Annotated in this window: 39 protein-coding genes and 6 pseudogenes; 13 read left to right on the forward strand and 32 right to left on the reverse strand. The window is 71.8% G+C overall.

Translation table 11 applies throughout. The features are described from left to right. Positions 1-515 (reverse strand): carboxyl transferase domain-containing protein (locus tag ABZ464_RS46580; RefSeq protein WP_359288025.1); only part of this gene is annotated, 515 nt, incomplete at its 3' end. A 325-nt stretch (positions 516-840) separates the two neighbouring features. On the opposite strand from ABZ464_RS46580, the gene ABZ464_RS46585 reads away from it, so the two are divergent. The 3 genes from ABZ464_RS46585 to ABZ464_RS46595 all read left to right on the forward strand — a co-directional run bounded on the left by ABZ464_RS46585 (position 841) and on the right by ABZ464_RS46595 (position 3,170). Then, on the forward strand, positions 841-1,443 hold the full coding sequence (locus ABZ464_RS46585) for a YceI family protein (RefSeq protein WP_359288026.1): 603 nt from the start codon (positions 841-843) through the stop codon (positions 1,441-1,443). Positions 1,444-1,546: 103 nt separating this feature from the next. Then, entirely contained in the window at positions 1,547-2,185 is a 639-nt protein-coding gene (locus tag ABZ464_RS46590) for a hypothetical protein (RefSeq protein ID WP_359288027.1), read from the forward strand. 202 nt (positions 2,186-2,387) lie between these two features. Further along, positions 2,388-3,170 carry a serine protease gene (locus ABZ464_RS46595; RefSeq protein ID WP_359288028.1) on the forward strand — a complete coding sequence of 261 codons (783 nt, stop codon included), beginning with the start codon at positions 2,388-2,390 and terminating at the stop codon, positions 3,168-3,170. Positions 3,171-3,321: 151 nt separating this feature from the next. On the opposite strand, the gene ABZ464_RS46600 is transcribed toward ABZ464_RS46595, so the two are convergent. Continuing rightward, positions 3,322-4,689 carry a hypothetical protein gene (locus ABZ464_RS46600; RefSeq protein WP_359288029.1) on the reverse strand — a complete coding sequence of 456 codons (1,368 nt, stop codon included), beginning with the start codon at positions 4,687-4,689 and terminating at the stop codon, positions 3,322-3,324. A gap of 32 nt (positions 4,690-4,721) precedes the next feature. Further along, positions 4,722-7,724 carry a glycoside hydrolase family 3 N-terminal domain-containing protein gene (locus ABZ464_RS46605; protein ID WP_359288030.1) on the reverse strand — a complete coding sequence of 1,001 codons (3,003 nt, stop codon included), beginning with the start codon at positions 7,722-7,724 and terminating at the stop codon, positions 4,722-4,724. A gap of 141 nt (positions 7,725-7,865) precedes the next feature. On the opposite strand from ABZ464_RS46605, the gene ABZ464_RS46610 reads away from it, so the two are divergent. Further along, on the forward strand, positions 7,866-8,471 hold the full coding sequence (locus ABZ464_RS46610) for a GPP34 family phosphoprotein (RefSeq protein WP_359288031.1): 606 nt from the start codon (positions 7,866-7,868) through the stop codon (positions 8,469-8,471). 15 nt (positions 8,472-8,486) lie between these two features. Here the strand turns inward: ABZ464_RS46610 and cimA are convergent, their stop codons facing one another. The 7 genes and pseudogenes from cimA to ABZ464_RS46645 all read right to left on the reverse strand — a co-directional run bounded on the left by cimA (position 8,487) and on the right by ABZ464_RS46645 (position 15,065). After that, positions 8,487-10,100, reverse strand: a complete 1,614-nt coding sequence (gene cimA / locus ABZ464_RS46615; protein ID WP_359288032.1) for a citramalate synthase — start codon at positions 10,098-10,100, stop codon at positions 8,487-8,489. 283 nt (positions 10,101-10,383) lie between these two features. Then, positions 10,384-10,827: pseudogene (locus tag ABZ464_RS46620) on the reverse strand (TetR family transcriptional regulator C-terminal domain-containing protein); the annotation flags it as partial. A 17-nt stretch (positions 10,828-10,844) separates the two neighbouring features. Continuing rightward, positions 10,845-11,588: a transposase gene (locus tag ABZ464_RS46625; protein ID WP_359288060.1), complete on the reverse strand. Its 744-nt coding sequence runs from the start codon at positions 11,586-11,588 to the stop codon at positions 10,845-10,847. Beyond that, a complete protein-coding gene (locus tag ABZ464_RS46630) occupies positions 11,534-12,145 on the reverse strand; it encodes a helix-turn-helix domain-containing protein (protein ID WP_359288033.1) in 612 nt (203 codons plus the stop codon). Before ABZ464_RS46630 ends, ABZ464_RS46625 begins: the two co-directional genes overlap by 55 nt. Positions 12,146-12,292: 147 nt before the next feature. Further along, positions 12,293-12,546, reverse strand: a pseudogene (locus tag ABZ464_RS46635) (agmatine deiminase family protein); the annotation flags it as partial. Positions 12,547-12,685: 139 nt separating this feature from the next. Then, positions 12,686-13,774: a branched-chain amino acid aminotransferase gene (locus tag ABZ464_RS46640; RefSeq protein WP_359288034.1), complete on the reverse strand. Its 1,089-nt coding sequence runs from the start codon at positions 13,772-13,774 to the stop codon at positions 12,686-12,688. A gap of 247 nt (positions 13,775-14,021) precedes the next feature. Continuing rightward, positions 14,022-15,065: a 3-isopropylmalate dehydrogenase gene (locus tag ABZ464_RS46645; protein ID WP_359288035.1), complete on the reverse strand. Its 1,044-nt coding sequence runs from the start codon at positions 15,063-15,065 to the stop codon at positions 14,022-14,024. 143 nt (positions 15,066-15,208) lie between these two features. Between ABZ464_RS46645 and ABZ464_RS46650 the strand changes: the two genes are divergently transcribed. Next, complete coding sequence (locus ABZ464_RS46650; protein ID WP_359288036.1) at positions 15,209-16,777, forward strand: metallophosphoesterase family protein; 1,569 nt, start codon at positions 15,209-15,211, stop codon at positions 16,775-16,777. An 84-nt stretch (positions 16,778-16,861) separates the two neighbouring features. Here the strand turns inward: ABZ464_RS46650 and ABZ464_RS46655 are convergent, their stop codons facing one another. Next, a complete protein-coding gene (locus ABZ464_RS46655; RefSeq protein WP_099053954.1) occupies positions 16,862-16,996 on the reverse strand; it encodes a hypothetical protein in 135 nt (44 codons plus the stop codon). A gap of 311 nt (positions 16,997-17,307) precedes the next feature. On the opposite strand from ABZ464_RS46655, the gene ABZ464_RS46660 reads away from it, so the two are divergent. After that, a complete protein-coding gene (locus ABZ464_RS46660) occupies positions 17,308-17,514 on the forward strand; it encodes a DUF5988 family protein (RefSeq protein WP_359288037.1) in 207 nt (68 codons plus the stop codon). 121 nt (positions 17,515-17,635) lie between these two features. Here ABZ464_RS46660 and pruA read toward each other — a convergent pair whose 3' ends face one another. After that, complete coding sequence (gene pruA / locus ABZ464_RS46665) at positions 17,636-19,267, reverse strand: L-glutamate gamma-semialdehyde dehydrogenase (protein WP_359288038.1); 1,632 nt, start codon at positions 19,265-19,267, stop codon at positions 17,636-17,638. 211 nt (positions 19,268-19,478) lie between these two features. Further along, positions 19,479-20,405 carry a proline dehydrogenase family protein gene (locus ABZ464_RS46670; protein WP_359288039.1) on the reverse strand — a complete coding sequence of 309 codons (927 nt, stop codon included), beginning with the start codon at positions 20,403-20,405 and terminating at the stop codon, positions 19,479-19,481. Positions 20,406-20,550: 145 nt separating this feature from the next. Here ABZ464_RS46670 and ABZ464_RS46675 point away from each other — a divergent pair, with 145 nt between their 5' ends. The 4 genes and pseudogenes from ABZ464_RS46675 to ABZ464_RS46690 form a co-directional block, all read left to right on the forward strand. Further along, on the forward strand, positions 20,551-22,191 hold the full coding sequence (locus ABZ464_RS46675) for a helix-turn-helix domain-containing protein (RefSeq protein ID WP_359288040.1): 1,641 nt from the start codon (positions 20,551-20,553) through the stop codon (positions 22,189-22,191). A 218-nt stretch (positions 22,192-22,409) separates the two neighbouring features. After that, a complete protein-coding gene (locus ABZ464_RS46680; RefSeq protein WP_359288041.1) occupies positions 22,410-23,774 on the forward strand; it encodes an ABC transporter substrate-binding protein in 1,365 nt (454 codons plus the stop codon). 302 nt (positions 23,775-24,076) lie between these two features. Then, positions 24,077-24,463, forward strand: a pseudogene (locus ABZ464_RS46685) (ABC transporter permease); the annotation flags it as partial. Between the two features lie 47 nt (positions 24,464-24,510). Beyond that, positions 24,511-24,969, forward strand: a pseudogene (locus tag ABZ464_RS46690) (ATP-binding cassette domain-containing protein); the annotation flags it as partial. Here ABZ464_RS46690 and ABZ464_RS46695 read toward each other — a convergent pair. Then, positions 24,923-25,495: a TetR/AcrR family transcriptional regulator gene (locus ABZ464_RS46695; RefSeq protein ID WP_359288042.1), complete on the reverse strand. Its 573-nt coding sequence runs from the start codon at positions 25,493-25,495 to the stop codon at positions 24,923-24,925. The pseudogene ABZ464_RS46690 and the gene ABZ464_RS46695 sit on opposite strands and share 47 nt — an antisense overlap. Positions 25,496-25,605: 110 nt before the next feature. Here ABZ464_RS46695 and ABZ464_RS46700 point away from each other — a divergent pair, with 110 nt between their 5' ends. Next, positions 25,606-27,114 (forward strand): MFS transporter, encoded by a 1,509-nt coding sequence (locus tag ABZ464_RS46700; protein ID WP_359288043.1) that lies wholly within the window; start codon positions 25,606-25,608, stop codon positions 27,112-27,114. 74 nt (positions 27,115-27,188) lie between these two features. On the opposite strand, the gene serA is transcribed toward ABZ464_RS46700, so the two are convergent. From serA to ABZ464_RS46730, 6 genes are all read right to left on the reverse strand, one after another. Continuing rightward, complete coding sequence (gene serA, locus ABZ464_RS46705) at positions 27,189-28,778, reverse strand: phosphoglycerate dehydrogenase (protein ID WP_359288044.1); 1,590 nt, start codon at positions 28,776-28,778, stop codon at positions 27,189-27,191. Positions 28,779-29,009: 231 nt separating this feature from the next. After that, positions 29,010-30,008, reverse strand: coding sequence for a ketol-acid reductoisomerase (gene ilvC / locus ABZ464_RS46710; RefSeq protein ID WP_359288045.1), 999 nt, complete (start codon positions 30,006-30,008; stop codon positions 29,010-29,012). 132 nt (positions 30,009-30,140) lie between these two features. Beyond that, on the reverse strand, positions 30,141-30,665 hold the full coding sequence (gene ilvN / locus ABZ464_RS46715) for an acetolactate synthase small subunit (protein ID WP_359288046.1): 525 nt from the start codon (positions 30,663-30,665) through the stop codon (positions 30,141-30,143). A gap of 32 nt (positions 30,666-30,697) precedes the next feature. Then, positions 30,698-32,542, reverse strand: coding sequence for an acetolactate synthase large subunit (locus ABZ464_RS46720; protein WP_359288047.1), 1,845 nt, complete (start codon positions 32,540-32,542; stop codon positions 30,698-30,700). Between the two features lie 245 nt (positions 32,543-32,787). After that, the gene (locus tag ABZ464_RS46725) at positions 32,788-35,838 is read right to left on the reverse strand and encodes an EAL domain-containing protein (RefSeq protein WP_359288048.1); all 3,051 of its coding nucleotides are present in this window, start codon (positions 35,836-35,838) and stop codon (positions 32,788-32,790) included. A gap of 368 nt (positions 35,839-36,206) precedes the next feature. Then, a complete protein-coding gene (locus tag ABZ464_RS46730; protein ID WP_359288049.1) occupies positions 36,207-37,181 on the reverse strand; it encodes a 2-hydroxyacid dehydrogenase in 975 nt (324 codons plus the stop codon). Positions 37,182-37,479: 298 nt separating this feature from the next. On the opposite strand from ABZ464_RS46730, the gene ABZ464_RS46735 reads away from it, so the two are divergent. Further along, positions 37,480-38,478 (forward strand): aldo/keto reductase, encoded by a 999-nt coding sequence (locus ABZ464_RS46735; RefSeq protein WP_359288050.1) that lies wholly within the window; start codon positions 37,480-37,482, stop codon positions 38,476-38,478. A gap of 124 nt (positions 38,479-38,602) precedes the next feature. Beyond that, complete coding sequence (locus tag ABZ464_RS46740) at positions 38,603-39,763, forward strand: PQQ-dependent sugar dehydrogenase (RefSeq protein ID WP_359288051.1); 1,161 nt, start codon at positions 38,603-38,605, stop codon at positions 39,761-39,763. Between the two features lie 13 nt (positions 39,764-39,776). Here the strand turns inward: ABZ464_RS46740 and ABZ464_RS46745 are convergent, their stop codons facing one another. The 12 genes and pseudogenes from ABZ464_RS46745 to ABZ464_RS46800 all read right to left on the reverse strand — a co-directional run. Beyond that, positions 39,777-42,764: an AAA family ATPase gene (locus ABZ464_RS46745; RefSeq protein ID WP_359288061.1), complete on the reverse strand. Its 2,988-nt coding sequence runs from the start codon at positions 42,762-42,764 to the stop codon at positions 39,777-39,779. A 167-nt stretch (positions 42,765-42,931) separates the two neighbouring features. Then, positions 42,932-43,192: a hypothetical protein gene (locus ABZ464_RS46750; protein ID WP_359288052.1), complete on the reverse strand. Its 261-nt coding sequence runs from the start codon at positions 43,190-43,192 to the stop codon at positions 42,932-42,934. 198 nt (positions 43,193-43,390) lie between these two features. Then, positions 43,391-43,963 (reverse strand): hypothetical protein, encoded by a 573-nt coding sequence (locus tag ABZ464_RS46755; RefSeq protein ID WP_359288053.1) that lies wholly within the window; start codon positions 43,961-43,963, stop codon positions 43,391-43,393. A 36-nt stretch (positions 43,964-43,999) separates the two neighbouring features. After that, positions 44,000-44,575 carry a GNAT family protein gene (locus tag ABZ464_RS46760; protein WP_359288054.1) on the reverse strand — a complete coding sequence of 192 codons (576 nt, stop codon included), beginning with the start codon at positions 44,573-44,575 and terminating at the stop codon, positions 44,000-44,002. Next, on the reverse strand, positions 44,553-46,781 hold the full coding sequence (locus tag ABZ464_RS46765; RefSeq protein ID WP_359288055.1) for an MMPL family transporter: 2,229 nt from the start codon (positions 46,779-46,781) through the stop codon (positions 44,553-44,555). Before ABZ464_RS46765 ends, ABZ464_RS46760 begins: the two co-directional genes overlap by 23 nt. Positions 46,782-46,970: 189 nt before the next feature. Next, positions 46,971-47,414 carry a hypothetical protein gene (locus tag ABZ464_RS46770; protein WP_359288056.1) on the reverse strand — a complete coding sequence of 148 codons (444 nt, stop codon included), beginning with the start codon at positions 47,412-47,414 and terminating at the stop codon, positions 46,971-46,973. Positions 47,415-47,500: 86 nt separating this feature from the next. Then, a complete protein-coding gene (gene gatB / locus ABZ464_RS46775; RefSeq protein WP_359288057.1) occupies positions 47,501-49,015 on the reverse strand; it encodes an Asp-tRNA(Asn)/Glu-tRNA(Gln) amidotransferase subunit GatB in 1,515 nt (504 codons plus the stop codon). Between the two features lie 15 nt (positions 49,016-49,030). Further along, positions 49,031-49,270, reverse strand: a complete 240-nt coding sequence (locus ABZ464_RS46780) for a hypothetical protein (protein WP_067008367.1) — start codon at positions 49,268-49,270, stop codon at positions 49,031-49,033. Beyond that, positions 49,267-50,769, reverse strand: a complete 1,503-nt coding sequence (gene gatA, locus ABZ464_RS46785; protein ID WP_359288058.1) for an Asp-tRNA(Asn)/Glu-tRNA(Gln) amidotransferase subunit GatA — start codon at positions 50,767-50,769, stop codon at positions 49,267-49,269. The genes ABZ464_RS46780 and gatA overlap by 4 nt, the downstream gene beginning before the upstream one ends. A gap of 5 nt (positions 50,770-50,774) precedes the next feature. Next, complete coding sequence (gene gatC / locus ABZ464_RS46790) at positions 50,775-51,071, reverse strand: Asp-tRNA(Asn)/Glu-tRNA(Gln) amidotransferase subunit GatC (protein WP_359288059.1); 297 nt, start codon at positions 51,069-51,071, stop codon at positions 50,775-50,777. A 97-nt stretch (positions 51,072-51,168) separates the two neighbouring features. Beyond that, positions 51,169-51,579, reverse strand: a pseudogene (locus ABZ464_RS46795) (cupin domain-containing protein); the annotation flags it as partial. A 2-nt stretch (positions 51,580-51,581) separates the two neighbouring features. Further along, a pseudogene (locus tag ABZ464_RS46800) lies at positions 51,582-52,021 on the reverse strand (IS200/IS605 family accessory protein TnpB-related protein); the annotation flags it as partial.

The following is a 52,021-nucleotide window of genomic DNA, read 5'->3' on the forward strand; positions in this document are numbered from 1 at the left end:
TTGGTGTTGCGCTGGAAGATGCCGCCATAGCCGGCGAGCGCCGAGACGCCCTCCTGGATGCGGGCGCCCGCGCCGTCGTTGAGCGACACCAGCGGCGCGCCGGCCGCGATGGCCATGTCCATGATCTTGTGGATCTTCGTGGCGTGGGCCTCGCCCAGCGCGCCGCCGAAGATACGGAAGTCATGCGCGTAGACGAAGACCGTACGGCCCTCCACCGTGCCCCAGCCGGTGATGACACCGTCGGTGTACGGCTTCTTCGTCTCCAGACCGAAACCGCTCGCCCGGTGCCGGCGCAGCTGCTCGACCTCCTGGAAGGAACCCGGGTCGACCAGCAGCTCGATCCGCTCCCGCGCGGTCAGCTTGCCCTTGGCGTGCTGTGCCTGGGTCGCCTTCTCGCTCGGGCCGGCCAGCGCCTGCGCACGGATCCCGTGCAGCTCGGCCACCCGTCCGCGAGCGTCCGTGGGCTCCGCGAGCACCGCGTCCGGTTCGCCCGTCGTCTCTTCCAAAACGGTCATGTAGCGACCTTACGAAGCCCGCCAAGGAAAGGGAGACGTCGACTCCGTACAGTCCTCGGAGCGTTTTCCTGGTACCACCGAACAGAACCATGGGGGCATGCAGGCGTTCTGACTGCTCAGGAGGCTTGTGGCTTGTAGAGGTCACACAAAGGCGGAGGATGAGACACCGTTCACACCGGGGCGCACGGCGCGCCGGGGGCGATCCGCCGTCGGGGTGACGCGGCGAGCCTAACGGGGTCCGTACCGGAATAGGTCTAGGGTTGCCCGCGTTAACGTCGTTGAAGATTCAACATAAACGATCTTCTCGTCCCCAAGGAGGCACGTCATGGGCATCTTCGGCCGCAAGGACACCGACGGGAACACCGCCGACAGCGCGGTGACGCCGGACCTCGCCGCGGTCACCGGCGACTACGCGATCGACCCGGCACACTCCACGATCGGCTTCGTCGCCCGGCACGCGATGGTCACGAACGTCAAGGGCAAGTTCAACGACTTCACCGGGTCGCTGCACCTGGACGGCACCGATCCGTCCCGGTCCACCGCCTCCATCGACGTGAAGATGGAGAGCATCGACACCGGGTCCGCCGACCGTGACGGCCACCTGAAGAGCTCGGACTTCTTCAAGACCGACGAGTTCCCGACCATGACCTTCCGCTCCACCTCCGCCGAGGCGCTGGGCGGCGAGGACTACCGGATCACCGGCGATCTGAGCATCCTCGGCGTGACCAGGTCGATCACCATCGATCTGGAGTTCAACGGCTCCGCCAAGGACCCGTTCGGCAACGAGCGCGCCGGCTTCGAGGGCAAGGCGGAGATCCTGCGCTCCGAGTGGGGGCTGACCTGGAACGCGGCGCTGGAGACCGGGGGCGTTCTGGTCTCGGACAAGATAAAGCTGAACTTCGACATCTCGGCGATCAAGAACGCCTGATCCGGCGCCCGGGGCAGGGCAGAAAACATCAGAAAACAGCAGATGGCGGCCGGAAGCGGAATGCTTCCGGCCGCCATCTGTGAGCTGTGCCACAGTCGCGGTCATGAGCACCAGGACCGGACCCCAGCACTACCCGGGCGCGAACCGCGACCACTGGTACCAGAACGAGTTCGGCGGTGACCGGATGGAGGTCAACGCCGTCGTTCTGCACACCACCGAGGGCCGTTCGCTGCCCGACTATCAGGGCGGCGCGAACGCGCCGAACCTCACCGCCGTGCCGGACTTCGGCGCCAAGCGGCTGCGGTGGTACCAGCACTTCGACATCGACATCTCCTCGCGCGCGCTGGTCAATCGGCGCGGCGGGGTGGAGACCAACACCCTGAACGTCTGCCAGGTGGAACTCGTCGGCACCTGCGACCCCGAGCGCCACGCCAAGTGGCGCACGAGCGAACCGGCGCACCTCTACTGGCCCCAGGCGCCCGAGTGGGCGCTGCGGGGCGTGGCGCGGTATCTGGCGTGGATGCACATCCACCACGACGTGCCGCTGCGCGGACCGGCGCTGTGGCCGCCGTACCCGAAATCCGCCGGGAACGGGGGCGGGCAGCGGATGGGCTTCCAGCGGTGGAACGCGTTCCGGGGGGTGTGCGGGCACATGCACGTCCCGGAGAACACGCACGGGGATCCCGGGGCGATCGACTTCGAACAACTGCTGGACTACGCCAAGTCGGCGGCACAGGACTGAGCGGAGCCCAGGGGACCCACCGCCGGCGGCCGCCGGCGGTGGGGTGGCTGAATCGGGCCTCTTGTGCGGGCGCTCGGCGGATTCTCATAATCCAGGGGACAGATTTGACCTGCCCATGCCAGTGCATGGGTGTTTCTTTGCCCTGACGTGTGTCATGAGCACGTCATTCAGGCATCTTCACCCCCCACGGAGGCAGCAACCCATGAAGAAGCTCCTCACCGCTCTCAAGAGACTCGCGGTCGCCGGCACCGCCGCACTCGCCGTCGCCAGCCTTCAGCCCGTCTCGGCCGCGCAGGCCGCCCCCTCCCCCGTCATCGGCGGCAGCCGCGCCGCGCAGGGCGAGTTCCCGTTCATGGTCCGGCTCTCGATGGGCTGCGGCGGCGCCCTCTACACCCAGCAGATCGTGCTGACCGCCGCGCACTGCGTCAGCGGCACCGGCGCCAACACCAGCATCACCGCCACCGCCGGCGTCGTGGACCTCCAGTCCACCAGCGGCCGGGTCCAGGTGCGGTCCACGTACGTCTACCGGGCCCCCGGCTACAACGGCAACGGCAAGGACTGGGCGCTGATCAAGCTCGCGCAGCCCATCAACCTGCCGACGCTGAAGATCGCCACGACCACGCAGTACAACACCGGCACCTTCACCGTCGCCGGCTGGGGCGCCGCGACCCAGGGCGGCGCCCAGCAGCGGTACCTGCTCAAGGCCACCGTGCCGTTCGTCAGCGACGCGACCTGCCGGACGTACAGCGGCTACAGCGGGCTGGTCGCGAGCGACGAGATCTGCGCCGGCTACGCCTCCGGCGGCGTCGACACCTGTCAGGGCGACTCCGGCGGCCCGATGTTCCGCCGGGACTCCGCCAACGAGTGGGTCCAGGTCGGCATCGTGAGCTGGGGCATCGGCTGCGCCCAGCCCAACGCGCCCGGTGTCTACTCCGAGGTGTCCACCTTCGCCTCGGCGATCGCGTCGGCGGCGGCTTCGCTGTAGCGCGCGTACGGGGGGCCGGATCCGGTGCCGGTGGGCGTCGGGTCCGGTCTCTTTGCGGGTGCGGGTGCGGGTGCGGGTGCGCCGTGGCTGGGCGCGCAGTTCCCCGCGCCCCTTGGGGCGCGGCCTTCGGCGCGCCTCCCCCAACGCCCTCTCAGAAGCCGCCGCCGAAGTCCCCGCCTCCCCCGAAGTCGCCGCCCCCGCCGAAGTCCCCGCCGCCGAAGCCACCGCCGAAGTCGCCCGGGTCGAAGTCGGCGCCGGAGACGTCGCCGCCCGTGTAGCCGCCGTAGTCGCCGCCCGCGAAGTCGCCGTAGCCCGTGCCGTAGTCGGTCGCGTAGGACGGGGCGGCCATCAGGCCGCCGAGCATGGTGCCGACGAGCAGGCCGGGCAGGAGGCCGCCGCCGAAGTAGCCGCCGGCCCAGGGGCCGTAGGCGGGGCCGGCCTCCCAGTAGGGGCGGCGGCCGTAGTCGCTGTCCACCTCGCGGATCACCGGATCGCGGCCGTCGGCAAGGCGGGTGGCGTCCGCCGCGCAGACCGGCACCTCGCGCGACGCGCCGCCGGGCGGGGTCCAGTCGGCGTCCTGCACGGAGGGCCCGTGCCGGGGGTCGAAGAAGCAGGGCGGCCGGCGCTCGGGCAGGGGCCGCCGCTCACGCCGGGCTCCCAGCTGGGCGAGGGAGAAGCGGCCGTCCTCCAGGGCCTGGGTGACGGCGCGCACGTCCTCCGGCCGGTCCGCCCCGGCCATCGCCGACTTCGCCTGGTCGTAGGCGTCCAGCGCCCGTTCGTAGTCGGCGCGCATCGCGTCGTCGGCGCCCGGCTCGGCCGGGTGGAAGTCCAGGCGGTCCAGTTCCTCGCCGAAGGCGGTGATGTCCTCGTCGACCACCACCCGCAGCTTCTCCAGGGCCGCCCGCCGCTCCTCCTCGTGCCGGCGCCGGTTGCGGCGGACCAGGGTGTACGCGCCCGCGCCGCCCGCGACGAGGACCACCCCGGCGGTGACCAGGGCGGCCGTCGAGACCCCGCCCCCGCCGTCCGACGAGCCCCAGCTCGCGGGCGCCGAGCCGCCCATGTTCGTCAGGGCCCGCTTGGTGAAGTCGCCCAGCTGGCCGGCCGCGTCGGGCTCGTCCTGGACACTCGCCACCAGGTTCCGGACGGCGGTGCGGGGCAGCACGGCCGAGTCGGCGCGGGCGTCGAAGCGGTCGCCGAGGCGGATCGCGTACAGGCCGGTGACCCCGGTGGCCGTGCGCAGGTCGGTGAAGAGCCGGGCGGTCGGGTAGTCGGCCGGCAGGACGGCGACGAACAGCGGTTTGTCGGCGTCCTCGATCTGCCGCCGCAGGGCGTCCGCGTCCGCCGCCGAGAGCTGGGCGGACGCGGCCGGATCGACGTAGACGGGGCTCCCGCGCAGGGCGTCGGCGATGCTCGACACGCTGGTCTCGGCCGCCGCCCGCGGTGCGAACACGGTCAGGAACGCCAGCGCCAGCGCCGCCAGCAGCACCGGGAGGCTTCGGGGCCGTACGACACCCTTCATATCTCGAAACTACCCGAAGCCTGCCAAACAGGTCACCCGGCGCGATAGGCCTCGATCAGCTTGCGCACCGCCTGTGCGTACCGCCCGGTCAGCAGCAGATGGTCGGCCTCGGCGAAGGGTTTCGCGGCGGCGGCCGTGATCCGGTCGGCGATGCGCTGCTGGACGATCCGGCGGGCCCGGTCGACGGCCCCGCGGCCCGCCTCCGCCGTGTGCGCCCGCCCGGCCGAGTCCGCCAGCCGGTACAGGGCGGCCAGTCCGCCGCCGGGCGTCTTCGTCAGGGTCGTCAGACCCCAGCCGTACGGGTACTGCGGGTCGTACGCCGGGTCGCCCACGTTGATCGGGAGCTGGGCCTCCGTGCGGGGCCAGGTCACCGGGAGCCGGCCGGTGAAGGGGCGGCGGCCGTAGAGCACGTCGGCCACGCCGTCGCCCTCCGTGCCCGGCAGCCAGGAGGCGACCAGGGCGTCGATCGGGCCGAGCCGGTCGCCGATCAGCTGGGGGCGCCCGGAGACGATCAGCACCGCGCACTTCATGGCCGCGCACACCGTGTCCACGGCCGCCCGGTCGGCGGGGCTCAGCTCCAGGTCGTTGCCGTTGCCGACATCGCCGACGCCCTCGGCGTAGGGGGTCTCGCCGACGACGACCACACCGACGTCGTAGCCGGTCAGGGGTGCGGAGGCGTCCTGGGAGTAGGTGACGGAGGCGCCCGTGCCGCGGATGCCCTCCAGGATCGTCGTGCCCGGGGTGGTGTTCCCGGACGCGCCCTGCCAGGTGACCGTCCAGCCGCCGGTCTGGTTGCCGATGTCGTCGGCGTTCGACCCGGCGACGTACACCTTCTGCGACTTCTTCAGGGGCAGCAGGCCGCCGGAGTTCTTCAGCAGCACCTGTGACTCGGCGGCGGCCTGCCGGGCGACGGCCCGGTGGGCGGCGGAGCCGATGTCCGCGGCGCCGCTCGTGTCGGCGTACGGGTGTTCGAAGAGGCCGAGCCGGAATTTCTGGGTGAGGATGCGGGAGACGGCGTCGTCGATCCGCCGCTCGGCGATCCGGCCCGCCGTGACCTCGTCGATCAGCGTCCGGGTGAAGTCCCGGTAGGCGTACGGGACCATGATCATGTCGAGGCCGGCACCGACCGATGTGCGGACGTCCGAGGCGTAGTCGCCGGGGAGCTGGTCGATGGCCGCCCAGTCGCTGATGACGAACCCGTCGAAGCCCATACGGCCCTTCAGCACACCGTTGATCATGTCGGCGCGGGCGTGCATCTTCACCGGGCCCTGCCCGTCCCCCGCTATGTCGAGGGAGGAGTACGAGGGCATGACCGTGCCGACGCCCCGGTCGACCGCCTCCTGGTACGGCGCGAGATGGACGGCCTCCAGCTGCTTGCGGGTGACCTCGGTGACGCCCTGGTCGATGGTGTAGCTGCCCGTGGTGGAGGAGCCGTAGGTGGTGCCGCCGTCGCCGACGAAGTGCTTGGCGGTGGCCAGGACCCTGTCGCCGTCCTTCAAGTCCCGTCCGTCGGGGGCGCCTTGAAGGCCCTGGATCACCGTCTCCATGGACTCCACGAGCGCCGGGTCCTCGCCGAAGGACTCGTAGGAGCGGCCCCAGCGTTCGTCACGGGTGACACAGAGGCAGGGGGCGAAGTCCCAGGGGATTCCGGTGGCGCGGACCTCGGCGGCGGTCACCTCTCCCGTGCGGTGGGCGAGTTGGGGATTCCTCGTCGCCCCGATACCGATGTTGTGCGGCATGACCGTGGCGCCGACCAGGTTGTTGTGGCCGTGCACGGCGTCCACGCCGTAGATCAGCGGGATCTGGAACCTGGTGGCCTGCGCCCGGAGCTGGAAGCCGTCGATCATCTTCGCCCAGGCCTCGGGGGTGTTGGGCGTGGGGGTCGAGCCGCCGCCGGAGAGCAGCGAGCCGAGGCCGTACGCGGCGATGTCGCCCGGCGCGGTCAGGGCGCCGCGCTCGGCCTGGGTCATCTGGCCGGCCTTCTCCGCCAGGGACATCCGGGAGAGTAGATCGGCGACCCGCTTCCGCACCGGCAACTTGCTGTTCAGATACGGCAGTCCGTGCGCGTCGACCACGATCTGCGGGGTCTCGGCGGGGGCCCTGGCGCCGGTGACCGTCAGGTGCAGGGGGATGGTCTCGGCGGCTTCGGCGGTGCGGTCCCTCAGGGTCGGGATCCGGACCGTGGCGGAGGTCCCGGAGGGGGTGCCCGCGGGGAAGGTGAGGGTGCCGGTGACCGGGGTGTAGTCGCGGCCGGGCTCGGCGGTGCCGCCGGCCGTCCCGTAGGTCACCGTGACGGGCTCGTCGACGGGGGCTGAGCCGGTAGTGGCGAGGGTGACCCGGACGGTCGCCGCGCCGCCCTCCCGTACCGGATACACGGCCGCGTCGGTGGTGACGGAGGCGCGCAGGGACTGGTCGGCGCGGCCGTAGAGCTCGACGCCGTCCATGGCGAAGTCGCCGCGGGTGCCGGCGGGGAGCGTGACCGCGTACCCCCACATCTGTGTCAGCCCGAGCACGTGGTCGATGCCGCCGACCGGCTGGTAGTCGGTGCGGTACCGGAAGTCGCTGAAGGGGATCTCGACACGCCTCCAGCCGGTGAAGTCGTCGGTGAAGGACGTCGTCCACAGTTCGGAGGCCTCGCCGTGGGCGCCGCCGTCCTTGATCTCGAAGGCGATCCCGCGGCCGTCGCCGCGCCCCTCCCACCAGAACCGGATGCCCTGGCGGGCGGACCAGTCGTGGGCGGGTTCGGCGGCGGCGAAGTCATGGGTGAAGCCGCCCCAGCCGCTGATGTCGTAGTCACCGGCGAGAACCCGCTCGCCCTCGGGGGCGTCGGCGCGCTCGGCCAGCCGCAGCGCGGGCGGGTCGTCGGCGTCGCTGCCCCAGGTGAAGAGCCCCTCGGCGGGCTGGGCGGCGAAGGGGACCTCGCCCTCGAAGCGGTCGACGGGGGTCGGGGCCGGGTCGGCGGCGGCGCGGACGGCGGCCGGGGAGAGCAGAGCGGCGAACAGGGCGGTGGAGACGAGCAGGGCGGTTCTCTGCATGGACCTTCCCTAGGCTCTCGGAGTTCACTCAGGACTTAGCTCACGCCGTGAGTGAACTCATGCCAGGTCGGCGCGTCAAGGCTGTGGGAGCCGTTCGACGCGCAGGGGTGGACCATGAAGGAAAACGATCTGGAGTCCGCCATGACCACTGCGTACGATCTGCTGCTCGTCTCCCTCGACGTCCCGTCCGCGCGGCCCGTCGAGCGGGGCGATCTCTCGCTGGCTCTCGCGGGGGCCGAGCTGGCCGACCTGCTCGCCGCCGAGGCGGTCACGCTGGACGACGACCGCATCGTGCCCGGGCTGCCGCCGGCCACGGACGACCGGCTGCTGACCGAGGCAGGGGCGGCCCTGGTCCGGCAGCCGCCGCACGAGTCCGTCGAGGACTGGCTGTGGCGCCGGGGGGACGGGCTGGCGCAGGCCTACGCCGACGAGCTGGAGACGCAGGAGCGGGCCGGCCGGCCCCGGTACCGGCTGCTGGCGCCGAGGAACGGCCGCGAGGTCGCCGCCGAGGCGCCGGACCGGGCCCGCGCGACCGAGCGCTGGACCTCCCGCGAGCCCGTCCTCGCCTCGCTCGCCGCCGCCCTGGGCATCCCCGAGGGAGCGGCGGACGAGCCGCCGGTGCCGGCCGACGAGGCGGTGGTGACGGTGCTCGCGGCGGTCAACGGCGCGCTGACCGAGCTGGAGGCCGTACGGCAGCGGCGGCGGGTCGAGGACGCGGCCTTCGACAACGTGTGGCGGGGGTTCTGACCCGGTCGACGTGTCCTACTCGGCGGGCTGCACGCCGGCCCGCAGCAGGCCGTACGTGTAGGCGTCCTCCAGGGCCTGCCAGGAGGCCGCGATGACGTTCTCCGCGACGCCGACCGTGGACCACTCGCCGGTCCCGTCGGTCGTGGAGATCAGGACCCGGGTGGTGGACTCGGTGCCGTGGACGCCCTCGAGGATACGGACCTTGTAGTCGACCAGGTCGAGCTTGGCGAGCTGGGGGTAGATCTTCTCCAGCGCGACCCGCAGGGCCCGGTCGAGGGCGTTCACCGGGCCGTTGCCCTCGGCGGTGGCGACGATCCGCTCGCCCTTGGCCCACAGCTTGACGGTGGCCTCGTTGGCGTGGGTGCCGTCGGGGCGGTCCTCGACGATGGCCCGCCAGGACTCGGTCTCGAAGTAGCGCAGCGGCTTGCCGCCCTGGACCTCGGTGCGCAGCAGCAGTTCGAAGGACGCGTCGGCGGCCTCGTACGTGTAGCCCCTGAGCTCGCGCTCCTTGACCCGCTCCACGACCCGGCCGACCAGCTCGCGGTCGCCGCCGAGGTCGACGCCGAGTTCCTTGCCCTTGAGCTCGACGGAGGCGCGGCCGGCCATGTCGGAGACCAGCATGCGCATGGTGTTGCCGACCAGCTCGGGGTCGATGTGCTGGTACAGGTCGGGGTCGACCTTGATGGCGGAGGCGTGCAGTCCGGCCTTGTGGGCGAAGGCGGAGACACCCACATAGGGCTGGTGGGTGGAGGGCGTGAGGTTGACGACCTCGGCGATGGCGTGCGAGATCCGGGTCATCTCGCGCAGCCGGCCCTCGGGGAGGACCTTCTTGCCGTACTTCAGCTCCAGGGCGGCGACGACCGGGAAGAGGTTGGCGTTGCCGACGCGCTCGCCGTAGCCGTTCGCCGTGCACTGGACGTGGGTGGCGCCCGCGTCGACGGCGGCGAGGGTGTTGGCGACCGCGCAGCCGGTGTCGTCCTGGGCGTGGATGCCGAGGCGGGCGCCGGTGTCGGCGAGGACGGTGGAGACGACCGCCTGGACCTGGGCGGGGAGCATGCCGCCGTTGGTGTCGCAGAGGACGACGACGTCGGCGCCGGCCTCCGAGGCGGCGCGCACGACGGCCTTGGCGTACTCGGGGTTGGCGCGGTAGCCGTCGAAGAAGTGCTCGCAGTCGACGAAGACCCGGCGGCCCTGGTCCTTGAGGAAGGACACGGTGTCGCCGACCATCGCCAGGTTCTCGTCGAGGGTGGTGCGCAGAGCCAGCTCGACATGCCGGTCGTGGGACTTGGCGACCAGGGTGACCACCCCGGCGCCCGAGTCCAGGAGCGCCTTGACCTGCGGATCCTCGGACGCCTTGGCACCCGCGCGGCGGGTCGCGCCGAAGGCGACCAGCTGGGCGTGCTTGAAGTCGATCTCCTGCTGGGCGCGGGCGAAGAACTCGGTGTCGCGCGGGTTGGCGCCGGGCCAGCCGCCCTCGATGAAGCCGACGCCGAAGTCGTCCAGGTGCCGTGCGATCGCGAGCTTGTCGGCGACGGTGAGGTTGATGCCCTCGCGCTGCGCGCCGTCGCGCAGGGTGGTGTCGAAGACGTGGAACGAGTCGTCGAGTTCGCTGGTTGCCGTCTCGGTCATGATCTCAAGGCTCCTGTTGTGGATCTTCGGTCTTACCGGAATGACCGGCTCCACCGTCCCCATGGTCCCTCGTGCGCTCGCTCCCGGCTGTGGGTGGGCCAGAAAAGCGAAAAACCTCTCGCGGGTGCGAGAGGTCTGCGCGCGGGTCGAGGACGACGGTGGCCACCCGTACCTGGTCGTACGTGGTGGTCACTGCGGACCGGCGCGCCTGCTGCCAATAATCGTGGCGAACGAGAGCACGGGGGCAGTCTGGCACAAGCCGGACCGGCGCGAGCCGGGCGTCTCAGGATGCGAGCAGCGAGGCGTCCAGGAACTCCCGCACATGCGCCAGCACCTGCTGCCGGTCCGTGCCGCGCAGTCCGATCGCCACATGGATGGAGAAGCCGTCCAGCAGCGCCCGCAGCCGGGTGGCGTACCGGTCGGGGTCGACCGGGCGGAACTCGCCGCGCGACACGCCTTCCGCGAGAAGGGCCACCAGGTCGCGGTGCCAGGCGCCCTCAATGGCCGCCTGCCGGTCGCGGGCGGCGTCGTCGGCGTTCTGCGAGCGGTTCCAGACCTCCAGCCAGAGGGTCCAGTGCGGATCGCGGTGTCCGTCGGGGACGTACAGGTCGACGTACGCGTCGAGCCGGTCCCGCGCGCTCTCGGGCGCGGTCAGCAGCCGCGCCCGCTCGGCGCCCAGCCGCCCCTCGCTCCACTCCAGCGTCTGCAGCAGCAGCTCGTCCTTGGATTGACATCCTCCCCCTCCTAAAAGAGGGGGATTCCAACCCAGTTGGGTTGAGGTTCACGGGCGTTCGAACGGCTGGTGGCCGCTGTCACCCCTCCGGCACCGGCTGAGCGCCGGGGGCGGGGGATCCCGCCCTGTCCTGCCGCGACGTTGTTTGCTGCGTTCTCATCCGCGTTGCAGATGAAGCCGCAGGACACACACTCGAAGTCGGCTTGGCTCTTGCGCGACTTCTTCTCGATCCAGCCGCAGGCGCTGCACCGCAGGCTGGTGTAGGGGGCGGGAACGTCCTCGACCCGGCCGGGGGCCTTGTCCTCGGTGCGCTGCCGGAGCAGGCCCCAGCCCTGGGCGAGGATGCCCCGGTTCAGGCCGGACTTCTGCGCCACGTTCCTGCCGGGCTGCTCCACAGTTCCCTTCGCGGAGCGGGTCATGTTCTTGATGTTCAGCTTCTCGAACCGGATGAGGTCGAAGCCACGGGCGAGCAGGGTGCTGATCTTCTCGCACCAGTCCTTGCGCCGGTTCACCTCCCGCGCCTTCAGCCGGGCGGCCTTCGCATACCCGGCCCTTTTCTCGGGGCTGCCCTTCTTCGCTCTGGCCGCCCGCCGCTCGTGCTTTCGGATGCGGGCGCGTTCCTTGACGGTGAGTTGCGGGCAGTTCAGTTTCCGGCCGTCGGAAAGGGCGGCGGTGATCGTGACACCGCGGTCAATGCCGATCACCTCACCCGTGCCGGGCGCCGGGACCGGCTCGGGGACGACCGCGAACGCGATGTGCCACTGACCGTTGCGGTAGGTGACCGGAACGTCTTCGCGGCGGGCAGCTCGGCGCCCTTGCCCCCGGCGCTGAGACGGAGGCGGACCCAGCCGCAGCCGGGCACCTTCACCTGCGCCCACCGCCGGTTCAGCCTCCGTAGGACCACCGAGCGGCCCATGACCTGCTTGCCGGTCTTCGCGTTCAGCTTCGGCGACCCGTCCGCGTCGTACTCGGGGACGCGGTCGGTACCAATGACCCTGAAGCCCTCATGCACGTGCTTCCTGCGCCAGGTCGGCTCACCGAACCCGGACGTGAAGCGGGCGTTCCTGGCATGCGTGAAATCCTTCAGCGCCTGCTGCTGCACGTCCGCGTTCCCAGCGGCGAGCCACTCGTTCTCCCGCCGCGCTTCGGTCAGCTGACGGCACTGCTCCACGAAACCGGGCGCGCTCCTGCGCCACCGGCGCCAGTGCGCGTGCTGCTCGACGGCAAGGTTCCAGACGTACCGCGCGTGCGCACAGTGCGTGAGCATCTGCTCGGCCTGCGCGGGCGTCGGATACAGCCGGAAACGTGACATGCCACGAAACTAGCCACCCCGTTCCCCTCCCGCCCACACCTTCGATCACCATCACCCGTGAGAGTGACCGACACGCACCGCATCACAGGGCAACCCCCGATCACAGGACCTTGCCCCGCAGACACCACGAACGGCTTGAGGCCGGCCTTACGGGTGGATGCCTCCACCGCCCGCGAAGATCGTAAGGGCGTCGACCAGGGTGACCGCCCGCTCGGAAAAGAGCCGACGGAGGATCTCGGCGGCCCAGGGTGTCGCGGGTCGTCGACGGCGCAGAGGACGACTCCGCCGTTGCTGAGGTAGTGGTTGGTGTAGGAGTAGTCGGTCCAGTGGCCGTCGGCTTCCGGGACTGTGGGGGGGGCGGCGACGTCGACGCCCTCCAGGCGGCGGCCCCGGGCGTCGGTCGCGGCCCGGCTTGACATGAAGATCGTAAGGCCCTGGCACGACCTGTTCGAGTGACGCTCAATACGGAGTGATCCACCCGGAAACGCGGCAGGGCCGCCCCCGGATGTCGGGAGCGGCCCTGTACAAGGGTGCGGTGGCTCAGCCCAGCGGGTGCATCCAGCCGTGCCGGTCCTCGGCCGTGCCGCGCTGGATGTCCAGCAGGGCCTGGCGGAGCTTCAGGGTGACCTCGCCGGGCTCGCCGCCCGACTGCTGCCACTCGGCGCCGGTGCGCTTGACCGTGCCGACCGGGGTAATCACGGCGGCGGTGCCGCAGGCGAAGACCTCGGTCAGGGTGCCGTTCTCGGAGTCGCGCTGCCACTGGTCGACGGAGATGCGGCCCTCCTCGGCCTCGTAGCCGAGGTCGCGGGCGACGGTGAGCAGGGAGTCACGGGTGACGCCCTCGAGGATGGACCCGGTCAGCGACGGCGTGATGATCTTGTTGCCGTAGACGAAGTACAGGTTCATGCCGCCGAGCTCCTCGACCCACTTGCGCTCGACCGCGTCGAGGTAGCAGACCTGGGCGCAGCCCTGTGCGGCGGCCTCGGCCTGGGCGAGGAGGGAGGCGGCGTAGTTGCCGCCGGTCTTGGCGTCGCCCATGCCGCCGGGGACGGCGCGGACGTGGTCCTCGGAGACCCAGATGGAGACGGGCTTCACGCCGCCGGGGAAGTAGGCGCCGGCCGGGGAGGCGATGACGAGGAAGAGGTACTCGTTGGCCGGCTTCACACCCAGCCCGACCTCGGTGGCGATCATGAAGGGGCGCAGGTAGAGGGAGTCCTCGCCGCCGTGCGCGGGCACCCAGTCCTTGTCCTGGGCGACCAGGACGTCACAGGCCTCGATGAAGGTCTCGACCGGCAGCTCGGGCATGGCGAGACGGCGGGCGGAGGCCTGGAAGCGCTTGGCGTTCTTGTCCGGGCGGAAGGTGGCGACGGAGCCGTCGGGGCGGCGGTAGGCCTTGAGGCCCTCGAAGATCTCCTGGGCGTAGTGCAGGACGTTGGTCGCCGGGTCGAGCGGGATCGGCGCGTACGGGACGAGCTGGCCGTCGTGCCAGCCGCGGCCCTCGGTCCACTTGATCGTCACCATGTGGTCGGTGAAGTGGCGGCCGAACCCGGGGTTCGCCAGGACCGCCTCGCGCTCGGCGGCGGAGGTGGGGCTGGCGGAGGGCTTGAGCTCGATCGTGGGCGTCGTCATGAATGGTTGTCCTTCACCGGTTGTAGTGACGGGCCGCGCTCACGTCCGTACGGCCGGTGGCCAGTGGTAGGACGTCCGAGCATTGCCTCATTCCGCGGCTCCGCGTTCGATTATCGCAAGCGGGGCGGCCGGAAGAAAACGGCGTGAATGCGACCCGGGGCTGATGGTTTCACCCGGCGGGGACATGCGGAAGCCGCCGGGTGCGGATGCGACCCGGCGGCTTCGAAGGATTCGAGTGGCGGCGGGGTCAGCCGGCTACTCGTACGGAGAGCGCGTCGCCGATCTCGGACGTGCTGCGGGCGGGCTTGCCGGTGCGCTCCGCGAGGTCGGCGGAGACGGCCTCGTCGATGCGCGCGGCCTCGGTCTCGTAGCCGAGGTGGCGCAGCAGGAGGGCGACGGACAGGACCGTGGCGGTGGGGTCGGCCTTGCCCTGGCCGGCGATGTCGGGGGCCGAGCCGTGGACGGGCTCGAACATCGACGGGAACGCGCCGGACGGGTTGATGTTGCCGGAGGCCGCGACGCCGATGCCGCCGGAGACGGCCGCGGCGAGGTCGGTGATGATGTCGCCGAAGAGGTTGTCGGTGACGATGACGTCGAACCGGCCCGGGTCGGTGACCAGGTAGATGGTGGCCGCGTCGACGTGGATGTAGTCGGTGCCGACCTCGGGGAACTCCGCGGCGACCTTGGTGAAGATGTTCGTCCACAGGTGACCGGCGAAGGTCAGCACGTTGTTCTTGTGGACGAGGGTGAGCTTCTTGCGCGGGCGGGCCTGGGCGCGGGCGAAGGCGTCCCGCACGACACGCTCGACGCCGAACGCGGTGTTCACCGAGACCTCGGTGGCGACCTCGTGCTCGGTGCCCTTGCGGATGGTGCCGCCGTTGCCGGTGTACGGGCCCTCGGTGCCCTCGCGGACCACGACGAAGTCGATGGCCGGCTGGCCCTTGAGGGGGGTGTCGACGCCAGGCAGCAGCTTTGAGGGCCGCAGGTTGACGTGGTGGTCGAAGGCGAAGCGGAGCTTGAGCAGGAAGCCGCGCTCCAGGACGCCGGAGGGGACCGACGGGTCGCCGATCGCGCCGAGCAGGATCGCGTCGTGCTGCTTGAGCGCGTCGAGGTCGGCGTCGGTGAGGGTCTCACCGGTGTCGTGGTAGCGCTTGGCGCCGAAGTCGTACTCCTTGGTCTCCAGCTTCACATCCTGCGGAAGGACGGCGGAGAGGACCTTCAGACCTTCGGCCACGACCTCCTGGCCGATGCCGTCACCGGGGATCACTGCGAGATTGAGGCTGCGAGACATGTCGGCACCGTACTCCTTGTCCCATGGGATGACACGCATAGTCCGCCATGCGGACACCCGGACGGGCGAGGGCGGGGTTCCCTTCGGACGGCGTTCACCCGTACGCAGGACGGGCGTTGAGAGAACAGGGAAGCTTCGGACGCATGGAGACACCGGATGTCGGCATTCCGCCCCGCCTCGCCCACGGGATGAGCATGGCGGAGCAGTACGAGTACCTGCGCACGAAGCTGACCAGGCGCCGCACACTGGTGTCGGCGGGCGCGGTGGCGGCGGGCGCGCTGCTGACCGGCTGCGGGGGCGACTCCGCCGGACCGAAGGCGTCGGCGACCCCCTCGCCCTCCGCGCCGAGTTCCACCGGGCGCTCCTCGGCCGTCCCCTTCGGCCGTCATCTCGCCTTCGGCGCGGACCCGCGCACCGGGATGCGGATCTCCTGGCAGGTCCCGGCCGCCGTGCGCGAGCCGTACGTCCGGATCGGCACCCGCCCCGACGACCTCGGCGGCAAGGTGCAGGCCGAGGTGCGCGCGCTGCACACGCCGGGCGTGGAGGGCGTGCGCACAGCGCTCGACCAGTACTACGTGCACGCCTCGGTGACCGACCTGCTGCCGGGGACGACGTACTACTACGGCGTCGGCCACGACGGCTTCGACCCGGCCGACGCGCAGCACCGCGCCACGATCACCTCGTTCCGTACGGCACCGGCGGGCGCCGAGCGGTTCGTGTTCACCGCGTTCGGCGACCAGGGCGTGGGCCGCTCGGCCGCCGCGGTCGACCGGCTGCTGCTGAAGGCGGCCCCCGCCTTCCACCTGCACGCCGGTGACATCTGCTACGCCGACGGGACCGGCAAGGGCGAGAAGACGGACGGCTACGACCCGGCCGCCTGGGACGCGTTCCTGAAGCAGAGCGAGCCGGTGGCGCGGTCGGTGCCGTGGATGGTGACGACCGGCAACCACGACATGGAGGCCTGGTACTCCCCCGACGGCTACGGCGGCCAGCTCGCCCGCTTCTCCCTCCCCGACACCGGCTTCGACCCGCGCACCGCCCCGGGCGTGTACACGTTCACCTACGGCAACGTGGGCGTGGTGGCGCTGGACGCGAACGACGTGTCGTACGAGATCCCCGCGAACCAGGGGTACACCCAGGGCCGGCAGACGGCGTGGCTGAAGCGCACGCTGGCCGGTCTGCGGACGTCGTCGGCCGTCGATTTCGTCGTCGTCTTCTTCCACCACTGCGCCTACTCGACCTCGGCGCACGCCTCGGACGGCGGGGTGCGCGCGGAGTGGCTGCCGCTGTTCGACCGGTACCAGGTGGATCTGGTGGTCAATGGCCACAACCACGTCTACGAGCGGACGGACGCCCTGAAGGGCGGACGGGTGGGCCGGAAGGTTCCGGTGGGCGGGTCGGCGGATCCGACGCGGGACGGGACGGTGTACGTCACGGCGGGCGGCGGCGGCCGTGATCTGTACGGCTTCCCGGCGGACGCGCCGGAGAGCTACGAGGGGCAGGTCCGCGACCGCGACTCGGTGGACTCCTTCCACTGGACGCGCTCGCGCGAGAACGCGGCGGAGACCGTGGAGTGGTCGCGGGTGCGCTACCGGGGTTTCTCGTTCCTGTCGGTGGAGGCGACGGGCGGGTCGTCGGCGCGGCTGACGGTGTCGGCGCTCGCGGAGGACGGCCGGCGCATCGACCGGTTCGAGGTGCGGCGCGGGGCCTGAAGTCCCGTTCAGGACCCGCACCGCGCCCCGTGCGGGTGCGGCTCCCGGAATGCGGCGGTGGTGCTTACCGGTGGCGGGGCGTGCTTACAGGTGGCCGGTCTCGCCGCCGTTGTCGCGGCGGTCGAGGGCGCGCTGGAGGGCGGCGGCGGCCTGCTTGCGGTCGGACTCGCTCGTACGCGAGGTGTGGCGGACTCGGCGGCGGACGGTCGTCTCGGCCATGGGGAATCGACTCCTTCGAAGGAACCAGGGAGTGCGGAAAGGTGTACGAGACGCCGGGGCAGGGAGCTGCGGACCGCAGGGGTTGCCTGCGCGGGGCCCGGCTCGCGACCGCCCTTCGCTTGATCGAGCGAGACGTTCGGCTCCTACAAAGTTAAGCGAGGAGCGCGCCGCTGTCTGCACAATTACTCGGACTTCCTACTATCTGAGACGGCGGATCCGGTCACACCTGTCTGACCTGCGGTGATCGCCCACACGGCTGATCCTGGGCAGCGAGGCGACACCGCCTTTCCGGCAACGGGAACGGTGAGGTCATGAGCGACACGGCCACAGTGGTTCTCGAGGGCGGTCCACGGGACCTCACCGAACGGATCGTCCCGGTCCCGCCCCCCGGCAGCGATGTGAAGATCGAGTTCCGCAACGGGTACGAGCACTTCCGGGCGACCCCGCGGCACGCGGACACCCCGGAGGGCAGACTGCCCGTCTACGAGTGGTGGGAGCGCACGGAGATGCCCGGCTAGGGGAGGGCGGCCGGGTCCCCGAACATGTCCCGGAGTCCGGGACCGCCGTCTCCACGGGCGTCAGTGTGCCGGAACGGGCCGGGTCCCCGACAGACCCGGCCCGTTCCGTGCGCGGGGGCGGTCAGCCCATGTGCGGGTAGGTGTGGTCGGTCGGGGCGACCAGGGTCTCCTTGATGGCGCGGGTCAGCGTCCAGCGCATGAGGTTCTGCGGGGCGCCGGCCTTGTCGTCGGTGCCGGAGGCGCGGCCGCCGCCGAAGGGCTGCTGGCCGACGACGGCGCCGGTCGACTTGTCGTTGATGTAGAAGTTGCCGGCCGCGTAGCGCAGCTTCTCCATGGTGTACGCGGTCGCCGCGCGGTCGCCGGAGATCACCGAGCCGGTCAGGGCGTAGTCGGAGACCGACTCCATCTGGGTGAGCATCTCGTCGTACGCGTCGTCCTCGTAGACGTGGACGGCGAGGAACGGGCCGAAGTACTCGGTGGTGAACACCTCGTTGGCGGGGTCGGTGCACTCGACGACGGTCGGGCGGACGAAGTAGCCGACCGAGTCGTCGTAGGTGCCGCCGGCGACGATCGTGCAGGTCGGATCGGCCTTGGCGCGGTCGATGGCGGCCTTGTTCTTGGCGAAGGCGCGCTCGTCGATGACGGCGCCGATGAAGTGCGACAGGTCGGTGACGTCACCCATGGTGAGGTGGTCGACCTCGGCGGCGAACTCCTCCCTGAAGCCCGCGTTCCAGATCGACGCCGGGATGTAGGCGCGGGAGGTCGCGGAGCACTTCTGGCCCTGGTACTCGAAGGCGCCGCGGGTGAGGGCGGTCTTGAGGACCGCGCGGTCGGCGCTCGGGTGGGCGACGACGAAGTCCTTGCCGCCGGTCTCGCCGACGAGCCGCGGGTAGGAGCGGTACGTCTCGATGTTGGCGCCGACCGTCTTCCACAGGTACTGGAAGGTCTTGGTGGAGCCGGTGAAGTGGATGCCGGCGAGGTCGCGGTGGGCGAGGGCGACCTCGGAGACGGCGATGCCGTCACCGGTGACGAGGTTGATGACGCCCTTGGGCAGACCGGCCTCCTCCAGCAGCCGCATGAGGAGCACGGCGGCGTGGGTCTGGGTCGGCGACGGCTTCCAGACGACGACGTTGCCCATGAGCGCGGGGGCGGTGGGCAGGTTGCCGGCGATCGCGCTGAAGTTGAACGGCGTGATCGCGTAGACGAAGCCCTCCAGCGGGCGGTGGTCGAGCCGGTTCCACACGCCCGGGGAGTTGGCCGGGGGCTGCTCGGCCAGGATCTGGCGGGCGTAGTGGACGTTGAAGCGCCAGAAGTCGACGAGCTCGCAGGGGGTGTCGATCTCGGCCTGCTGCACGGTCTTGGACTGGCCCAGCATGGTGGAGGCGGCGATGGTCTCGCGCCAGGGACCGGCGAGCAGTTCGGCGGCGCGCAGGATGATCGCGGCGCGGTCGTCGAAGGACATCGCGCGCCAGGCGGGCGCGGCGGCGAGGGCCGCGTCGATGGCGTCCCGGGCGTCCGCCCGGGTGGCGTTGCGACAGGTGCCGATCACGGCGCGGTGGTTGTGCGGCTGGACCACGTCGAACGCGTCACCGCCGCCCATCCGCCGCTCGCCGCCGATGGTGCAGGTCAGGTCGAGGGGGTTGTCGGCCAGTTCCTTGAGCTTGGCCTCCAGCCGGGCCCGCTCGGGCGAGCCGGGGGCGTAGCCGCGCACCGGCTCGTTGACGGGGGCGGGGACCTGGGTCACAGCGTCCATGGGTACCTCTTCCGAGTGATTCCCGGGCTTCAGCCGGAGGGAGCCGAAGCGGTTGCGTATGGTGAGCGGCGGTCAGGGCTTGACCGTCACGGACTCGTTGCGGCGAGTTCGTGAGAAGCCCCCTCGGGGGCGGAGTCACGAGATCCGTAACTCCTTTCCACGGATCTGAGTCCGGCTCAGCCGGCCACGGGGCCGCGGCTCATCCAGCACATCAGCCCTTGCTGATCATGCTGCGGGCGAAGAAGCGCAGGTTGGCCGGCTTCTCCGCGAGACGGCGCATGAAGTAGCCGTACCAGTCGGTGCCGTAGGCGGTGTAGACCCGCATGCGGTGGCCCTCGGCGGCGAGCCGCAGATGCTCGTCGCCGCGGATGCCGTACAGCATCTGGAACTCGTACTCGTCGAGCTTGCGGCCGGCCTTGCGGGCGAGTTCCTGGGCGATGGAGATCAGCCGCGGGTCGTGGGAGCCGACCATCGGATACCCCTCGCCGTCCATCAGGGTCCGCAGGATCCGGACGTACGCCTTGTCGATCTCGCGCTTCTGCTGGTACGCGACCTCGGCGGGCTCCTTGTAGGCGCCCTTGACGAGCCGTACGCGGCTGCCGCTCGCGGCGAGTCGGCGGGCGTCGGCCTCGGTGCGGAAGAGGTAGGCCTGGATCACGCATCCGGTCTGCGGGAAGTCCTTCCGCAGCTCGTCGTGGATCGCGAACATCGAGTCGAGGGTGGTGTGGTCCTCGGCGTCCAGCGTGACCGTCGTGCCGATCCCGGCCGCCGCCTCGACGACCGGGCGCACGTTGGCGAGCGCCGGCTCGTGGCCGCCGGGGAGGGCCTGGCCGAACATCGAGAGCTTCACGGACATCTCGACGCGCTCGCCTAGGTCGAGTGCGCGCAGGCGGTCGATCAGGGCGAGGTAGGCGTCGCGGGCGGCGGCCGCCTGCTCGGGGGTGGTGATGTCCTCGCCGACGACGTCCATCGTCAGCTCCAGACCCTTGCCGGTGAGCTCCTCGACGACCGGCACGATGTCGTCGACGGTCTCCCCCGGAATGAAGCGGTCGACGACCTGCCTGGTCACCGGGGCCGCCGAGATCAGGCGTCGCATCCGGTCGCTGCGCGACGCGGCGAGAATCACGGGACCCAGCACGGGGCACCTCCACAAACCAGCAGACAGGACCACCGCGAAACCTAAGGATCCCTCCGATCGTCGGCCATCGACAGCTGTCACGCATCCGTGCCATGGATCTCAGACAGATGTATGAAGGCCTGCGGGACTGAGGGAGAATGCCCAGGTGACCGCCGAATACCAAGGTGACTACCAGGACCTGGTCGATGAGATCTCGGAGCTGCTGGGCGTCCCCGCGACCCTGGAGAACCGGGACTTCGAGCTGATCGCGTTCGGCGCGTACGACAGCGAGGACGAGCTGGACGCGTCGGCGCTGGACCCGGTGCGGGCCCGCTCGATCCTGACCCGGCGGTCGACGGCGGCCGTGCGCACCTGGTTCGAGGGCTTCGGCATCACCCGCGCCACCGGGCCGGTCCGGATCCCGCCGACCCCGGAGGCGGGCGTGCACCGGGGCCGGATCTGTCTTCCCGTACGGCATCGGGGGGTCGTCCTCGGTTACGTCTGGCTCCTCGCCGACGACCCCGGGCCCTCGGAGCGGCAGCTGGCGGCGGCGATGGAGGTGACCGTGCGGATCGGCGCGCTGCTCGCGGACGAGGCCCAGCACGGCGCCGACCTCACCCGGGAGCTGCGGGCCGTCCTGACCGCCGAGCCCGGCTGGCCACGGGACGCGGCGCTGGCGGAACTCCGCACCGCCCTCGGCGGCCGGGCGGACGTCCCGCACACCCTGATCTGTGTGGCCCCCTGGCCCGCGGCCACCCCCGACGACGCCCCGTCCCTGCGCACCCTCCCGGGCGCGACCGCCCTGTGCACGGCCCCCTGGACCACGACGACCCACTGCCTGGCGGTACTGGTACGCCTCCGCTCCCCCGACGTCCTGACCCCGGCGACCTCGGTGGCGGGACGCCTGCTGGAGCGGGCGGGGGACGCGGCGGGCCGGGGCGGCGCTTCCGGGGGTGGGGCGACGGGTCGGGGCGGCGGCTCGGGGGGCGGGACCGGCGGACGTGCCGGCGGCTCGGAGGGCGGGGCGGGGAGCCGCATCGGCGGCCCCGGGGGCGGAACCGGCGGACGTGCCGGCGGCTCGGAGGGCGGGGCGGGGAGCCGCATCAGCGGGACCGGCGGACGTGCCGGTGGCTCGGAGGGCGGGGCGGGGAGCCGCATCGGCGGCCCCGGGGGCGGGACCGGCGGACGTGCCGGCGGCTCGGAGGGCGGGGCGGGGAGCCGCATCGGCGGCCCCGGGGGCGGGACCGGCGGACGTGCCGGTGGCTCGGAGGGCGGGGCGGGGAGCCGTATCGGCGGCCCCGGGGGCGGGACCGGCGGACGTGTCGGTGACACCGGGGGCCGGACGGTGAGTGGCGCCGGTGAGACGGGGGGTCGGGGCGGCGACTCCGGGAGCGGGGTCGTGGCCGGGGTCGCGGTGGGGCGGGGTGGGTTGGGGGAGCTCGGGGAGGCGTGGAGGGAGGCCGTGGGGGCGGCGCGGGCGGCGCTGGCGGAGTCCCGGCTCGGGCCGGTGGCCCGGTGGGCGGAGATCGGTCCCTTCCGGCTGCTGACGTCGCTGCCCCGGGACACCGCCCAGGACCCCGCCGTACGGTCCCTGCTGACCCCCGCCCACCGGGAACTCGCCCGCACCGCCGAGGTCTTCCTCGACTGCGCGGGCCAGGCGAGCCGCACGGCGGCCCGGCTCGGCATCCACCGCCAGACCCTGTACTACCGGCTGTCCCGCGTGGAGCAGCTGACGGGCCTCGACCTGGCCGACGGCGAGGACCGGCTGCTGCTGCACATGACGCTGAAGGCTGCCCGGCTGCCCTGAAGGATGCCGCACGACGGCCGAGATATTGAAAACGATTATCATCATGCTAGGGTCGGCGCACTCGCCCTTGACCACCCCTTTACCCGGAGGGCCCCGGGCGCCTGCCCGCCCGCCGTCTACTCCCCCTCGCCGCTCTCACGGCCACCTCCACCCTGCTCACCGGCTGTTTCACCGGCGACGACACCGGCGGCACGGACCGCACCCGCGTCCGGGGCGCGATGATGCAGCCACCGCGTTCCGCGCTGTCGCCGCTGTCCGACGACGCCTTCAAGCTCTCGCGCTGGTCCACCGCCGAGACCCTCGTGAAACTGGACGCGGAGGGCGACGCCGAGCCCGCGCTCGCCACCTCCTGGCGGCAGAACGGCCGTACCTGGACCTTCGAGATACGCGACGGCGTGACCTTCCACGACGGGACCGGACTGGACGCCGACGCCGTGGTGCGCTCGCTCACCCGGGCCGCGACCGCCGCCCCCAAACCCCGCATCCTGGACGGCGCCGACCTCACCGCGAAGGCCGCGGGCCCCCGCACGGTCACCGTCACCACCGCCGCCGAGGACCCTCTGGTCCCGCAGCGGCTCAGCTCGCCGCAGCTGTCGATCCTCGCGGCGCGGGCGTACCGGGGGAAGACGGTGAACCCGGTCGGCGCCGGCACCGGCCCCTTCGAGCTGACGAAGGTGAACGGCACCTCCTCCGCCGCCCTCGACCGCTACGACGCCTACTGGGGCGGCCGGGCCAAGGCCCCCGGCATCGACGTCCGGTTCGTACCGGACGGCACCGCCCGCGCGGCGGCCCTGCGCAGCGGCGAGGCCGACATCGTCGAGGCGGTCCCCGTCTCACAGGCCGCCCTGCTCGACGCGGACCTCGTCACCGAGGTGCCGATGCCCCGCACCAACACCCTCTACCTCAACACCGGGAAGGGCGCCTTCAAGGACGCCGCCCTGCGCGCCGCCGCCCGGGAGGCCGTGGACGCCGCGTCGATCGTGCGGGGCGTGTACGAGGGGCGCGCGGACCGTGCCGAGGGGCTGCTCGGGCCCGCGCTGCCCTGGGCGGCCGGGCTGCGCGAGCCCGTGACCCGCGCGAAGGCGGGCAACCCGGCCGGCCGGTCGATCACCCTCGGCACCTTCACCGACCGCGCCGAACTCCCCGAGGTGGCCGCGGCCCTCCAACAGCAGCTCCAGAAGGCCGGGTTCACGGTCAGGCTGGAGGTGCGCGAGTACGCCGCCATCGAGGCGGACGCGCTGTCCGGCGCCTTCGACGCCTTCCTGCTCTCACGGGCCACCGTGCTGGACTCCGGTGACCCGGCCGCCTATCTCTACAGCGACTTCGCCTCCGACGGCTCCTTCAACCTCTCCCGGTTCGCCGACCGTTCGGTGGACGCGGCCCTGAGGAAGGCGGGCGCCACGCCCACCGGCGAGGCCCGGCGCGCGGCCGTGATCGCCGCCGAGGCCGCCGTCCTCGCCGCCGACGCCGCCGTACCCCTGCTGCACGAGCGGGTGATCCAGGGCGACGCGGCCGGGGTGGTCGGCGCCGCGCACGACCCGCGCGAGCGGGAACTGGTCACGGCCGACACGTACGTCAGGTGAGGGCCGCCGCCGCGACCCGCTCGGTCGGCCTCCTCGGGGTCGTCGCCGCCGTGGGCCTGCCGCCCTGGCTCTCCGGCCGCGACCCCGCGCTGACCGTGCTGCGCGCCCGGTCCGCCGAGCAGGAGCCGACCCGGGAGGCCCTGGCGGCCGTCCGCCGCGACCTCGGCCTCGACGCGGGACCCCTTGCCCTGCTGGGGAGTTGGGCCGCCGATCTCGGGCGCGGCGACCTCGGCGCCTCCTGGGTGTCGGGCACCGAGGTGCTGCCCTCCGTGCTCGCCGGGTTCCAGGTGTCGCTCGCGCTGATGGGCGCGGCCCTCGTTGTCGCGCTGCTGCTGACCGTCGTCCTGGTCGCGCCCGTGCTGGTGCGGGGACGGGCCTCGGCCGGGGCGGGCGCCGCGACGCCGGCCGCCGTACCGGAGTTCCTGCTGGCCACGGCGGGGCTGCTGGTGTGCGGGGTGTGGCTGGGGTGGCTGCCGACGTCGGGGTGGGCCGGGCCGGAGTACCTGGTCCTGCCCGCCGTCGCGCTCGGCGTCCCGGCCGGCGGGCTGCTCGGCCGGCTGGTCGCGGACGCGCTGCCCGCCGTACTGGACGAGCGGTGGGTGGAGCTGTGGCGGGGCGCGGGGGTGAGCCGGGCGCGGATCACGGCCGCCGCCCTCCGGCGCGTACTCCCGCCGCTGGTACCGCAGTTCGGGATGGTGGCCGTGGGGCTCACGGGCGGCGCGGTCGCCGTGGAGCACGTGTGCAGCCGGTCTTCCAGGACCCGTACGGCTCCCTCGGCCCCCGGCACCGGATCCGGGACGCGGTGGCGGAACCGCTGCGCGTGCGGGGCCGCCGGCCGACCCGTACGCAGGTGGCCGAGCTGCTGGAACGGGTCGGCCTGGACCCGTCGTACGGCGACCGCCGGCCGCATGAACTCTCCGGCGGCCAGTGCCAACGCGTCGGGATCGCCCGGGCGTTGGCCTGCGAGCCGCGTCTGCTGGTGCTGGACGAACCGGTGGCGGCGCTCGACCCGTCGGTCCGGGCCGGGGTGCTGAACCTGCTGGCCGACCTCCGGGACGAGCTGGGACTCGGCTATCTGTTCATCTGCCACGACCGGGACGTCGTACGGCACTTCGCGGACCGGGTGGTGGAGCTGCGGGAGGGCCGGGTCACGTCCGAGTGGCGCCCTCGACGATCTGCCGCAGCCCCTCGGTGAGCACGTCCCCGTCGGGAGCGGTCTTCGGGTCGAAGGTCCACTGCGAGATCAGGCCCGACATCAGGGTCATGTAGAAGCGGCCGAGGGTGTCCGCGGTCTCGTCGGACACCTCCTCCTCCGGCACACCCGTCATCAGCGAGACCAGACCCCGGCCGCCCTCGCGCTGGGCGCGCGACAACTGGTCGCGTACCTCGGGCAGTTGGTCGCCCATCGCCATGATCTCCACGCCGAGCCGCCACATCGCACCGGACTCACGCATGCTGTCGACGATGTGCGACCACACCTCGCGGAACCGCTCCAGCGAGCCGGGCGCGCCGGCGATCCCCCCGCCGCCGTCGAAGGACATCTCGTCCACCAGGGCGATGTAGGCCTGCGCGAGCAGGGCGTCCTTCGAGCCGTAGTGGTAGCCGATGGAGGCGAGGTTGGTCCCCGACTCCTTCACGATGTCGCGCGCGGTGGTGCGGGCGAAGCCCTTCTCCAGCAGGCAGCGCTTGGCGCCTTCGAGCAGATCCTCACGGTGTCCCATGGGCGCCACCCTACCGCCGCCCCATACAGACGTCCCATACGAACGTCCCATACACATGACTTATACATTCGTTCTAGACAAGCGTTTAAGACGCCCGTACATTTCTTGGCATGACGAACTCGACGACGCACTCGACGAGCACCACCACACCCCCGCCCGGACGGGCCGGCCGCCGGGAATGGACCGCCCTCGGCGTTCTGATGCTTCCGCTGCTGCTGGTCTCGATGGACGTCTCGGTCCTCTACTTCGCGATCCCCGCGATCAACGCGGACCTGGAGCCGAGCGGCACCCAGCAGCTGTGGATCTTCGACATCTACGCGTTCGTCCTGGCCGGCCTGCTGATGACGATGGGCTCGCTCGGCGACCGTATCGGCCGCCGCAGGCTCCTGCTCGCCGGCGCCACCGCCTTCGGCGCCGCCTCACTGCTCGCGGCCTACGCAGACAGCGCCGAGACCCTGATCGCCGCCCGCGCGCTCCTCGGCGTCGGCGGGGCGACCCTGATGCCGTCGACGATGGCCCTGATCCGCACGATGTTCACCGACCCGGCGCAGCGCGCGAAGGCGATCGGCCTGTGGTCGGGGGTCATGACCGCCGGGGTGGCGCTCGGCTCGGTGATGAGCGGGATCCTCGTCGAGTACTTCTGGTGGGGCTCCGTCTTCCTGGTGAACCTGCCCGCGATGGCCCTGCTGCTGGTCCTCGGCCCGGTCCTGCTGCCCGAGTCCAGGGACCCGAACCCCGGCCGCTTCGACTGGCCGAGCGTCCCGCTGTCGATGGCCGCCGTGCTCCCCGTCGTCTACGGCCTCAAGGAGATCCCCTCCGAGGGCTGGCACGCGCCGTACGTCGTCTCGATCACCGTCGGCCTGCTCTTCGCCGCCCTCTTCGTCCACCGCCAGCGCACCGCCGCGGACCCGATGATCTCCCCGGCCCTGTTCCGCGGCCCCGGCTTCGCCCCCGCGGTCGTCCTGAACCTGGTCTCCTCGTTCGGGATGATGGGCTCGGCCTTCTTCACCACGCAGTATCTGCAGTCGGTGCTCGGCAAGAGCGCCCTGGAGGCCGCGCTGTGGGCGCTGCTCCCGTCGGTGCCGATCGGCATGGCCGCCCCGCTGGCGACCGCACTGGTCCAGAAGGGCGTCAACCGGGCCTACGTCGTGACGGCGGGCTTCGCGATCGCCGCGGCCGGTTACGCCCTGCTCGCCCTCGCCGGCACCGACTCGATGTGGCTCGTGCTGGCCGCCTGCGGGGTCCTCGCCTCCGGGATCGTCATGGTGATCTCCCAGATGACGGACCTGGCGATGGGCGCGGCCCCGGCCGAGCGGGCCGGCTCCGCCTCCTCCCTGCTGGAGACCGGCGCCGAGTTCGGCGGCGCCCTCGGCATGGCGGTCCTCGGCTCCATCGGCACGGCGATCTACCGCCACGAGATCCCGTCCTCGGCGCCCGCCCCGGCCCGGGAGACCCTGGGCGGCGCGCTGGCGGTCGCCGACCGGGTCCCCGGACTGGCCACGGCGGCACGGGAGGCGTTCACCAGCGGGATGCAGGGCGCGGCGATCGCCGGGGCGGTGCTGCTGGCGGGGGCGGCGGTGGCGGCGACGGTGAGCCTGCGGCGGATCCACGTGAAGTGAGGCGACGGGCACACACGAACGCCGGACGGGCTGTTTCAGCCCGTCCGGCGTTCGTGTGTGAGGACTACCGGCCGCTAGGCCAGGTTCACCGCGCGAGCGGACGTGGCGCCGATCTCCGTGGCGACCTCGGTCAGCACGGCGGCCGGCACCGTGTCGTCGACGGTCAGGACGGCCAGCGCCTCGCCGCCCGCCGCCGCACGGGCGACCTGCATACCGGCGATGTTGATGCCCGCCTCGCCGAAGATCCGGCCGACGGTGCCGACGACACCGGGACGGTCCTCGTACTTGAGGACGACCATGTGGTCGGCGAGGGCCAGGTCGACGTCGTAGTCGCCGACCGCGACGATCTTCTGCAGGTGCTTCGGACCGGCCAGCGTGCCGGAGACCGACACCTCCTCGCCGTCCGAGAGCGTGCCACGCACCGTCACGACATTGCGGTGGTCGGCCGACTCGGAGCTGGTGGTGAGGCGCACCTCGACACCGCGCTCCTGGGCGAACAGCGGCGCGTTGACGTAGGAGACCGTCTCCTCGACGACGTCCTCGAAGACGCCCTTGAGGGCGGACAGCTCCAGCACCTTCACGTCGTGCTGGGTGATCTCGCCGTAGACCTCGACGTCGAGGCGGACCGCGACCTCGCCGGCGAGCGCGGTGAAGATGCGGCCGAGGCGCTCGGCGAGCGGCAGGCCCGGCTTGACGTCCTCGGCGATGACACCGCCCTGGACGTTGACCGCGTCCGGCACGAGCTCACCGGCGAGCGCGAGGCGCACCGAGCGGGCGACGGCGATACCGGCCTTCTCCTGGGCCTCGTCGGTGGAGGCGCCGAGGTGCGGGGTGGAGATGACCTGGTCGAACTCGAACAGCGGGGAGTCCGTGCAGGGCTCCTTCGCGTACACGTCGAGGCCGGCACCGGCGACCCGGCCCTCCTTGAGGGCGGAGTACAGCGCCTGCTCGTCGACGATCCCGCCGCGTGCGGCGTTGACGATCCGCACGGTCGGCTTGACCTTGCGCAGCGCCTCGTCCCCGATCAGACCGACCGTCTCGGGGGTCTTCGGCAGGTGCACGGTGATGAAGTCGGAGACCTCGAGCAGCTCGTCCAGCGAGAGCACCTTCACGCCCATCTGGGCGGCGCGGGCGGGCTGGATGTAGGGGTCGTAGGCGACGACCTTCATCCCGAAGGCGGACATGCGCTGCGCGACGAGGGCGCCGATCCGGCCCAGACCCACGACACCGAGGGTCTTCTCGGCCAGCTCCACGCCGGTGTACTTGCTGCGCTTCCACTCGCCGTTCTTCAGCGCGGCGTTGGCCTGCGGAATGTGGCGGGCGGTGGCGAGGAGGAGACCGCAGGCCAGCTCGGCGGCGGTCACGATGTTGGAGGTGGGGGCGTTGACGACCATCACGCCGGCCTTGGTGGCGGCGGAGACGTCGACGTTGTCCAGGCCGACGCCGGCGCGCGCGACCACCTTCAGCTTGCCGGCGGCGGCGATCGCCTCGGCGTCCACCTTGGTGGCCGAGCGGATCAGGATCGCGTCGACGTCGGCGATGGCGGGGAGCAGCTCGGCTCGGTCCGCTCCGTTGCAGTGCCGGATCTCGAAGTCCGGGCCAAGTGCGTCCACGGTCGCGGGCGACAGCTCTTCAGCGATGAGTACGACGGGTTTCGAGCTCACGTGAGTCCTCACAAGTCCAAAGCATGCGGACGGCCGTCCCGACGGCCGCAGGCGGAGGAGGGGCTAGCCGCGTGAAGCGCACGACGCTGTGGGCCTGAACGCGTATATAGGCAGCAGTGTAGTGCTGCCACGGAGGTCGCCTCACGCCTCCGCGGAAGGATCACCCGTCCGGGGTCGGACGGGATGGCCAAAAGGGCCGGAGCAGCGTGCCCCGGCCCTCTCGCGTGAGGCTTACGCCTCCTCGTTCACCCAGCTCATCAGCTTGCGGAGCTGCTTGCCGGTGGTCTCCAGCAGGTGCTCGGAGTCGGCCGTCTTGTACTCGTTGTACTTCTTCAGACCGCCGTGGTACTCGTCCATCCAGTTCTGGGCGAAGGTGCCGTCCTGGATCTCGGCGAGGACCTGCTTCATCTCGGCCTTGGTGGCGTCGGTGATGATGCGCGGGCCGGTGATGTAGTCGCCCCACTCGGCGGTCTCGGAGACGCTCCAGCGCATCTTCTCGAGGCCGCCCTCGTACATGAGGTCCACGATCAGCTTCAGCTCGTGCAGGCACTCGAAGTAGGCGATCTCCGGCTGGTAGCCGGCCTCGACCAGGGTCTCGAAGCCCGCCTTGACCAGGGCCGAGGTGCCACCGCAGAGAACGGCCTGTTCACCGAACAGGTCGGTCTCGGTCTCCTCGGTGAAGGTGGTCTTGATGACACCGGCGCGGGTGCCGCCGATGGCCTTGGCGTACGACAGGGCGAGCGCGAAGGCGCCTCCGGTCGCGTCCTGCTCGACGGCGGCGATCGCGGGGACGCCGCGGCCCTCCTCGTACTGGCGGCGGACCAGGTGACCCGGGCCCTTCGGGGCGACCAGGGCGACGTCGACGCCGGCCGGGGCCTTGATGAAGCCGAAGCGGACGTTGAAGCCGTGCGCGAAGAACAGCGCGTCGCCGTCGTTCAGGTTCGGGGCGATGGACTCCTCGTAGACCTGGGCCTGGATCGGGTCCGGGATGAGGATCATGATGACGTCGGCCTCGGCGGCGGCCTCGGCGGGGGTCACCACGCGCAGGCCCTGCTCCTCGGCCTTGGCCTTGGACTTGGAGCCCTCGTGCAGACCGACGCGGACGTCGACACCCGAGTCACGGAGCGACAGCGCGTGGGCGTGGCCCTGGCTGCCGTACCCGATGACCGCAACCTTGCGGCCCTGGATGATGGACAGGTCGGCGTCGGCGTCGTAGAACAGCTCGGCCACTTTGGGTTCTCTCCTTGTGTGCAGGTGTTGCGTCCCACCGTATGACGGCGGGCGGAAGTGAAGTTTCGGGGTCTCGGTATACGGGCGGCCGGGGTCACCCGACCGCCCGCTTCCAGCCTTACGGATCCAGTCTTATGCCGACCGGTCGAGCGCGCGCAGCGAGCGGTCCGTGATCGAACGGGCGCCGCGGCCGATCGCGATCGTGCCGGACTGGACCAGCTCCTTGATGCCGTACGGTTCCAGCATCTTGAGCATGGCGGACAGCTTGTCGCTGCTGCCGGTGGCCTCGATGGTCACGGCCTCCGGGGAGACGTCCACGGTCTTGGCGCGGAACAGCTGGACGATCTCGACGATCTGGGAGCGCGTCTCGTTGTCGGCGCGGACCTTCACCAGAACGAGTTCACGGTGGACGGCCTGGCCCGGCTCCAGCTCGACGATCTTCAGCACCTCGACGAGCTTGTTGAGCTGCTTGGTGACCTGCTCCAGCGGCAGTGCCTCGACGCTCACCACGATGGTGATGCGGGAGATGTCGGGGTGCTCGGTGACGCCGACGGCGAGCGAGTCGATGTTGAAGCCTCGGCGGGAGAACAGGGCGGCGATCCGGGCCAGGATGCCCGGCTTGTTCTCCACCAGGACGGAGAGCGTGTGCTTGGACATGTTCGTTGCGTCTCTCTCTGCGTCTTCGCGGCTCAGTCGTCTTCGTTGTCGCCGAAGTCGGGGCGGACGTCCCGGGCGGCCATGATCTCGTCGTTGGAGGTGCCGGCGGCGACCATCGGCCAGACCATCGCGTCCTCGTGGACGATGAAGTCGATGACGACGGGGCGGTCGTTGATGGAGTTCGCCTCCTCGATGACCTTGTCGAGGTCGTCGGGGGACTCGCAGCGGATCGCGTGGCAGCCCATGGCCTCCGACAGCTTCACGAAGTCGGGGACGCGGGTGCCGCGGGCGTCCGGGTTGACGTCGTTCGGCCCGGAGTGCAGCACGGTGTTGGAGTACCGCTGGTTGTAGAACAGGGTCTGCCACTGGCGGACCATCCCGAGGGCGCCGTTGTTGATGATGGCGACCTTGATCGGGATGTTGTTCAGGGCGCAGGTGGTGAGTTCCTGGTTGGTCATCTGGAAGCAGCCGTCGCCGTCGATCGCCCAGACGGTCCTGTCCGGCGCGCCGGCCTTGGCGCCCATCGCGGCCGGGACCGCGTAGCCCATGGTGCCCGCGCCGCCGGAGTTCAGCCAGGTGGCGGGCTTGTCGTACTGGATGAAGTGGGCGGCCCACATCTGGTGCTGGCCGACGCCCGCCGCGAAGATCGTGCCCTCGGGGGCGAGCCGGCCGATGCGCTCGATGACCTGCTGCGGGGAGAGCGAGCCGTCGGCGGGCTGGTCGTAGCCGAGCGGGTAGGTCTCGCGCCAGCGGTCGAGGTCCTTCCACCAGGCGGTGTAGTCGCCGGGCTGGCCCTCGCTGTGCTCCTTCTGGACCGCCTGGATCAGATCGGCGATGACCTCGCGGGCGTCGCCCACGATCGGCACGTCGGCGGTGCGGTTCTTGCCGATCTCGGCCGGGTCGATGTCCGCGTGGACGATCTTGGCGTACGGCGCGAAGCTGTCGAGCTTGCCGGTCACGCGGTCGTCGAAGCGGGCGCCGAGGGCGACGATCAGGTCGGCCTTCTGCAGACCGGTGACCGCGGCCACCGAGCCGTGCATGCCGGGCATGCCCAGGTGCTGCGGGTGGCTGTCGGGGAACGCGCCCAGCGCCATCAGCGTGGTGGTGACGGGCGCGCCGGTCAGCTCGGCGAGGACCTTCAGCTCGGCGGTGGCGCCGGCCTTGAGGACACCGCCGCCGACGTACAGGATCGGCCGCTTGGCGGCGGTGATCAGCTTGGCGGCCTCGCGGATCTGCTTGGCGTGCGGCTTGGTCACCGGGCGGTAGCCGGGCAGGTCCATGGTGGGCGGCCAGGAGAAGGTGGTCTTCGCCTGGAGGATGTCCTTGGGGATGTCGACCAGGACCGGGCCGGGGCGGCCGGTGGAGGCGATGTGGAAGGCCTGCGCGATCACCCGCGGGATGTCCTCGGCCTTGGTGACCAGGAAGCTGTGCTTGGTGATCGGCATGGTGATGCCGACGATGTCCGCCTCCTGGAAGGCGTCCGTGCCGATCGCCTTGGACACGACCTGCCCGGTGATCGCCACGAGCGGCACCGAGTCCATGTTCGCGTCGGCGATGGGCGTGACCAGGTTGGTGGCGCCGGGGCCGCTCGTCGCCATGCAGACGCCGACCTTGCCGGTGGCCTGCGCGTAGCCGGTGGCCGCGTGGCCGGCGCCCTGCTCGTGGCGGACCAGGACGTGACGGACCCGGGTGGAGTCCATCATCGGGTCGTAGGCGGGAAGGATCGTGCCGCCCGGAATGCCGAATACCGTCTCGGCGCCGACCTCCTCGAGGGAGCGGATGAGGGACTGCGCGCCCGTGACGTGCTCGACGGTGGCGGAGTGTCCTCCGGATCGGGGCCGGGGCTGGGGATGAGCCCCGGTGGCCTGCTCGGTCATCGGCATTCTCTTCTCGATGCTGAGGGTTTCACTGCGGGTTCTACTGCGGGTTCTACTGCGGGTTCACTGCGTTTTGTGCAACAAAAAACCCCTCGTGCCGAAAGGCAAGCGAGGGGAGCGCGCCGGGTGTGGGTCGCTGGGAGTCCGGGTCCTTCCGGGCGTCACCAGCTTCAGCCGACGCGCTTTCCAAGTACGAGAATTCGGGTGCGCATGGCATTGACCCTCCCCCTGGCGCGCACCGACTGTCAAGTGGGTGGGACAGGAGTCTCAGTATGTGAGCGATGGGCACTTCCGCTCCCCAGAACGGCGGTTACCCCACTGGTGTACACCCCTGGGGCGCCGCCCGCGAACGCGGGTTCCACGGGGCCGTGCGGCACCGAGTAGCGGCCCGTCGCGAGCGCCCGGCGCAGCCGGTACTCGTCGAGCGGCCCGGAGAACGCCATGCCCTGGCCGTGTGTGCAGCCCATCGCGCGCAGGGCCACGACCTGCTCGGGCAGGTCCACGCCGTCGGCCACGGACTGCAGCCCGAGGTCGCAGGCGATCCGCAGCAGCCCACTGGTGATCTTGTGCAGTCGCGCGGACTCCACGACCCCCTCGACCAGGGAGCGGTCGAGTTTGAGGACGTCGACGGGGAGCCGGCGCAGCGCGGTGAGGGCGCCGTAGCCGCCGCCGAAGCCGTCGAGGGCGATCCGGACGCCGAGCCGGCGCAGCGCGCCCAGACGGCGCTCCAGTTCGTCCAGGGACACCTTCTGGTCCAGGTCGGCCAGTTCGATCACCAGTGATCCGGAGGGCAGCCCGTGCCGGGTGAGCAGGGCCTCCACGGAGCCCAGCGGCATCGACCGGTCCAGCAGCCGCCGGGCGCTCATGCGCACGGCGACGGGGACGGTGAGTCCGCTCGCGGTCCGGTCGGCGGCCTGTTCCACGGCCTCCTCCAGGATCCAGCGGCCGAGTTCGGCGGTTCTGTCGCTGTCCTCGGCGACCCGCAGGAACTCTGCGGGCGTGAACAGCACCCCTTGGGAGGAGCGCCAGCGCGCCTGGGCGGCGACCGAGGAGATCCGGCCGTCGTCGAGGCGGACCACGGGCTGGTGCAGCAGGGCGAACTCGCCGTCGTGCAGTGCGGCCCGCAGCCGTGTGGCGAGCTCCGCCTTGCGTACGACGTCCTGCTGCATCTGTGGCTTGTACAGCTCGACCCGGCCCTTGCCGCCCGCCTTGGCGCGGTACATCGCGAGGTCGGCGTTGCGCAGGATCTCGCCCGCGCCGAGGCCCGGTTCGGCGAAGGCGACCCCGATGGAGGCGGCCACCCTGACGTCGTTGCCATCGATCAGATAGGGCTGGGAGAGGGTGATCCTGAGGCGGTCGGCGAGCTCCAGGATGTGCCGCTCCCGTGCGGCCCGGTCGCGGGTGGTGTCGCCGACGATCAGCGCGGCGAACTCGTCGCCACCCAGCCGGGACGCGGTGTCGCCCTTGCGGACGGCGTCCTGGAGCCGGCGGGCGGCCTGGACGAGGAGCGCGTCCCCGGCCTGGTGCCCGATGGTGTCGTTGACCGCCTTGAAGCCGTCGAGGTCGATGAAGAGGACGGCGGTGTTGCGCAGGGCGGCGCCCCGGTCGGAGCTGCGGCGGCCGGACAGGGCCTGCTGGACGCGCCGGGTGAACAGGGCGCGGTTGGGCAGGTCGGTGAGCGGGTCGTGCTCGGCGTTGTGCTGGAGCTGGGCCTGCAGGCGGACCCGTTCGGTGACGTCCCGGCTGTTGAAGATCAGGCCGCCGTGGTGGCGGTTGACCGTGGACTCGACGTTGAGCCAGCCTCCCCCGCCGCCGGAGCGGAAGCGGCACTCGATGCGGGTGGTGGGCTCGTCCTGGGGGCTGGCGGCGAGGAAGCGGCGCACCTCGTGCACCACGCAGCCCAGGTCCTCGGGGTGGATGAGGTCGGCCAGCTCGGTGCCCACCAGGGCTTCGGCGGGCCGTCCGTAGACCCCGGCGGCGGCCGGGGAGACGTATCGCAGGATGCCGCTGGGGGCGGCGATCATGATGACGTCGCTGGAGCCCTGCACCAGGGAGCGGAAGTGGTTCTCCTTCTGCGCCAGCTCCTGGGTGAGGGTGATGTTGTCCAGCAGCATGATCCCCTGGCGCACCACGAGGGCGAGCACGACCGCGCCACCGGTCAGCAGCACCACGCGGTCGACGCTGCGGCCGTTGAGGACGTTGTAGAGGATCCCCAGGGTGCAGACGGCGGCGGCGAGGTACGGGGTGAGGGCGGCGAGGGAACCGGTGATGGGCCGGTTGGCCGGGTAACGGGCGTGGTCACCGCCCTGCGGGGGTGCCTGCGCGGCGGGTGGGTGCGGGTTCGCGGAGGGGTGCGGGGCCGCGTGCGGGTGTCCGCCGGGGCGGTGTCTCGGTACGTGTTCGTGGACCACGCGTGTGTGTCCCTCGTCGGCGGGGCGCTGCTGCCGGGAGGCGGCCCAGGGGGCGTACGCCAGGAGCAGGGAACCCGCGAACCAGCCGGCGTCGAGGAGCTGGCCCGAGTGGTAGTTGTTGTGCATGAGGGGTGAGGTGAACAGGGCGTCGCACATCACGGTCAGCGCGAGCGCGCCGACGGCCGTGTTGACCGCCGTGCGGTTCACGTAGGCCCTTCTGAAGTGCAGGACGAGCACCATGCTCACCAGGGCGATGTCGAGCAGCGGGTACGCCAGCGACAGCGCCGCGTGCGCCACGCTCGGTCCGTCGAACTTCGCGGCCTGCGCGAGGGCGAGGCTCCAGGAGAGCGTGAGCAGCGAGCCGGCGATCAGCCAGGCGTCCAGCACCAGGCAGACCCAGCCGGCCTTGGTGACGGGCCGGGCGGCCAGCACCAGCAGCCCCACGATCGCGGGGGGCGCGAAGCACAGGAAGAACAGGTCGGCGTAGCTGGGGCTGGGCACGGGACGCCCGAGGACGACCTCGTACCACCCCCAGACCAGATTGCCCAGGGCGGCCATCGCCGAGGAGAGCCCGAAGAGCAGCCAGGCGGGTCGAAAGCGGACGCGGCGGGTGCGCGCGTAGAGGAAGCAGGAGACGGCGGCGGCGCCCGCCGCGGCGGTCAGTCCGAAGTCGCCCATGATCAGGGCGAGTTCGTCGGAGCCCCAGCCGAGCGCGGAACCGACGGCGTATCCCGCGCAGACGAGGGCCAGCACCAGTTGGTGGACCAGGTTCGGGCCGGCTCCGAAGAACGGGCGCCCGGTCGGCGGCGTCTTCGCCGGGGACCGGTCGCGTGGTGCCGGGTCGACTCCGTCGAGGAGGGTCGTGGAGGTCGTCGGGGTACTCACCGGTGCCCCCACGTCCGCGGCGCCGGGTCCCTCGGGGCCCGGTGCGCCTGCTTCCTGCGGCCGCTGTGCCTGCGGTGGTGATGGCCGGGGTGAGTGTCGTGACCGCGTCCGCGCGCGGCCGTGCGCCAGGGCCGCCGCCGGCGGCTCCGCCGCGTCGGATCGTTCGTCCATAGGCCGTGCATCGCCCGTCGCCCCCCTCACAAGTCTGAAATGTCCGTCCCAGGCGCCGAAAGGTCGCGGCGCAGCCCCTGTCGGGACGATACACCAGTCTCGTCACTCAGGGACATAGGTTCTCTACGCTCCGTGACGATCATCGGCATATGCGTACGGACCGCGCCCGGGGGACTGCGGAGGGTGCCGGAACCGGACTACACGGCTGCCGTACCCGTCGTGAGGATCACGTGGCGCAAAGGCTCCTGGTTCACGAAGCGTCCCAACTGGTCCACCAGCAGCCGCTTGGCGCGGGGCAGGAAGGCGGAGGTGGGGCCGCCGACGTGGGGACTGATCAGCACGCCGGGCGCGCGCCACAACGGGTGGGCGGGGGGCAGGGGTTCGGGGTCGGTGACATCCAGGGCGGCGGTGATCCGTCCGGTCTCCACCTCGGCGAGCAGTGCCTTGGTCTCGACGACCGGGCCGCGGGCGACGTTGACCAGCAGTGCGCCGTCCTTCATCCAGGCCAGGAACTCGGTGTCGACCAGGCCTCGGGTGGTCTCGGTGAGGGGGGTGGACAGGATGACGACGTCCGCCTCGGGCAGGAGGGCGGGCAGTTCGGTGAAGGGATGCACAAGACCGCGCGCCGTCGTGCGCTGGGAGCGCGCGACGCGCGCCACCCGCGCCACCTCGAACGGAACGAGCCGGTCCTCGATGGCGGCGCCGATGGCCCCGTACCCGACGATGAGCACGTTCTTGTCGGCGAGCGCCGGATGGAAGCCGCCCTCCCAGTGCCCCCGCTCCTGCGCCCGCACGAACTGCGGGATGCCCCGCAGCGCGGCGAGCGTCAGCGTGAGCGCCAGCTCGGCGGTGCTCGCCTCGTGCACCCCGCGCGCGTTGCAGAGCCGCACACCGGAGGGCAGGTCCGCCAGCCGTGCGGTGATGTCGTCCACCCCGGCGGTGAGCGTCTGCACGACCCGCACCCGCCGCATCTCGGCCAGCGGTCCCACCCGCACCCGCTGCGCCTTCATGTACGGCACGACGTACACCACGCAGTCCGCGGGGTCCCCGGGATACGGCTGATCGCCGTCCTCTCCCCCGTCCCAGAAGAGGTAGTCGAACCCTTCGGGGAGACCGTCGATCTCCTCCGGGGGGATGGGCAGCCATACGTCACGGGGTGTGTCGATGCTCATGCCAGGAGGCTAGGGCCTCCCCGGCGGATCTGGCCGGAGAAAATAGACGGCAGCCGATCAGCTCGGGTGAGCGGGGGCTGGGGCGTGCAGCTGCAAGGCGGAGGAGGGCGTCGACGCGATGGGGGTCCCCCGCTCGAGCGCAGCCGAGAGTGGGGGAGTCGACAACCGACGACAACGCGGCAGATGCGCGTGCCGGCCCCCGCGTCTCCGGCAAGATCCGCCGGGGAGGCCCTAATTCAGGTACGCGCGTGTGCAGAGGTTAGGTTGGGGGGTCGGGTCAAGGGAGGGTCGCGGGCAGGTGGAGCGCAGGACGATCGGCGCGGGGGCGCTCTCGGTGGGGGCCGTCGGACTCGGGTGCATGCCGATGAGCTGGGGTTACAGCGGGTCCCGGCGGCGGGGCGAGGAGTCGGTGAGGGCGGTGCACCGGGCACTGGACCTGGGCTCGACGCTGTTGGACACGGCCGACATGTACGGCCCGTTCACCAACGAGCTGTTACTGGGGCGGGTGTTGAAGGAGCGGCGCGGGGACGCGTTCGTGTCGACGAAGGTCGGTCTGCTCGTGGGCGAGCAGCACATCGTGGCCAACGGCCGCCCCGCGTACGTGAGACGGGCCTGCGACGCCTCGCTGCGGCGGCTGCAGACGGAGGTCATCGACCTGTACCAGCTGCACCGCGCCGACCCCGAGGTCCCCGTCGAGGAGACCTGGGGCGCGATGGCGGAGCTCGTCCGGGCGGGCAAGGTCAGGGCGTTGGGGCTGTGCGCGGTGGGCGCGCGGGGCGGCCGGCGTCAGGGCGGGCGGCTGCACGACGCGACGATCGGGCAGTTGCGGCGGCTGCAGCAGGTGTTCCCGGTGAGCGCGGTGGAGGCGGAGCTGTCGGTGTGGTCGCCGGAGGCCCTGGACACCCTGCTGCCGTGGTGCGAGGAGCGCGGGGTCGGTTTTCTGGCCGCGATGCCGCTGGGGAATGGTTTCCTCACCGGCACGCTGACCCCGGGCGAGGGTTTCGAACCGGACGACATGCGGGCCCGGCACCCCCGTTTCACCGCCGAGATGATGGCCGCGAACCAGCCCGTGGTCGCCGGTCTGCGCCGGGTGGCCGCGCGGCACGGGGACGGGGTGACGGCGGCGCAGGTCGCGCTGGCGTGGGTGCTGGCGCAGGGGCGGCACGTGGTCCCGGTGCCGGGGGCCAAGCAGGAGCGATGGGTGGCGGAGAACGCCGGGGCGGCCGGGCTGCGGCTCACCCCCCGGGATCTGACCGAGGTGGCGGAGCTGCCCGCCGCGCAGGGATCGTGGGAGTGAGCGCCGCCGGGTTCCGGTGCCGCTTTCGGGTGGGACCGGCGGGGATCGGGAACCTGTGGGGCGGGTTCCGCGTAGGGACAGGTGGAAGCTGCCGCAGGACCGCCGGGGCGAAGGGAGCGGGATCGTGCGACGTCGAGTGGTGACGGCCGGGCTGGCCGCGGGTGCGCTGCTGTGGACGGCCGGCTGCTCCTCGGGCGACGGAGGGTCGTCCGGGGCCGGCCCGAGCGCGTCCGCGAGCCGTACGACGGTCCAGGGTTCCTCCGCCCCGAGCGCCGAGGAGACCCCGCCCGCGAAGGGCACGGTCAAGGTCGTGCGGACGGTCGCCGAGGGCCTGAACTCGCCGTGGGGCCTCGCCCCGCTCCCCGAGGGCGGACTCCTGGTGGCCTCCCGCGACGAGGGCACGATCACACACGTGGACGAGTCGAGCGGCAAGAAGACCGAGGTCGGCGAGGTCCCGGGGGTCTCCGCGGCCGGCGAGGGCGGGCTGCTCGGCCTCGCCCTCTCCCCCGACTACGCCTCGGACCACATGGTCTACGCGTACTTCACCTCGGTCTCGGACAACCGGATCGTCCGGATGATCTACGACCCGAAGCGGCCCGCCGGGGATCAGCTGGGGGCGCCGGACACGGTCTTCAAGGGCATCCCCAAGGGCGTGATCCACAACGGCGGCCGGATCGCCTTCGGCCCCGACGGGATGCTGTACGCCGGCACGGGCGAGAGCGGCGACCGGGGGCTGGCCCAGGACAAGGAGTCCCTGGGCGGCAAGATCCTGCGGCTGACCCCCGAGGGCGAGCCGGCTCCCGGGAACCCCTTCCCCGACTCCCCGGTGTACTCGTACGGCCACCGGAACGTGCAGGGACTGGCCTGGGACTCCAGGCAGCGGCTGTTCGCCTCGGAGTTCGGCCAGGACACCTGGGACGAGCTGAACGCGATCGAGCCGGGCGGCGACTACGGCTGGCCGGCGGCCGAGGGCGAGTCGGACGACGCGCGGTACGTGAACCCGATCGCCGAGTGGCACACCGACGACGCCTCCCCCAGCGGCATCGCCTACGCGGAGGGCTCGGTCTGGATGGCCGGTCTGAAGGGACAGCGCCTGTGGCGCATACCCCTCAAGGGCACCGAGGCCTCGGCCGACCCCCAGTCCTTCCTCCAGGGCGACTACGGCCGGCTGCGCACGGTGGTCGCGGCGGGCGGCGACAAGCTCTGGGTCACCACCAGCAACACGGACGGCCGCGGCGCCCCGAAGCAGGGCGACGACCGGATCCTGGAGCTGGAGGTGAGCTGAGCGCCGCTCACCGTCATACGAGCGCCCGCTCCCCCGGCTCCGGCAGGAACAGCCCCAGCCGGTGGGCCAGGGCCGCCGCCTCTCCCCGGCCCGAGACCTCCAGCTTGGCGAGGATGTGGGAGACGTGGACGCTGGCCGTCTTCGGGGAGATGAAGAGCTCGGCGGCGATCTGGCGGTTGGTGCGGCCGGCGCAGACCAGACGCAGGACGTCGCGTTCACGGGAGGTGAGGCCGAGGGCGTCGGCGGGGTCCGCGGAGCTGTGCGGGGTGAGGGGGATACGGGCCCGCTGGGCCAGGGCCGTGACCGTGTCGGTGAGCGGGCGGGCGCCGAGGTGGGCGGCGACGGCGTGGGCGAGGCGCAGGAGTTCCGCCGCGCGGTCACGGTCCTCGTCGCCCGCCGCCAGCAGGGCCTCGGCGAGGCGGTGCCGGGTGCGGGCGAGGTCGTAGGGGCGTTCCAGCTGCTCGAAGGCGGTGACCACCTCGGACCAGGCGGCCGGGTCGGTACGGCCCTCGGCGCGCCGCAGTTCGGCGCGGAGCCAGGTTGCGTGCGCCTGCCAGACCGGGGCGAGCGCCGCGACCGGCCTGGCGGCCTCGCGGAGGGTGTCCAGGAGATCGGGGCCGGCCTCGGCGGCGGTGATCAGCAGGGGCCAGGCGTAGCGCTGGGCGCCGGGCGGGAAGCCGGGTTCCAGGGCGCGTTCGAGGTGGGCGCGGGCGTCGGCGGGGCGGCCCTCGGTGACGGCCAGGGCGACGGCGATCCGGGTGAGCGGGAGGTGGTGCTGGGCGGCGCGTTCATGGGCACCGAAGAAGCCCTGGGCGGCGGCGAGTTGGCGTTCGACCTCGGCGAAGTCGCCTCGGGCCAGGGAGAGTTCCGCGCGGCGGGTGGCGTGGATGCCCTGCGCCGACACGCCCTGCCCGACCCGGTCGTCGACCGCGGCGGAGGCGGCCGCGGACTCGTCCCAACGGCCCAGGGAGAACAGGGACTCGGCGAGGTTTCCGCACACCCAGGCCATGGTGTCGTTCAGTCCGTGCCGTCCGGCGAAGGCGACGCCCTCCTCGAGGAGCGTCACCGCGTCCCGGGAGCGGCCGACCGCCTCCAGTTCCGAGGGGAGGTTGATGTAGACGCTGAGCGCGACGGACGTGATGTCCTCGGCCAGGGCCCGCTCCTTCACCTCGTACATCTCGGCCAGCCCGGTCTCGATGTCGCCGGCGTCGACCCTGAGGGTGCCGAGGACCTGGCGGGCGTCGAGCTCGGTCTCGCGGGCGCCGACCATCCGGGCGTACGCGACCGCGCGCTCGGCGTCGTCGTACGCCTCGGGCCCGGGTGAGTGGATCATGGACCAGTTGGCGGCGCGGGTGAGGACCTGGGCGTGCACCTCGCTGGGCGGCAGGCCGCGGACCAGGTCCTGGGCGCGGGCCAGTTCCTCGCGGCCGCTGCCCCGGCCCAGGGAGCGCACCAGACGGGAGCGCTGGACCCAGAACCAGGCGGAGCGCAGGGGGTCGTTCTCGTCGTCGAGGAGCCGCAGCGCCCGCTTGGTGATCTTGAAGGCGCGTTCGCGTTCCCCGCAGAAACGGCCGGCGACGGCGGCCTCGGCCATGAGGTCGAGGTAGCGCAGCGGGGTGGTGGCGGGGTCGCAGCCACAGGGAGGGTAGGCCTCGGTGTAGTCGACGGGGCGCAGCTTGGACCGTACGTCCTCGGGGGCCGTGTCCCACAGCTCCATGGCCCTTTCCAGAAGCCGCAGTTGCTCGCTGTAGGCGCTCCGGGAGCGGGCCTCGACGGAGGCGTCCAGGACGGCGGGCAGGGCCTTGGCCGGTTCATGGGCGTGGTACCAGTAGCTGGCCAGCCGCATCACGCGCTCGTCAGCGGGGACCAGCGTCGGGTGGGCTTCGAGGGCCTCGGCGTAGCGGCGGTTGAGGCGGGAGCGTTCGCCGGGGAGCAGGTCGTCGCCGACGGCCTCGCGGACGAGGGAGTGCCGGAAGCGGTAGCCGTCGCCCTCGGGGGTGGCGAGCAGGAGGTTGGCGTCCACGGCGGCCCGCAGCGCCGCGATCAGCTCGTCCTCGGAGAGCCGGGCGACGGCCTCCAGCAGCCGGTACTCGACGGTGGAGCCGCCCTCGGCGACGAGCCGGGTGACGAGCTGGGCGGTCTCGGGCAGTGCCTCGACCCGGACCAGGAGCAGATCGCGCAGGGAGTCGGTGAGGCCGGTGCAGCAGCCCTCGTGGGCGGCGACGGCGAGTTCCTCGACGAAGAAGGCGTTGCCGTCGGAGCGTTCGAAGATGTCGTCGACCTGGGCCGGGTCGGGTTCCTGGGCGATGATGCCGGCGATCTGACGGCCCGTCTCCTCGCGGGTGAGACGGCCGAGTTCGAGGCGGCGCAGGGTGCGCAGCCGGTCGAGTTCGGCGAGCAGGGGGCGCAGCGGGTGGCGTCGGTGGATGTCGTCGGCGCGGTAGGTGGCGAGGACGACGAGGCGGCCGGTGCGCAGGGTGCGCAGCAGGTAGGAGAGCAGATGGCGGGTGGAGGCGTCGGCCCAGTGCAGGTCCTCCAGGGCGAGCACGACCGTGCGGTCGGCGGTGACGCGTTCCAGCAGGCGGGCGGTGAGCTCGAACAGGCGGGCCATGCCCTCCTCGTCGTGCCGCCCCGGCCGGGTCTCCCCCATCTCGGGCAGCAGCCGGGCGAGTTCCGTCTCCTGCCCGGCCGCCGCGGCGGCCAGTTCGTCCGGCAGGGCGCGGCGCAGGGCGCGCAGCGCGGTGGAGAAGGGGGCGAAGGGCAGCCCGTCGGCGCCGATCTCGACACAGCCGCCGAGCGCGACGACGGCGCCCCGGCCCGCCGCGGCGGCCGTGTACTCCTCGACGAGGCGGGTCTTGCCGACCCCGGCCTCACCGCCGATCAGGAACGCCTGCGGCTCCCCCGCGGCGGCACGGGTGAGCGCGTCGTCGAGGATGCCGAGCTCGTCGCGGCGGCCGACGAAGACGGGACTGACGGACCTGGTCTCCACGGGGCCGAGCATCGCACGCGAGTACGACACCGGCCCACTCGTTATCGGCGTGGGGCCCTTCGTCGTCGGCACGGGCCCTGTCCTCGCCGGTGCCCGAGTCGGTGTCCTCATCGGTGTCCTCTTCGGTGCCGGAGGGCGGCCGACCCCTGTGCGGCCGCCCTCCGGACCGACCACGGCGGTCATGCCGGGCGGGCGGACCGGGGCCTTCGGGGCCGGGCGCCGGGGGACACGGCTGCGCCGTCGCCGTCGGCCTCGCCGTCCCGAGCGGCACCAGCGGCACCAGCGGCACGGGCGGCGCCTTCGGTGCGCTCGGCGGTCTCGCGGCGGGCCGCGCGACGGGCGGCGCGGCGGCCGCGGGCGGCCTCGCGGGCCAGCCGCTCGTGCGCGGCCCGGCGGTGCAGCTCGGCGGCACGGGCCTGCTGGATCTCGTACTCGTACATGGCGGTTCCCCCTCGGGACGGCGGGCCGGCGCGGTGCCTGCCGCGTTGCCTCAACCCTCGTCGCCGAGGGGGGTCCGCCACATCGGGAGAGTTCCGCATCTTCGGCGGTGGGCGGGGGCCTTAGACGTGCGTGAGGGGCCCCAGGGCCGCCGTAAGGTGCTTACGACGGCCCTGAGGCCCCTCGTGACGTGCGCGGACTCAGCTTGCGGAGGGCAGGCCGAGCAGGGCGTCGGTGTACTTGAGGACGGCCAGCAGCAGGCCGATCACGCCGAGCACCACGCCGGCCCAGGAGACCGACTTGATCCAGGGGGCCTGCGGGCCGGCGTTGCCGAACGCGGGGCGGGCCAGCACGACGACACCGGTGACCAGGGCGACCAGCGCGAACACGCCGGCCCACAGGGCGGTGGCCTGCCAGGCGTCGCCGTAGACGGCCTGGATCTGGTTGGCGACGCTCGCGGTCGACGAGGTCTGCAGCTGGCCGACCAGGGTCTGGCGGGCGCCCGCGATCGTGCCGATCCAGCCGCCGCTGAGCGACACGAGGCCGAGCACCGCGGAGACGACGGCGCCCGCGCCCTGGCCGACGCCGGTGGCGCCCTCCTTGGCGACGGCGTCGTCGAGGCCGGTGTCGAGGTCGGCGTCGAGGCCGTCCTCGAGGACCTCGTGGTCGTCCGTGGCGTCCGCGTCGGTCACGGTCACGTCGTCGGACGCGTCGGTCTTGGTGAGGTCCGCCGTCTGCTCGTCGGCGGCCTCGTCAACAGTCTTGGTTCCCATAACCTCGCACCGTACGGACGCTCTCTGAGAGGTCCCTTAATGATCGTTGTGAGCGGCACGCGCGTGTGCGGCACGCCACTCCCGGGCCAGCACGGACCACACTTCGAGGTCGTGCCGCACCCCACGATAGGGGTAGGCCTCGCGGCGGACGCCGTCGCGGGTGAACCCCAGCCGCCGTGCCACGTTCAGACTGTTGGTGTTGCCCGCCGAGGCGACCCACTCGACGCGCTGGATCCCGCGCCGCTCCACGGCGAAGTCGATCAGCACCCGCATGGCCCGGGTGACCAGGCCGCGCCCGGTGCCGGCGGGCTCCAGCCAGCAGCCGACCTCGCAGTTCCCGCTCTCCGCGTCGAAGTTCAGGAACAGCACCCCGCCGACGAGCTTGCCCTCCAGCCACAGCCCGTGCAGGGAGCCGGTGTCGTCGGCGCGCATCTGGGCGTACCGCTGGAGCACCTCGCGCGCTCCGGCCACGTCGGTGGCCTGCGAGCCGAACGGGACGTACTCGTTGATGAACTCCCGGCCCCGGTCGAGGTGCGCCAGGAGCTCCTCGGCGTGCCAGGGCTCCAGGGGGCGCAGTTCGGCTCCGTCGTCACCCAGCGATATCGCGTACATCCGGCTCCCGCTCCTTCTCCAGCGCCTCGACCACCTCGATGAGCCTCTCATGGGCGGCGCGGCACTCGGGTGGTTCGATGCTGATCCGGGGCAGGCGCCGGTCGAGCCAGCGCGGCAGCCACCAGTTGGCGCCGCCGAGCAGATGCATCAGCGCCGGCACCAGCAGGGTGCGCAGGACGAAGGCGTCGAGGGCGACGGCGGCGGCGAGCGCGATGCCGAACATGGCGATCACCCGGTCGCCGCTGAGGACGAACGCGAGGAACACCGAGATCATGATGACCGCGGCGGAGTTGATCACGCGGCTGGTCTCGGCGAGGCCGACCCGTACGGCCCGCCGGTTGTCGCCGGTCTCCAGCCACTCCTCGTACATGCGGCTGACCAGGAACACCTGGTAGTCCATGGAGAGGCCGAAGAGGACGGACACCATGATGACCGGGAGGAAGGGCTCGATCGGCCCGGCCCGGCCGAGGCCCAGCAGCTCGCTCCCCCAGCCCCACTGGAAGATCGCGACGACGACCCCGAAGGCGGCGGCGACGGCGGCCACGTTCATCGCGGCGGCCTTGAGCGGGATGCCGACGGACCGGAAGGCGAGCAGGAGCAGCAGACAGCCGAGCCCGATGACGACGCCGACGAAGAGCGGCAGCTTGCCGACGATGACCCCGGCGAAGTCGTCGTAGCCCGCCGTGACGCCGCCCACCTGGACGTCGAGGGAGGTCCCGGCCTCGGCCCGGGGCAGCACCTCCTCGCGCAGCCGGTCGACGAGCTCGCTGGTCTTCCCGGACTGCGGGGCGGACTCCGGTACGACGGTGAGATAGGCGAGGTGCCCGCCGGAGTCGAAGGTCACCGGGGTCACCGAGGCCACGCCCTCGGTGGCGCGCAGGGTGGTGTCGAGGTTGTCGAGGGCGAGCCTGTCCTCGGCGCCGCCGACCCGGGTCACCAGGGTCAGCGGGCCGTTCACGCCCGGCCCGAATCCGTCGGCCACGAGGTCGTAGGCCTGGCGGGTGGTGGCGGTCTTCGGGTCGTTGCCCTGGTCGGAGGTGCCGAGGCGCAGGGAGAACGTCGGCAGCGCGAGGACGGCGATGACGACGACGGCCAGCGCCCCGAGGAGCTTGGGGTGGCGCTCGACGAACGCCGACCAGCGGGCGGCGAACCCGGTGGGCAGCTCCGGCTCGGGCCCGTGCTCGGCGAGCCGGCGGCGTTCGCGGCGGCTGAGGGCGCGCGGGCCGATCCACGCCAGCAGGGCGGGCAGCAGGGTCACGGAGGCGGCGACGGTGAGGACGACGGTCAGGGAGGCCGCTATCGCGACGCCGTTCAGGAAGTTCAGGCGCAGGATCAGCATGCCCAGCAGGGCTATGCAGACCGTGGCGCCCGCGAAGACGACCGCGCGTCCGGTCGTCGCCACGGCGTCGGTGGCGGCCTCGGTGACGGTGAGGCCGCGTTTCAGACCGCGCCGGTGGCGGGTCACGATGAACAGCGCGTAGTCGATGCCGACGCCGAGCCCGACCAGCATGCCGAGCATCGGCGCGAAGTCGGCGACCGTCATGGCGTGCCCGAGGAGCTGGATGCCGGCGTAGGCGGTGCCGACGCCGACCAGGGCGGTGGCGATGGGCAGCAGCGAGGCGGCGAGCGAGCCGAAGGCGAGGAACAGCACGACGGCGGCCACGGCCACGCCGACGATCTCGGCGAGATGTCCTCCGGAGGACTCGGTGAGGGCGATCGCGCTGCCGCCCAGCTCGACCTGGAGTCCGTCGCTCTCGGCGGCCTTGGCGGCCTTGACGACAGCCCGCGCCTCGGAGGCGTCGATGTCCTCGGCGCGGTCGGCGAAGGTGACGGTGGCGTACGCCGTGTGCCCGTCCTTGCTGATCTGCGCGGCGCCCTGGTCGCCGTAGGGGCCGGCGACGGAGGCCACCCCGGGCAGGTCGGCGATCTTCTCCAGCGTGCGGGTCATGCTCTGTTCGACGTCGGCGGCGCGGACGGTGCCGGACGTGGTGTGCCAGACGACGGTGTCGCTGTCGCCGCCCAGGGTGGGGAAGCCCTCGGCGAGCAGCTGGGTGGCGCGGCCGGACTCGGTGCCGGGGACCTCGTAGTCGTTGGAGTAGGCGGAGCCGGTGGCGACGGCGGCGGTGGCCGTGCCGACGAGAGCGAGAAGCCAGAGCAGCACCGCGACGAGGCGGTTGCGGACACACCAACCTGCGAGGGCTGCCACTGATGTGCTCCCGGGGTGAATTGTGGATCTTTGACCGGGAAACAGCCCGCAAAGAACGTATGAGCAATGCGAGGCCACTCTTGCAGGCGATGAAGATCCTTTGATGCGTTCGTGTGTCTTTTCACAAGAGTGGGAGGCAGATCACAGGACAATAACGACGGCGGTGTCAGCCCACGTCAGTCCGCCGCGTCAGTCGGCCTGGTCGCCGAACGCCATCACCATCACGCCGGCGATGAGCAGCCACAGCGCGCGCCGGGTACGGCCCCGGGAGCCCAGGAAGGCCGCGCCGGCGCAGACGACGGCGCCCAGGGCGTAGGCGGCCGGGACGAAGGCCGGGGCGGTGCCGCCCAGGCGCATGAGGGACGCGGCGAGGCCGGCGAGGGTGAGGAGGGCTCCGGTGGCGGTCGCCGTCCAGCGGGCACGGCGGGCTTCCTCGTAGTCGTACTCGTCGTCGGCGTCGTCGAAGTCGTCGGCGTCGTCGAAGTCGTCGGCGTCGGCGTCGGCCGCCTGATCGGAATCGTCGGAGCCGGTTGCCTCGTCCGCGTCACCCGTGGCATCCGGGTCATCCGTGGCATCCGTGGCATCCGTGGCGTCTATGTCGCCCTGTGGCTCTGAGTCGGTTCGTGCACTCATGGCGCGCGAGCGTAGCGGTTCCGGCTGAGAGCGCGAGAGGGGGTGCGCCCTGAGCGGACGCACCCCCTCTCCGGGGTTACCCGAGGTCAGCCCTCGCTGACCCCCAGCTTCTCCAGGATCAGCTCCTTCACGCGGGCCGCGTCGGCCTGCCCGCGCGTGGCCTTCATCACGGCGCCGACCAGGGCACCGGCCGCGGCCACCTTGCCGCCGCGGATCTTGTCGGCGATGCCCGGGTTGCCGGCGATGGCCTCCTCGACGGCGGCGGTCAGCGCGCCCTCGTCGGAGACGACCTTCAGCCCGCGCTTGTCGACGACCTCGTCCGGGGTGCCCTCGCCCGCGAGGACGCCCTCGATGACCTGACGGGCCAGCTTGTCGTTCAGGTCACCCTTGGAGACGAGCTCGGTGACCCGGGCGACCTGCTCCGGGGTGATGGCCAGCTCGTCCAGCGACGTGCCCGCCTCGTTGGCGCTGCGCGCCAGTTCGCCCATCCACCACTTGCGGGCGGAGGCCGCGTCGGCACCGGCGTCGATCGTGGCGACGATCGGGTCCAGGGCGCCGGCGTTGAGGATCGCCTGCATGTCGGTGGCGGAGATGCCCCACTCGGCGAGCAGCCGGGTACGGCGGACCAGCGGCAGCTCGGGGAGCGCCGCCCGGATCTCCTCGACCCACTCACGGGAGGGGGCCACCGGCACCAGGTCCGGCTCGGGGAAGTACCGGTAGTCCTCGGCCTCCTCCTTCACGCGGCCCGAGGTCGTCGACCCGGTGTCCTCGTGGAAGTGGCGGGTCTCCTGGATGATCGTGCCGCCGCCGTCGAGAACGGCCGCGTGCCGCTGGATCTCGAAGCGGGCCGCGCGCTCCACGGACCGCAGCGAGTTCACGTTCTTGGTCTCGGAACGCGTGCCGAACTTCTCGGTGCCGTTGGGGCGCAGCGACAGGTTCACGTCGCAGCGCATCTGGCCCATCTCCATGCGGGCTTCCGACACGCCGAGCGCCTTGATGACCTCGCGCAGCTCACGGACGTACGCCCGCGCGACCTCGGGAGCGCGTTCGCCCGCGCCCTCGATCGGCTTGGTGACGATCTCGATCAGCGGGATGCCGGCGCGGTTGTAGTCGAGCAGCGAGTGCGAGGCGCCGTGGATGCGGCCGGTCGCGCCGCCCACGTGGGTCGACTTGCCGGTGTCCTCCTCCATGTGGGCGCGCTCGATCTGCACCCGGAAGACCTCCCCGTCCTCCAGCTGGACGTCGAGATAGCCGTTGAAGGCGATCGGCTCGTCGTACTGGGAGGTCTGGAAGTTCTTCGGCATGTCCGGATAGAAGTAGTTCTTCCGGGCGAAGCGGCACCACTCGGCGATCTCACAGTTCAGCGCGAGACCGATCCTGATCGCGGACTCGACGCCGGTCGCGTTGACGACCGGGAGCGAGCCCGGCAGGCCGAGGCAGGTGGGACAGGTCTGCGTGTTGGCGTCCTGACCGAGCTCGGTCGAACAGCCGCAGAACATCTTGGTCTTGGTGCCGAGTTCGACATGGACTTCGAGGCCCATGACAGGGTCGTACGACGCAAGAGCGTCCTCGTACGACACCAGGTCGGTCGTGGTGGTCACGGTGAAACTTCCCTCTCAGCCCAGCAGGACGTCGTCGTCGCCCAGCCGCTTCAGCTCGCGGTACAGGATGGCGAGCCCGGTGACGATCGCGACCGCGGAGACGGTGGCGTCAATGAGCCGCAGCGTGTCGTGCTCGGCGCGGGCCTTCTTGATCTGCTTGGCCACGCCGATCGCGCCGAAGGCCGTCCCGGCCATGGACAGATACGTACCGGACTTGGACTTCTTGAAGCCCTTGGCCTTGTTCAGTGCACTCACAGCGACGGAGCCTCCTCGAGGAGCGGGTGACCCCACTTTTCCACGAAGGCGGCCTCGACGGCGGCGCCGACCTTGTACAGCCGGTCGTCCTTCAGCGCCGGGGCGATGATCTGCAGACCCACGGGGAGGTTGTCCTCGGGGGCGAGACCGCACGGCAGCGACATCGCCGCGTTGCCCGCGAGGTTGGTCGGGATGGTGCACAGGTCGGCCAGGTACATCGCCATCGGGTCGTCGGCGCGCTCGCCGATCGGGAAGGCGGTGGTGGGCGTGGTCGGCGAGACGATCACGTCGACCTGCTCGAAGGCCTTCTCGAAGTCGCGTGTGATGAGCGTGCGGACCTTCTGGGCGGAGCCGTAGTAGGCGTCGTAGTAGCCGCTCGACAGCGCGTACGTGCCGAGCATGATCCGGCGCTTGACCTCGGGCCCGAAGCCCTCCGCCCGGGTGAGGGAGGTGACCTCCTCGGCCGAGTGGTCGCCGTCGTCGCCCGTACGGAGCCCGTAGCGCAGCCCGTCGAAACGGGCGAGGTTGCTGGAGCACTCGGACGGCGCGATGAGGTAGTACGCCGACAGGGCGAGGTCGAAGGACGGGCAGTCCAGCTCGACGATCTCCGCGCCCAGGTCCTTCAGCAGCGCGACGGACTCGTCGAACCGCTGGATGACGCCGGCCTGGTAGCCCTCGCCGCGGAACTGCTTGACGACGCCGACGCGCATACCGGCGACGCTGCCGTTGCGGGCGGCCTCGACGACCGGCGGGACCGGGGTGTCGATCGAGGTGGAGTCGAGCGGGTCGTGCCCGGCGATCACCTCGTGCAGCAGCGCCGCGTCCAGGACCGTACGGGCGCAGGGCCCGCCCTGGTCGAGGGAGGACGAGAACGCCACCATGCCGTACCGCGAGACGGCCCCGTACGTCGGCTTCACGCCGACCGTGCCGGTGACGGCGGCCGGCTGGCGGATGGAGCCGCCGGTGTCGGTGCCGATGGCGAGGGGCGCCTGGAAGGAGGCGAGCGCGGCGGACGAACCGCCACCCGAGCCACCGGGGATCCTGGTGAGATCCCAGGGGTTGCCGGTCGGCCCGTAGGCGCTGTTCTCCGTGCTCGACCCCATGGCGAACTCGTCCATGTTGGTCTTGCCGAGGATGACGACGTCGGCGGCCTTCAGCTTCTTGGTGAGGGTCGCGTCGTACGGCGGGATCCAGCCCTCGAGGATCTTCGAACCGACGGTCGTGGGCACGCCCTCGGTGGTGAAGATGTCCTTGAGCGCGAGCGGGACGCCGGCCAGCGGACCGAGCTTCTCGCCCCGCTCCCGCTTCTCATCCACGGCACGGGCCTGGGCGAGGGCGCCCTCGCGGTCGACGTACAGGAAGGCGTGCACCTTCTCGTCGACGGCCTCGATACGGGCCAGGTGGGCCTCGGCGACCTGGACGGCGGTGAGCTCGCCGGAGGCGATCCTCGCGGCGGTCTCGGCGGCGGTGAGCTTGATGATGTTGACGTTGTCCGTCATGGCGGTTAGTCCTCCCCCAGGATCTGCGGCACCTTGAAACGCTGCTGCTCCTGGGCCGGGGCGCCGGAGAGCGCCTGCTCGGGGGTGAGCGACGGACGGACCTCGTCCGCACGCATGACGTTGGTCAGCGGGAGCGGGTGCGAGGTCGGCGGTACGTCTTGGTCGGAGACCTCGCTGACGCGGGCGACCGCGCCGATGATGTCGTCCAGCTGTCCCGCGAAGTGGTCGAGCTCTTCGGGCTTCAGCTCCAGACGCGCCAGCCGGGCGAGGTGGGCGACCTCCTCGCGCGTGATGCCAGGCATGCAGCGTTCCTCTGGGGTGAGTGAAATGTGATGTGGGGCCAATCCTAGGGGGCGGTGGCCCATGGCCGTGAAACGGTTTGCCTGCCGGGGGGCCGGGTCAGCGTCGGCCGTCCCAGGTCTCGCTGCGCAGGAAGTGGTTGTCGTAGAGCTCCTGCACCTCCAGGAGGCTCTCCGGGGTGGCCTCGCCGAGGCGGATGCGCTGGAGGTGACGGAAGTAGCCGAAGCGCTCCACGCCGGGTGCGATCACGATCAGGAGGTCGGCGGCGCTCCCGGGGGCGGCGGCGAAGGCGTGTGGGCGGCCCGGCGGGACGATGACGAGGTCGCCGCGTCCGGCGGTGACGACGTCGTCGCCGGAGAGGACCTCCAGCTCGCCGTCGAGCAGGTAGAACATCTCGGCGGAGTTGCGGTGCAGATGGGGGCGGGCCCCGTCGGCGCCCTCCCCGAGGGTGACGCGCACGGTGGACAGCGCGCCGCCGCTGGCACTGCTGTCGGCGAGCAGCTTCACCGTTCCTAATCAGTGAGTAGGAGTGAGTCTTGGACCCATGCCTGGTCACTGCGGACGTCCCGAACGGTTCTGGGTGTCCTGGTCGCCCGTGTACTCGCCGCGTCCGGCGGCACGGATCGGGTCCGTGGTCCGGGGATGCGGGGGCGGGGTCCCTCACGCCCGGGGGCACGCCGGTCGGCCTGGACGGTCCGATGCCCGTGCACATCGCTCTGGTGTGCACGGGGCGGTGTCGTCCGTCGCCGGATCGGGTACCCCTGGGCGCGCCGCCCGATCGCGATGCCTGCGGCATCGTGACGGGTCGTCTTGCGCGTCTTGCCGGTGAGGGGCTTTTGCCAGTGCTGGGCGCCCCACTTGCTGGTGTAGGCCGGGTCCACGGCGATGACCGTGATACCGGTGGTATCGGCCATGGAGGTCAGGCGGGCGCGGAGCCTGCCGGTCGGCATGC

Origin of the sequence: Streptomyces sp. NPDC005820 (assembly GCF_040630255.1) — a bacterium.
Classification (GTDB): Bacteria; Actinomycetota; Actinomycetes; order Streptomycetales; family Streptomycetaceae; genus Streptomyces.

Bases quoted from the DNA above. Each gene is read 5' to 3' on its own strand.
- ABZ464_RS46770 (WP_359288056.1), bottom strand. From the start codon at position 47,414: ATGAGTGCACGAACCGACTCAGAGCCACAGGGCGACATAGACGCCACG.
- gatA (WP_359288058.1), bottom strand. From the start codon at position 50,769: ATGACGGACAACGTCAACATCATCAAGCTCACCGCCGCCGAGACCGCC.
- ABZ464_RS46750 (WP_359288052.1), bottom strand. From the start codon at position 43,192: ATGTACGAGTACGAGATCCAGCAGGCCCGTGCCGCCGAGCTGCACCGC.
- ABZ464_RS46610 (WP_359288031.1), top strand. From the start codon at position 7,866: ATGACCACTGCGTACGATCTGCTGCTCGTCTCCCTCGACGTCCCGTCC.
- gatC (WP_359288059.1), bottom strand. From the start codon at position 51,071: ATGCCTGGCATCACGCGCGAGGAGGTCGCCCACCTCGCCCGGCTGGCG.
- ABZ464_RS46600 (WP_359288029.1), bottom strand. From the start codon at position 4,689: ATGAAGGGTGTCGTACGGCCCCGAAGCCTCCCGGTGCTGCTGGCGGCG.
- ABZ464_RS46645 (WP_359288035.1), bottom strand. From the start codon at position 15,065: ATGTCTCGCAGCCTCAATCTCGCAGTGATCCCCGGTGACGGCATCGGC.
- ABZ464_RS46595 (WP_359288028.1), top strand. From the start codon at position 2,388: ATGAAGAAGCTCCTCACCGCTCTCAAGAGACTCGCGGTCGCCGGCACC.
- ABZ464_RS46730 (WP_359288049.1), bottom strand. From the start codon at position 37,181: ATGAGCATCGACACACCCCGTGACGTATGGCTGCCCATCCCCCCGGAG.
- ABZ464_RS46585 (WP_359288026.1), top strand. From the start codon at position 841: ATGGGCATCTTCGGCCGCAAGGACACCGACGGGAACACCGCCGACAGC.
- ABZ464_RS46660 (WP_359288037.1), top strand. From the start codon at position 17,308: ATGAGCGACACGGCCACAGTGGTTCTCGAGGGCGGTCCACGGGACCTC.
- ABZ464_RS46655 (WP_099053954.1), bottom strand. From the start codon at position 16,996: ATGGCCGAGACGACCGTCCGCCGCCGAGTCCGCCACACCTCGCGTACG.
- ABZ464_RS46695 (WP_359288042.1), bottom strand. From the start codon at position 25,495: ATGGGACACCGTGAGGATCTGCTCGAAGGCGCCAAGCGCTGCCTGCTG.
- ABZ464_RS46640 (WP_359288034.1), bottom strand. From the start codon at position 13,774: ATGACGACGCCCACGATCGAGCTCAAGCCCTCCGCCAGCCCCACCTCC.
- ABZ464_RS46680 (WP_359288041.1), top strand. From the start codon at position 22,410: ATGATGCAGCCACCGCGTTCCGCGCTGTCGCCGCTGTCCGACGACGCC.
- ilvN (WP_359288046.1), bottom strand. From the start codon at position 30,665: ATGTCCAAGCACACGCTCTCCGTCCTGGTGGAGAACAAGCCGGGCATC.
- ABZ464_RS46755 (WP_359288053.1), bottom strand. From the start codon at position 43,963: ATGGGAACCAAGACTGTTGACGAGGCCGCCGACGAGCAGACGGCGGAC.
- ABZ464_RS46720 (WP_359288047.1), bottom strand. From the start codon at position 32,542: ATGACCGAGCAGGCCACCGGGGCTCATCCCCAGCCCCGGCCCCGATCC.
- ABZ464_RS46630 (WP_359288033.1), bottom strand. From the start codon at position 12,145: ATGTCACGTTTCCGGCTGTATCCGACGCCCGCGCAGGCCGAGCAGATG.
- ABZ464_RS46650 (WP_359288036.1), top strand. From the start codon at position 15,209: ATGGAGACACCGGATGTCGGCATTCCGCCCCGCCTCGCCCACGGGATG.
- ABZ464_RS46760 (WP_359288054.1), bottom strand. From the start codon at position 44,575: ATGTACGCGATATCGCTGGGTGACGACGGAGCCGAACTGCGCCCCCTG.
- ABZ464_RS46700 (WP_359288043.1), top strand. From the start codon at position 25,606: ATGACGAACTCGACGACGCACTCGACGAGCACCACCACACCCCCGCCC.
- ABZ464_RS46605 (WP_359288030.1), bottom strand. From the start codon at position 7,724: ATGCAGAGAACCGCCCTGCTCGTCTCCACCGCCCTGTTCGCCGCTCTG.
- cimA (WP_359288032.1), bottom strand. From the start codon at position 10,100: ATGACCGAGACGGCAACCAGCGAACTCGACGACTCGTTCCACGTCTTC.
- ABZ464_RS46745 (WP_359288061.1), bottom strand. From the start codon at position 42,764: ATGCTCGGCCCCGTGGAGACCAGGTCCGTCAGTCCCGTCTTCGTCGGC.
- ABZ464_RS46590 (WP_359288027.1), top strand. From the start codon at position 1,547: ATGAGCACCAGGACCGGACCCCAGCACTACCCGGGCGCGAACCGCGAC.
- pruA (WP_359288038.1), bottom strand. From the start codon at position 19,267: ATGGACGCTGTGACCCAGGTCCCCGCCCCCGTCAACGAGCCGGTGCGC.